Below are 57,671 nucleotides of genomic sequence, written 5' to 3' on the forward strand. Positions count from 1 at the left end.
GCAATTTTGTATAGAAATAATATATCTGGTATAGGTTTAGCACAAAAGCTTTATGAAGAAGATATTTCATTTTATATGAAGGATTACCATAGAAATTTTTTCAGCCATTGGGTTTTAAATGATATACTAAATTTTGTTAGATTTTCATATGATGATAGAAGTATTCCTTTACTGCAGGCTATTTATACAAAATTTGATTCCTATATATCAAAAAAGGAATTGGAGTTCCTTAAAGAGCAGGATGTGACAAAATCAGTTTTTGATAATCTTGTTAAATATCCACATATGAAGGCATTTAAAAAAAGAAATCTAAAAAGATTTAAAAAAGATTTTAAAAAGTTAAAAAGGAAATCACCATTAGAAGCCATTAGATTTATCCGATATGACTTAAAATATGAAGAGAGATTAGAAGGATATTCAGAGCTTACAGGTTATTCTATGGAAAACTTAAGATATATACTCAATACACTTGAAGGAATATCTGAAGATACTTACTCAATGGAAAATTTTGTAGACAAGCTTAATAATTTAAAAAGAATTATGCATGAATCCAGAAAAAATAGAAAAAATGGTGCGGTAACCCTCTCTACACTACATTCGTCTAAGGGATTAGAATTTAAAAAGGTATTCATAGTAGATTTAATAGAAGGACAAATTCCAACAAAGGAAAGTATAAAGCGTGAAGCCATGGGAGACAGCTTGGCTCTAGAGGAAGAAAGAAGATTATGCTATGTAGGGATGACTAGAGCAAAGGAAAAACTAGAGATGCTGACTGTAGGATATAAAAATAATGAAGAGGTTCTTTCTTCAAGGTTTATTAAGGAAATAGAGAAATGCATACTTGAAAACAAGAAAGTAAGCTGCTCACCATCATTAAAAAAAGATTCCATAGTAAGACATAAGAAATTTGGTTTAGGGATGATTAAAGATATAAATGATTCTATGATTATAATTGATTTTGATAAAAGAGGAGAAAAACAATTGTCAATAGATATGTGCATAAAAAGAGATTTGCTAGAGATTATTAAGTTAGATTGTTAGTAATATATAAAGCAGTGAACTACTCACCACTTGCTTACGCAGAAGTGGGAGCTTCTAGTATCAAGTACTAGAACTTTTCCTGTTTCCTAGAGTTGAGCCTTCTATATTAGCAAGGTCTTATTTGACTCTCTACAGGCGTAACTTTCCCTTGCACCGAGGGTAGATGCCGATGTTATCGGTTTCTTAAGTGCCTTGGATATTTTACGCAAGGAAGGCAATGCTTGGTTTTCGCTATTGTCGGATTCTCCTTGCAACCTTATATATCCAGTTATCAAAGAACTATCATAGTTACATTATATCATAAAATCAATTATATCAAATCATTGATTTTATAGTGCTTACATCTCCCGCTTATAGAAGATAGGAGACTTACGCACAGTGGTTAAAATTTTTTGGGTTTTTAACTGAGCAAATTGCATAATTACCTTCTCAAAAAACTAACTACTACATATTGTTTTAAAACCTCCGAAGCTATACCACCAAAATATATTTTATTGTAAATAATTAAATTGAGGATAATATTCGCATATGCAATTTTGCCAAATTAGAGCTATACAATTTCCTCAGCTATATATAATTTTTATAAAAAAGATGATTAACAATCTCCTATTTTGCAAGGGCCTGCTAATCATCTTTTTACCTTTAGAGTCTTTGACTCCTGTTTTCTGATATCCTTATTATATTAATATTAAGAAGGGATTTTATCTTTCTGTTCGCTTTGCTTTGTCATGGCAAATATAACCGGACTAAGGGCAAGAAGTCCAATAAGGTTTGGAATAGCCATTAAACCATTAAATGTATCGGATATATTCCATACGAAATCAGATTTATAAATTGAACCAAGAAATATAAGAACAACAAAAACCCATTTGTAGACTTCAACGGTTCTGATTCCCGCAATATATTCAATACATTTAGAGCCATAATAATACCATCCAAGGATTGTTGAAAAGGCAAAGAAAATAAGGCCTACGGATATTATTATCCCACCTATTCCAGGAAAGGCAGTATTAAATGCAGTTGTTGTTAAGGCTGCACCATCTAATCCATTGGCAACTGTCATTGCTCCTGTAGTAGGATCAAGTGTTACTAGACCAGATATAAGAATAACTAATGCAGTCATTGAACAAACTACCAGTGTATCTAAGAAGGAACCTAAAGAACCTATTATACCTTGTTTTACAGCATCATCATTTCTAGAAGCTGCATGGGCAATTGGGGCACTACCTAATCCTGCTTCATTAGAGAATACACCACGGGCAACTCCAAATCTAATAACCGTACCTAGTAAACCACCGCCAACAGCCTTTGTTGAGAAAGCATTTGTAAAAATCATTCCAAATGCATCTGGAATTGCAGCTGCATTTCTAAATAAAATAATTAATGAACCGATTATATATACAATTGCCATAAATGGAACTATTTTTTCAGTAACTTTTCCTATGCTCTTGATTCCTCCAATTATAACCAGTGCAGCTGCCAAAGCAACTATTATACCTGTAAACATGACTGGAAAGCCAATTGAAGTGTTAACAGAGTCTGCAACGGAATTTGCTTGAACCATATTGCCAATGCCAAAGGATGCAACTGCTCCAAAGAAGGCAAACATCCATCCTAACCAAGCCCAATTACCACCATATTTTTCATTCATACCAAATTTTATGTAGTACATTGGTCCCCCAGATTTTTCCCCTTTTTCATTAGTGATTCTGTATTTAATTGCAAGTAGGGCTTCTCCGTATTTTGTTGCACCTCCAACTGCTGCAGTAACCCACATCCAAAAAACTGCACCGGGACCACCGGCTGCAATGGCACTAGCCACGCCGGCTATATTACCTGTACCGATTGTTGCTGCAAGGGAAGTCATTAAAGCTTGAAATGGAGTAATATCTCCTTCACCTTTATGTTCCTTTGAAAACAAAAGTTTAAAAGCATATCCCAGCTTTCTAAATTGTACAACCCTTGTTCCTAAAGTGAGGGTAAGACCAGTACCCACAAGGAAGAATATCATGACTCCTCCCCAAGCGAAGCTATTAATTTTACCTATAATTGCATTTAGAATTTCCACTAATTAATCTCCTCCCATATATATAGTTATAAAAACAAAAAAACCTTCTTAATCCCCCCCTTTTTATATAAGTCACTTAAATTTATTATAAAGGACGAGTTTCAGAAGGTTACAGAAGGTTTCAAAAGGTTACTTAAAAAGTATGAAAAATTATGAAGAATCAGACTATTGAATTTTGCTATAGTATATTAGACCATCAATAAATTTTCTTATGCTAACTTTTCCTCGGTTTTTTCCTTTCCCACGTATGTAATCCATTTCAATCCTAATTTCCTTAAAATCGTATAATCCGTTTGAATATTCTAAAAAAATATAATTTAAATTATCTTCAATACCTAAATGAGCCAGATTAATCATTCCCTTTATTGCTGCCCGTCGAATTCTTTGTTCAACAGTTTTTGGATTATTACTAAACTTTTGGCATATTTCTTTAATAGTATAATCTGATAAACTAGAATTTGAATTAATTAAATATTTTATAATAGAAATTATATCTTTTGTACCAATTTCTCCAACTATACCGATGCATTGAAGTATAGATTTTAATTTATTTTCGTAGTCATGTATATCTGTTTTTTTAGGATTAGGTTCAGTTATATTGAAAAGTTTTTTGATTTCACTAAGCTTATGCTCATTATCCAGTTTTTCTTTAACATATTGAAGTACATTTTGTACTTCAATGGCATTTATAGGTTTTTGAATATAAAATTCAATACCACTTTCGTAAGCTTTACTTATCATATCCTTAGAAGAAACCTGTGAGATCATAATAAATGCAATATGGGAATTATTTTTTGCAATATCCCTAACAAGGGATATACCATCTTTTTCTGGAATAAATAAATCTACAAGAACAATGTCTGGTTTTAAATTTAGGATTTCTTCGAAGGCTGTGGCTCCGTCTAATGAATATCCTAAAACTTCACCCAAAGTTCTGTCATATATAATTTTATTAAGAATTTTAACAATATTTAAGTCATCTTCGACTATGAAGTATTTCATATATTCACCTCAATTTCTTTCTTAGGTATATAAATTTGAAAGCATGTTCCTTGACCTAAGGAAGATTCAACTTCTATCTTTCCTTTAAAGAAATTTTCAACCATGTCTTTAACTAAACTTAAGCCTAGCCCACGATTAATATGTCCGGTTTCATAATCAATTTTAGTTGAAAAGCCGGGCGAAAATATAAATTCTAAGTCTTCTTTATCTATACCACAGCCATTGTCAATTACTTTGAAAACATGTTTGTCCCCAAGGCTTTCATGAATAAGTGTAATTTTTGAACCTCTTTTATTCTTACTTAAAGCTTCAAAGGCATTTGTAATAAGATTTCGAAATATTGACATAAGTTGATAATGTTTATTTGTATAAAAGTCGCTATCTCTTTTAATAGAAAAATATACTTTAAGATTTTTATGTCTAATTTCATTTTGCATTTTTTCTTCTAATATTTTGCTTATATCCTTAAAATACATTCCGCTATCTTTGTAACGGTTTTCAGTAATTTCACTAACGCCTCTAACTACTAGTTGGTATTCTTTTTTTATTTCATGTACATCGCTTGCTATTTTTAATGCTCTTTTATACCAAAAGTCAGGATTTTTATTATCTCTTATTTCTTCAAAAAGTTTATAGGAATCCGACATAACTTCTTCTACTTTAGTCATATTTTTAGACATCCAATACATTTCAGATTTTAAAATCATTGTGAGCCATAGGAGTTTTCTATACCTTTTTTCATGTTCAGAGGTTAATAGGAGCATTCTATAGTATTTAATAATAATTAAAATAATTAGTATAGCAATTGAGCGAATTAAAGCTACTACCAATAGATAAATTAACATATTAAAGTAGAAGGTATAGTTGTAATAAATTATTCTTATGGATATTTCGATTATATTTGCAGAAAAGTCAGATAATAATGTTACAAAGAAACAAAAGCCTATATCTAAAGAATCCTTTTTTCTGATTAAGATAAAGAGGACTAATCCGTAAACAATATAAAAAAAGATTTCTGGTATATAAGAGCCTGTGACTTCAATTATGAATCCATTTGCAATAAAGAGTATTATGGATCTCCAAATATATATTGAAATTGATACAATAATTGACATAATAATAGGAGAAATATCTCTGTTTAAAAAAAGAAATGAACCAAGGGCAATAATTGCACAAGTGAAGCGAAAATCAGAGAATAACATATCTATATAGAATTGTGAAGATAAGGTAACAATTATAACTCCTAATATTAACTTTTTAAATTTACTCATAATTAATCTCCTATAAAAATACATACTAAAAATTTTGATGTAATACAATTATTTTATATAATAAATTTTACCAATACCAGTAATAAATATCAACTTTTTGAGGATACTATTTACGAAAAAAGTATATAGAGCAAAAATTAATAATTATACATAAAATAATTTTTCTATATTTAATTTATTTTTTAAAATTAAAATATTTTAAGATTAATATTCTAACAAATATATAATTATAAATATGTTTATTAGAATATTAAAGTTCTTGACATGGAGCCAAACAATATATATAATAAATTCTAAAAACATTCGTAAATTTTTCAAATTTATAGGAGGTTATATTAATTATATTAGTGCATATATATATAATTTCCTTTATAAAATTTAACATGACGACTTTATTGAATTAAATTGGTTTTTAATTTTTGTAATTTTCGAGGAGGGATACAATGGCAAGAGAAATAAGCAAAGTGTTAGTTGCTAATAGAGGGGAAATAGCAATAAGAGTTTTTAGAGCATGTAAAGAACTGGGCATAAGAACAGTTGCTATCTATTCAAAGGAAGATAAGTATAGTCTTTTTAGAACTAAGGCAGATGAATCCTACTTAATAGGAGAAAAAAAGAGACCTATAGAAGTTTATTTAAGTATGGATGAAATTATAAAGCTTGCTTTAAAAAAGGGTGTGGATGCTATACACCCTGGTTATGGGTTTTTATCTGAAAATCCAGTTTTTGCAAGAAAATGTAAGGAAGCTAATATTGAATTTATTGGTCCCACTAGTAAAACTATAGACAGCTTAGGAGATAAAATAAAATCCAAAGTTTTAGCTAAAAGTGTGGGAGTTCCAACTATCCCTGGTGTAGATAAACCTATAGTTTCTGAAAAAGAAGCAGTAGATTTTGCTAATCAGTATGGATATCCTATTATACTAAAGGCTGCTGCTGGTGGTGGCGGTAGAGGAATGAGAATAGTACGGTCGGAAGATGAAATAAGCAGAGAGTTTAGAAGTGCTAAGAATGAAGCTAAAAAAGCCTTTGGAATTGATGATATTTTTATAGAGAAGTATTTAGAAGAACCTAAACACATAGAAGTTCAGATTCTTGGAGATAAGCATGGGAATATTGTACACTTATTTGAAAGAGATTGTTCTATACAAAGAAGACATCAAAAAATAGTTGAATTTGCTCCTGCTATAGCAATAAGTGATGAGCTTAGAAATAGGATATGTAATGACGGCTTGAAAATTGCAAGGGCAGTAAATTATGAAAGTGCAGGAACTGCTGAATTTTTAGTTGATAAGCATGGAAATCACTATTTTATTGAAATGAATCCAAGAATACAGGTTGAGCATACAGTTACTGAAATGATTACAGGGATAGATATTGTACAAAGTCAGCTTTTAATTGCCCAGGGCTATTCCTTAGATTCAGAGAAAATAAATATTCCGTCACAGGAATCCATTAGTGTTCGTGGATATTCTATTCAGTGTCGTGTAACCACTGAAGATCCCTTTAATAATTTTGCACCTGATACAGGAAGACTGGATATTTATAGAACAAGCTCAGGCTTTGGGATAAGACTTGATGGTGGAAATGGTTATACCGGTTCTAATATTTCACCCTACTATGACAGTTTACTAGTTAAGATCATATCTTGGTCTAGAACTTTTGAAGATGCAGCTAAAAAGGCTGTAAGGTCTATAAAGGAAACCAATGTTAAAGGCGTAAAAACCAATGATGCATTTCTTATAAATGTTCTTAACCATGAGAAATTTTTAAGGGGTAAATGTGATACCCATTTTATAGATCAAACTCCAGAATTATTTGATATAACTCCTAAAAAGGATAAAGAGACAAAAATATTGAAATTTATAGGAGAAAAGGTTGTAAACGAAGTAAGGGGTACAAAAAAGGATTATGATATTCCCCAGGTGCCTAAAATTTCTAATATAGATGATTTAAAAGGAACTAAACAACTCCTTGAAGAAAAAGGTGTAGATGGAGTAATTGATTGGATAAAAAATCAGAAAAAGCTTCTTTTAACAGATACAACATTTAGAGATGCCCATCAATCCTTGATTGCCACAAGGGTTAGGACAAAGGACATGATTAAGATAGCAGAGGCAACTGCTAATTATGGTAAAGATTTATTTTCTATTGAAATGTGGGGTGGAGCAACTTATGATGTGGCCTACAGATTTTTAAGAGAATCACCTTGGCGTAGATTAGAAGCCCTTAGAAAAAGGATTCCTAATTTACTATTTCAAATGCTAATAAGGGGGTCAAATGCTGTAGGATATACAAATTATCCTGACAATGTAATTAGAACCTTTATAGATGAAGCTTCTAAAAAGGGTATAGATGTTTTTAGAATATTTGATTCTTTGAATTGGCTTAGAGGAATGGAAGTAGCTCTGGATGAGGTTTTGAATACTGGCAAGATAGCCGAAATGTGTTTATGCTATACAGGAGACATATTGGATACCAGAAGGGATAAATATTCCTTAAAATACTATGTTAATTTAGCTAAGGATATAGAAAAAATGGGAGCCCATATACTTGGGATTAAAGATATGGCGGGATTATTAAAGCCCTATGCTGCAACTAAACTCATTAAAGCATTAAAGCAAGAGATATCAATACCTATTCATCTTCATACCCATGATACTAGTGGAAATGGAGTAGCTACCCTTTTAATGGCAGCAGAAGCAGGAGTTGATATTGTAGATACAGCTTTTAATGCCATGTCAGGTCTTACAAGCCAACCGGCTCTTAATTCTATAGTTGCAGCTTTGAAAAACACTGATTATGATACAGGTATGGATTTAATGAATATACAAGCGATTTCTAATTACTGGGCTGATGTAAGAAAGGTATATGAACCCTATGAATCGGGACTTAAATCCGGAACTGCTGAGATATATAGATATGAGATACCAGGAGGGCAATATTCAAACTTAAGACCTCAGGTAGAGAGTTTTGGAATGGGACATTTATTTAATGAAATAAAAGAAATGTATAGAGATGTAAATGAGCTATTGGGAGATATAGTAAAGGTTACTCCTTCTTCAAAGGTTGTAGGTGATTTAGCAATATTTATGGTTAAAAATGAGCTTACAAAGGATAATATTTTAGAAAAAGGAAAGAATTTGACCTTCCCAGATTCTGTAGTATCATATTTTAAAGGTATGATGGGTCAACCGGTTGGTGGATTTCCTAAGGATCTTCAAAACATAGTTTTAAAGGGAGAGAAGCCAATTGAGGGTAGACCAGGTGAGATATTAGAGCCAGCGGATTTCGATGAAATAGCTAAAAAATTAGAAAATGAATTTAATATAGAGCCAAATATGAGGAATATATTAAGTTATGCTTTATATCCAAAGGTATATAGTGACTATTTGAAGTCATTACAAGAGTATGGTCAATTAAGTAATCTTGAGAGTCATGTATTTTTCTATGGTTTAAAAGAAGGAGAAATAAGCGAAGTTGAATTAGAGGAAGGGAAAATATTAATTATAAAGCTTGTAGAAGTTGGGAAAATCGATGATGAAGGACTAAGAACAGTTGTTTTTGAAGTAAATGGTAATAGAAGAGAAATTAGAATAATAGATAAAAATTATGGAGAAACACAAACTAGAGATATAACTGTTATGGCAGATCCCAATAATGATAAAGAAATAGGAGCTTCTATTCCAGGAACAATTGCAAAAGTACTTGTTAAAGAAGGAGATAAGATAGAAGAAAAACAAAGTTTAATTATAATAGAGGCTATGAAGATGGAAACAAATATATTATCAACTGTAAAAGGAGAAGTAGATAGCATACTGGTATCAGAAGGACAACAAATTAAATCAGGTCAACTTTTAATAAAAATAAAGTAATTTTTATTTTCATTCAAAGGAGTTCCGTATTAATTAGGAGCTTCTTTGCTTATATATAAAAAGTTTTTAAATTATATAGCTAATGTATATTCATAAATGATATAATAAAATATTAATGGGTATTAATAATAAATAGGAATTAAAATAAAGTTTGGGACATATATTTATTATAGAGATTTAAGTAAAGACTTTAATTTATACATGTCCAAAACTCCTAGAAGAATTGAGTATTTACACATGTATAAACTAAGTTTACTATATAAACTCTATAACGGATATTAGTATATTAATTTTTTTTTAAATATTTATAATTATAGAGGCATTAATTTATTTATATTTTATTATAAATAAAGAATATTATAGATATTCCAGCAAAACAGTTAATTTATACTATATAATGCCTTAAATGGGGGTAGATTAATTATGGGTTTAACTATACAACAGTTTTTTGATTATGTTAATGGAATGACAGAAAGTAGACCAGGAGTAATTTTAAAAGGCAAAAAAGATAATAATGAAATATACTATAGAATACATACAGCACATGACAAGTTTTTCATTGATACTATTAAAAATATTGATGATGAAAAAAATATTGAGAATAGATATATTACAGATAAAGAAGAACTTCAAAATTTTAAAGTTAAAATAATGGAATTATTAAAACTTATAGAAGTTAAGGATATATATCTAGAATAGATATGTATTAGATTTGAGGTGTATAAAGTTAATGTCAAATAACTGTGGAAGACAGGAACTGAAAATTCAATACCTGCAAAGAATAAATATTTATAACTATTATCAAAACGGAAAACTAATAAACCTGAAATCTCCTTGTGAAATAATCATGTTAAACATTTCTTTAGAAGGATTAGAAATGATAACAAACAAAGAGTTTCAAAAAGGGGATATACTATTGTTGAATTTAAAATATGAAGGTATACCCTTTGATAAGATATTAGCTAAGGTAATTGACGCAAAGAAAATTGGAGAAATGTATAAGGCTTGTTTGGAATTTATAGGCATACCCAATTTTCTATTTGAAAAATTAAATGAGGTTAAGAAAAGACTCTAAAAAAGAGTCTTTATATTTTTGATCAAATTAGTTATAATTGTAAGAAATAAGAAATATATTATAATTTTGTTATCAAGTGTAGTAAATTATTATTATATAGAGTTTAGAGGAGGATATAATTTGAAAAATATCTATTAATTTTGATTACTATTGTACTAATATATTTGATGATTGCTCCAGTATATGGTGAAGAAATAATAGTGGATAGTTTGGAGAATAAAAAAGAAGTCGTAAAGTTTACTGATTCAAATCTTGAAAATGTTATCCGTATAGCTATAGCTAAACCTCAGGGAGATATTTTTCCCGAAGAATTACAAAGCATTAAGAAACTTAATGCTGGAGGTAAAGATATATCCAGTTTAAAGGGCATAGAATATTTGGTGAATTTAGAAGAATTATTACTTAGTGAAAATAATATTAAGGATATTTCACCAATTACAGGACTTAAGAAGTTGAAATATTTAAATTTATGGAAAAATAATATTAGTGATATTACTCCACTTGGAAATCTCACGAATCTAAAAAGCTTAGACCTTGACAGTAATGAGATTAGCAATGTTAATGCTTTGCAGGGGCTTAATAAGCTTAAAGCTCTAAGATTAGGCAGCAATAAAGTAACTAACATAAACCCCTTGTCCACTTTAAATAATCTAGAGAACCTTTCTTTATGGTCTAATAAAATAAGTGATATAACTCCTTTAAGAGATATAAAAAGCCTTACTGAATTAAGGCTAGCTTATAATGAAATTGAGGATATAAGCCCATTAGTAAATTTAAATAATCTACATACTATAAATTTAAATAGTAATAAAATAATTGATATAAGTCCATTGGGTGACCTGATCAATTTAAGGAAAATTTATTTAATGAATAATGGAATAAATGATATAATACCTTTAAGCAAGCTTATCCAAATAGAAAGGATAAGACTTGATAATAATAAAATTACAGATATAAAAGGGCTTGCAAACTTAAAAAATTTAAAGCTGTTAACTTTATCGAAAAATGAAATATCCGATATTACTCCTTTAAAAGGAATTCAGAAATTACAATATTTAGATTTGAAAGCTAATGAGATAGTAGATATAAATGGAATAGAAGGTATTAATGATTTGCTAAAATTGTTTTTAGATGAAAATAATATTGATAATATTGATGCTTTAAAGGGTAAAGATAAACTTATTATATTAACAACTTCAAAAAATAATATAAATGATATAAGTCAATTAAATAGTCTTAAAAATTTGAAGTATTTAGATTTAAGCAACAATAATATAAAAAATATAGACTCTCTAGGGATGTTAACAAATCTAAGCAGTTTAGATATAAGCAATAATATTATCACTAATATAGACGGTGTTAGCAATTTAACCAATTTAATAAATTTAGACTTATCAAACAATAGAATTTTTGATGTAGATTCCTTAGAAAGAAATACAAATCTAAGAACTATAAATTTGTACAATAATTATATAAATGATTATAGTTGTCTTTTAACCCTTAAAGATCTAGATATTGTAAAAACAATAGACTATAGAGAAAATAAAGATACAGTTGATATTAGTGGAAAGGTTTTAGATTTATATAATGATGAGTTTAAGGGTGTAGATACATATGTTAACTTAATAAATCTGGAAGCAGAAAATAATAATTTCTATACAGCTGTAGCTGATAAACATGGAGAATTTAAGATAAAGGGAGTATTTTCAGGAAGATATAAAATTGTATTTACTAAAAAAGGATATAAGCCACTAAGTATGTATAAGAATATTGATTTAGAAAATAATCAAATTAATGCAAAACTATTGGAAACGTCAAATACCAGTTGGATAACAAGAGAAACTGAAAGAACAATATACAATATTAGAGAAGGTATGGAAATATCAAAGGAAGAAATAAGTTCACAAGAAAAAAGGCTAGAAGAAATAGAGAAATTCTTTAATGTAAAAATTGATGATAAAATAAAATATTATATTTGTAATTATCCAGAAGAAATCTATGAACTTGCATATGGCAAAAAAGATTTTTATGGCCTTGGAACCTATAAATCAAATACAAATTCAATATATTCAATAGGTAAAGCCTTTGATTATCATGAAACGGCCCATGCTGTAGAGCATAAATTTAATCCTAATTACAATATTCCATTAGGAGAAGGTTTGGCAGTGTACTTTAGCAGCTATAAAATAGGTTCACCAATAGTTTTAAATAGACATGTTGATGATTTGGCCGTTGAACTTATGATAAAAGGAGAATTAAAGGATGTAAAGACATTACTGAAACATTTTGAAGGAGAAAATGATTATATATCAAATGCTTCATTTGTTAAATATTTAATTGAGGAACATTTACCCCAGAAATTTAAGGATTTGTTTAAAGTACTACCTAAAGAACCTTCTGATAAAGATATAGAGAAAGTTTTTATGGAAGTATATAATAAGTCAGTTGAAGAAATACAAGTTGAGTGGCTAAAATATATACAGAGCAAATTAAACTTTTAAAGGCGTACATTTATAATGATAATATAAAGGGAAGGTGATAGATATGAATGATAAAACAAAAAAAGCTATTGCTATAACAATGGCTGTGCTTATGGTTTTTGGATTGTTTTCAAGCCTTATATTTTCCTTTGCAAACATATAAAAAATAGATCGAGAACATAGCGATTTACCTTCCACTACTATAGATAATCTTTACCTAGATATAATCTTTCGACCAAAGCTAAGCAGGTCAATATCTATAATAATGGTTACTTAGACCCTGTACAGTATCTTGACAACTCTATGCAATCCTTTGATTAGATAAAATCATTTGAAATATCCAAGTTTGTCTGGATATTACGTTGATAATGTACAGAATCTTTCCTCGGAATATATATCAACCAGACTAGATTAATATATATTCTTTGGCTAATTTATATGCATCCCTTTTTAAAGGATAAATATAAATCTTGGCTTAATCGTTATGTTCTCGACATTATATATTATGGACAATTATGAAGATTATATACTAAGGGTGGTTATGTAAAATCTACCAATAGGTTTATTTTTTTACAAAAGCCCTACATTTCTTACCTGAACTTCTCAAAACAGCCAAAGATGGTACTAGCTTAGTTTTAAAACCAAAATATTTACAGCCTCTGGGATTATTTGGGTCCCATGTTATATAAAAATGAATACATTTAAAACAGTTTATCCTATTTTCTTTTGTCATATTGAATCTCCTATTCTCCTGTTAAAGTAATAAAACTGATTTGACTTTTATTTAAAAACCTTATAGGCATTCTACTAGTCCCTAATCCGCTATTAATATATAATAACAAATTTCTCTCTAATTCAAAAATCCCTTTATCATATTTTGGAAAGAAACCTTGACCAGGAGCAATAATAGCGCCTAAAAACGGGAATCGTATTTGCCCTCCATGGGTGTGACCGCAAATGATTAGGTCGCAATTTAGATTATATGGTTTAAATATTATGTCTGGAGAGTGAGAAAGCAATAAAGTAAAATTATTATTATCAATACTATTAAAGGCTTTGTCGATATTTTCATGGTTTGTGTAGGGATCATCAATGCCGCAGATATTTATTGAAAAATCCTTACATTTAATAATTCTATTTGTATTGTTTATAATTTTTACTTTTCTATTTTTAAGTCCTTTAATAAATTGTTGATTTTTAGGATTTTTCCACTCGTGATTACCAGATACATAATAAATGTTTTTATTAATTTTTATTAGATTATCTAAAAAGTTATAAATATTGTCAAAATCACGAGTTTTTGCATCAATAATATCTCCAGTAAGAGCAATAATATTAGGATTTAATTTCATAATATCATCTAATAAATTGATAGAATTATTTGGAAGCTTTTTATTATGAAGGTCAGAAATATGAACTATTTTAAATTCCTTATTTTGGGGAATTTTTTTTGTTTTTACAGAAATTTTATCTATATCTATTGTTTTTATTTCAAAGTAAATTCTACTAATTAGCATTATGGCAAGGCTTAGTGTTATAATAAATTCTTTTTTAAAATGCATTTATAACCTCCTATTCATGTTATGAACATTAAAACTTGCTGAACATTTTCTAATAAAATAATATCCATGAATTATAATTTCTATAATTTCCCATCATAAATAAATTCAATGGCAAGTTCTATATCTTTAAATATTATCCTATTTTCTCAAAAGATACAATTATGAAGAATATCTATTATCCATTATTTAACATATGATTAGTGGAATATAAAAATCAAATAATGCAAAAAATTTATATTATCCCATATTATTCATGAAATATTAAAAAGTATAAACGATTTTAAGTTTTTATAAAAAATTAGAATAGTATAATATTAAAATTAGGGTGATGCTATGAAGGGCGTAGGCTTAGTATTACAGGGAGGCGGAATGAGAGGGGTTTATACTTCAGGAGTTTTAGATTTTTTTATGGATAAAGAGTTATATTTTCCATATATTATTGCAGTTTCAGCTGGGGCATGCAATGCTATTCCATATATTACCAAACAAAGAGGGTTTGGCAAAAAAATTTGTGTAGACTATATTAGAAAGAATAAATATATTAGCTATAAAAATTTGCTAACAAAGGGTAGTATCATAAAAATGGATTTTATATTTAATAAAATACCAAATACTCTTGAACCATTGGATTTTAAGAAAATAAATGATTACAAAGATAGGTTTATCATAACTGCAACCAATTGTGATAATGGAAATCCTGTATATATAGATATAGATAAATGTGATAATATAATCACTGCTATCAAGGCTTCAAGTAGTGTACCTTTTTTAACTCAAGCTGTAGAGTATCAAAGTATGAATTTGTTAGACGGAGGAATAGCGGATCCTATACCCATAAAAAAGGCTATAGAAGATAAGAATTATAAAAATGTAGTAGTTTTGACCAATGAAAATGGATATACACAAAAACCTTTTAAAATGAAAGGCTTGGCAAATAGAATATATCCGAATTATAAGGAATTGGTAGAGTCTATTTCTGCATGTCACATAAAATATCATGAAACTATAGACTATATAAAGGAATTAGAGATTGAAAAAAAAGTTTTTGTAATAAGACCAAGTAAGTATTTAAAGCTCAAGACCTTCGATAGAAATACTAGAAGAATGGAGGACTTATATCGACTGGGCTATAGCGATGCTAAAGAAAAATATAATAAGCTTATTAAATGGATGGAGTCGTAAAGCATATTAATAAATGTCATACTTATAAAGGTATGGCATATTATTTATCACTTTCAAATCTGTTTTATTATGTAGAATAAATATGAAAGATAGAATTACAAATAAATTTTAAAAAATATTTGTTAATTTCTTCTAATTATTATATTATTATAAAATAAAAGAGAGAGTTGAATAATTGCAAAATAGATACGATAGTATTTTAGAGATTTTAAACTTGCATTAGAGTATTTAGTTTTTGTAAGAAATAATTATGCAATTTATTTGACTGTAAGATAAAAGAGGTGTGGAACCAATGATGGAGTTAAATTTATTAATTAGTAAAGCCATAGAAGTGGCTGCTAAAGCCCATGAAGGACAATATAGAAAGCTAAATAGAATACCGTATATAGTTCATCCCTTTGAGGTGGCCCTTATTTTACAGAAAAATAATGCAAGTGAAGAAGTGATTGCTGCTGGAATTCTACATGATACCTTGGAAGATACAAAGTTAAAAGAAAAGGATATAGAGAAAATGTTTGGACATGATATACTAAAGTTAGTCTTAGGAGCATCGGAGGAGCTTGAGGGTAGGAAAAATACTCCGTGGTATGATAGAAAACTGCATACAATAGAGCATTTAAAAAATGCCATAATGGAAGTAAAGATGGTTGCTTGTGCGGATAAACTAAGCAATATAAGAAGTATGATTAAAGGCTATGATGATATGGGGGATAAGCTTTGGAATAAATTTAATGCACCCTATGAAATGCAAAAGTGGTATTATAATGGCTTAACTGAGAGCTTAAAGGAATTAGAAAAATTTGAAATGTATAAGCAATTTAGGGAGGCAGTGAAGTATCTATTTTAACCCTATATATATTTCCTTTTCATTTAAGTAAAAATAGAGTAAACTATTGTATATAAGTTTTTTGATATGAAGATTATGTAATTGGCTTAATTACCCAGCTTTACTATAGGCTGCTTGAAAGTGAGGAAGTTATTTTGTCAGAAAAGGAAATTAGGATAACTAAACTAGAAACCCAAAAGAGAAATAAAAATAGGATATCAATATACATAGATAATAAATATGCATTAGGTGTACATAAAGATATAGTATATAAGCTTAATTTGGAAAAAGGAAAGATTTTAGATAAAGATTTTATTGAGAAAATAGTAAAAGCCGAAGAGCAAAAAAAAGCAAATGAATATGCAATTAAGTTTTTATCCTACAGGCCTAGAAGTGAAAAGGAAATAAAAGATAGAATGACAAAAAAAGAATATGAAGACGAAGTGATTAATAATACTTTAGAGTGGCTAAAAAAATATGATTTAGTAAATGACAGAGATTTTGTTGAAGAATATGTTAAATCAAAAGCTTCCAAATATGGAAGGAGTAGAATAAGACTTGAGCTTAGAAGAAAAGGATTAGATGATAATATAGTTGATGATGTATTAAATAGTGAATACGAACATGAAAAGGAATATGAAATTGCCCTTGAACAAGCGAAAAGGAAAATTAAAGTATATAAAGGTGAAAGTCCGCAAGCTATCTATAGAAAATTAGGTGGATATCTTCAAAGAAGAGGTTTTTCCTATGATATAGTATTAAAAATATTAAAGGAGATTATATAAAAGCAATTAAATCTTAAATTTGTATTGAAGCTGCATAATTGTAATGATATAATGTACAAAAATATAAAATAGAAAATAAAGCAAAAAAAAAGTATTTACAATAAACTTCATAGTGATATAATAACTATGATGATGTTTAAAGTACTTTAGACCAATGGAAATCCATTGGTCTTTTAAGTAATTAAGTAGTTAAATTTTAAATATAAAAATAACCAAATTAAAAGATGAATTTACACATCAAAAAATCCTAGAATCATGAATATTTTTAAGATGTATAAATTAAGTTTTAATGTAGGAAAGAAAATTTTATATCATTACAATATTATACATATAATGTTTTATGGTATAATTAAAGGGTTATAATAGTTTAAACTTAACGATTTTAGTTAATAATGGGAATATTAAACTATAATAGAGGAGGAAAAAGGTTAATGGAGTCAACAATGGTAAAAAAAGAAGGGAATAAGGTTACTTTACAAATCACTGTAAGTAATGAAGAGTTTAAAAAAGCTGTTCATCAATCATATTTAAAGAACAGAAAAAAATTCAACTTACCTGGTTTTAGAAAAGGTAAAGCTCCAAAAAAAATAATTGAAATGCAATATGGCGAAGGTGTTTTTTATGAAGATGCTATAAATATGGTACTTCCTGGAAAATATGATGAAGCCGTTAAGGAACATAAATTAGAACCTGTAGATAGACCGGATATAGATATTGAAGAAATTGAGAAGGATAAAGATTTGCTATTTACAGCCACAGTAACTGTTAAACCAGAAGTTAATCTAGGTGATTATAAAGGTATAGAAGTAGAAAAAGTTGAGTATAATGTAACTGATGAGGATTTAGAAAAAGAAATAGAAAAAATGAGGGAAATGAATTCTCGTTTAGTTAATATTGAAGATAGACCTGTACAAAAAGATGATAATGTTATCATTGATTACAAAGGGTTTGTAGGAGAAGAACAATTTGAAGGTGGAACTGCAGAAAATCAAACATTGGTTATTGGTTCAAATCAATTCATTCCTGGATTTGAAGATCAATTAATCGGTGGAAATATTGGAGATGAGATAGAAGTTAAAGTAACATTTCCCGAGGATTATCATGCAAAAAACTTAGCTGGTAAAGATGCAGTTTTCAAAGTTAATATTAAAGAAATAAAATTCAAAGAATTGCCAGAGCTTGACGATGAATTTGCTAAGGATGTAAGTGAATTTGATACATTAGAAGAATTAAAAAATGATATAAAGGTTAAGCTGGAAGAAGATGCTAAAGATAGAGCTGAAAAAGAGCTTAGAGAAAAGGTTTTAGATAAAGTAACAGAAAATGTTGAGGTTGATATACCTGAAGCTATGGTTGAGACAGAAATAGATAATATGCTAAGGGATTTTAACTTCCAATTACAGTATCAAGGTCTAAATCTTGAAAAATATCTAGAATTTACTAATGGCAAAATTGAAGATTTAAGAAAACAAATGAAAGATGATGCATACAATAGAGTAAAAACGTCTTTAGCTTTAGAAGCTATTGGTGAAAAAGAAAATGTTGAAGCTACTGATGAAGACTTGGAGAAAGAATTGGAAAAAATGGCTGAAAGTCATAAAATGACAGTTGAAAAATTAAAGGAGTCATTTAAAGAAGAAAACTTTGGGTATATTAAAAATAATATAAAGGTTAGAAAAACTATTGACTTCTTAGTTGAAAATGCTAAAATAGCCTAATAAAGTATAATATAAGGAGTGGTTTGATATGGCTTTAGTACCTGTGGTAGTTGAACAGACTAATCGTGGGGAAAGATCCTACGATATATATTCAAGATTGCTTAAAGAAAGAATAATATTTTTAGGAGAAGAAGTAAATGATCATACAGCAAGCTTGGTAGTGGCCCAGTTAATGTTTTTAGAGGCAGAAGACCCAGATAAAGATATCCATCTTTACATAAATAGCCCAGGTGGCTCTATTACTTCTGGTATGGCTATTTATGATACAATGAATTTTATTAAATGTGATGTGGCAACCTATTGTATAGGAATGGCAGCTAGTATGGGAGCATTTTTACTAGCTTCAGGTGCAAAGGGTAAAAGATTTGCACTTCCAAATTCTGAGATAATGATACATCAACCACTTGGTGGTACAAGAGGTCAAGCAGAAGACATTAAAATTCATGCTGAGAGAATTATAAAAATGAGAGACAGAATTAACAAGATATTAAGTGAAAGAACAGGGCAACCTTTAGAAACAATAGCTAAAGATACTGATAGAGATAACTTTATGGATCCTGAGGAAGCTTTAAAATATGGATTGATCGATAAAGTTATTACTTCTAGGAAATAACACAAGAGAGGTGTAGCGATGTCTAGATTTGATGACAGAAATAAAAGCAAGCTAAAATGCTCTTTTTGTGGCAAATCACAGGATCAGGTTAAAAGATTAATAGCTGGTCCCAACGTATATATTTGTGATGAATGTATAGAGCTCTGCCAGGAGATTATTCATGAAGAATTTGATGAAAATTTTGATACTGTAACCTCTGAGCTTCCTAAACCTAAAGAGATCAAGGAGATTTTAGATGAATATGTAATAGGGCAGGATTTAGCTAAAAAAGCTATGGCTGTTGCTGTATATAACCATTATAAAAGAATTGATCAAGAGGTTAAAAGTGACGAGGTAGAGATTCAAAAAAGCAATATATTATTACTTGGGCCTACAGGATCAGGTAAAACATTGCTTGCACAAACACTTGCTAAGATATTAAATGTTCCATTTGCTATTGCTGATGCCACATCACTTACAGAAGCAGGTTATGTGGGAGAAGATGTTGAAAATATTATATTAAAACTTATACAGGCAGCTGATTTTGATATTGAAAAAGCAGAACGTGGGATTATATATATAGATGAAATTGATAAAATTGCTAGAAAAACTGACAATCCTTCTATTACCCGTGATGTAAGTGGCGAAGGTGTACAACAAGCATTGCTTAAAATACTTGAAGGAACAGTTGCAAGTGTACCACCTCAAGGTGGAAGAAAACATCCTCATCAAGAATTTATACAAATTGATACAGGTAATATATTATTTATCTGTGGTGGAGCATTTGATGGTATAGAGAAGATAATTGAAAAACGTATTGGAAAAAAAGCCATGGGCTTTGGTGCTGATATTCAGAGTAAGGCTCAAATGAATATAGGGGAAATTCTTGAAAAAATTGAACCGGAAGATTTGTTAAAATATGGTTTGATACCAGAGTTTGTTGGTAGAGTACCCGTTGTAGTATCCTTAAATGAACTTGACGAAGAATCTCTTGTAAAAATATTAGTTGAGCCAAAGAATGCTCTTATAAAACAGTATAAAAAATTATTTGAGTTAGACGATGTAGATATAGAATTTGAAGATGAAGCTCTTGAAGCCATTGCAAAGATGGCACTAAATAGAAAAACAGGGGCAAGAGGCCTTAGAAGTATACTTGAAAATTCAATGCTTGATGTTATGTATGACATACCTTCAAGGGATGATATTAAAAAGTGTATTGTAACAAAGGAAACAATAGAGCAGAAGATAGCACCAACTTTAGTACTTGCTGAACAAAAAAATGAAAAAAACAGGAAAAAAAATAAAGAAACTGCTTCATAATGAAATAAATAATTATAAGCGAGTCTAAGTGGCTCGCTTTCTTATTACTTGGAGAAATTGTTTGTTTGAGAAAATTATGTGCTTATTTGACTTATGTAAAGGTATAAGTACATTTAAAAATGCAAAACATAATATTAATTAATGGTTATTAGATTCTAGCTATTAAGGAAAAGTTACATAGATATAAGTTAATAGTGAATTTTTTATTGATAAAAGTCTTTTATTTGTGTATAATGTGCTATGATATGTTTAAATTTACTTAGCAGATGGAATCTATAGTGAAACAATGTCAAACTTTAATTTATGCATCATAAAAATAATAATATTAATTAGACTTTTTATTATGTATAAATTAACCTTTCAGTTTGTTTGACTATATATAATAACTGAGGAAATTGCATAATACATGTAAAAAATTTTTAAATACAAAATGCAGTAGGGAGAGTCAGGTGAGTTATCTACATATTGTATTTTAAAATTAATAATGTCAATTATGCAAGTTTCTTAACTAATAAAAGAATCCTCAAACAAAGGAGGGAGTTTTATGGAAAAAAATAAAAATAACAATAACAATAAAAATATAGAATTGCCATTAATACCACTAAGAGGTCTTTCTGTTTTTCCTTATATGGTTATTCACTTTGATGTAGGTAGAGAAAAATCAATAAAGGCTTTAGAGGAGGCTATGGTTAAGGATCAGACGATATTTCTTACTACTCAGAAAGAAGTTGATGTTGATTTACCTACTACAGAAGATTTTTATGAAATAGGAACTATTTCAAAAATTAAACAGATGCTAAAATTACCGGGAGATGCTATTAGAGTTTTAGTTGAGGGAATTAGTAGAGGAAGAATTAAAAATATAGGCCAGGATGAACCGTATTTCAAGGCGGAAATAGAAGAATATAAAGCTGGGGAAAAAGAGGTAAATAGAGAAGTTGAAGCAATGATGAGAGTTGTTCTGGATGCATTTGAAAACTATGTAAGTGTAAGTAATAAAATATCTCCTGAAGTAATAATTACTATATCTTCCATAGAAGAAGCAGGGAGACTTGCTGATGTAATAGCTTCTCATATGATTTTGAAAACAGAACAGAAGCAAGAGATATTGGAAGCATTCGATCCTAAGGATAGACTTGAAGTTCTTTATAAAATACTTTTAAAGGAAATAGAAATATTAGAAGTTGAAAAGGAAATAAACACCAAGGTTAGAGGTCGTATTAATAGATTACAAAAAGAATATTATCTAAAGGAGCAACTCAAAGCAATAAAAGAAGAGCTTGGTGAAGATGCGGGTTATGATGATGAAATTGAAGAGATGTATGATAAGATTAAGAAAGTAAAGCTTCCTAAAAAAGTAGAAGAAAAAGTGTATAAAGAGATAGACAGACTTTCTAAATTATCTCCGGGTTCTGCTGAAAGTGGAGTTATAAGAACCTATGTGGGCTGGATTTTAGACTTGCCCTGGAACAAGAAGACAAAGGATTCTATTGATATTAAAAAAGCTAACGCTATATTGGAAGAGGATCACTATGGACTGAAAAGTGTTAAGGAAAGAATTCTTGAATATCTTGCAATACGAAAGCTTGCAAAGAAAATGAAGGGACCTATTATTTGCTTAGTAGGGCCTCCAGGGGTAGGAAAAACTTCCATAGCAAAGTCTATAGCCAGATCATTGAACAGAAAATTTGTAAGAATGTCTTTGGGTGGAGTAAGAGATGAAGCTGAGATAAGGGGACATAGAAGGACCTATATAGGAGCTATACCGGGAAGAATTATTTCAGCTATTAAGGATGCTGGGTCTAAAAATCCTGTTTTTCTATTCGATGAAATCGATAAAGTTAGCAGTGATTTTAGAGGAGACCCTGCTTCAGCTCTATTGGAAGTATTGGACCCAGAACAAAATAGGGAGTTTACAGATCATTATCTTGAACTACCCTTTGATTTATCAAATGTAATGTTTATTACTACTGCCAATACTTTAGGTACTATACCAAGACCTTTATTGGACAGAATGGAGGTAATTGAAGTTTCAGGCTATACAGAGCATGAAAAAGTAGTAATTGCAAAGAAATACCTTCTGCCAAAACAAATAAAGGAACATGGTATGGAAGAATCTAATCTACAGGTATCAGAGCAGACTATTAGGGATATTATTAACTACTATACTAGAGAATCTGGTGTAAGAAATTTGGAAAGACAGTTAGCTACTATATGTCGTAAGGCAGCAAGACAGATAGTTGAAAACGAATCTGAGATTGTAAGAGTAAATACTACTAGTTTGAAGAAATATCTTGGAATACCCAAGTACAGATATGAAAAGGTTAGAGATAAGAATGAGGTTGGTATTACTACTGGACTGGCTTGGACAAGGGTTGGAGGAGACACCTTGTCTATAGAAGTAACCCCTATGAAGGGAACTGGGAAATTGGTACTCACTGGTCAGCTTGGAGATGTTATGAAGGAATCTGCAAGGGCTGGACTTAGTTATATTCGTTCAAGGGTAGATGTATTGGATATTGACGAAGACTTCTATAAAAACTATGATATACATATTCATATACCAGAAGGGGCAATACCAAAAGATGGACCTTCAGCTGGTATAACAATGGCTACAGCTGTTATTTCAGCCCTTGAAAAAACACCTGTCTATAGGAATGTTGCTATGACAGGAGAAATAACATTAAGAGGAAGGATTTTACCAGTAGGGGGAATAAAGGAAAAGGTTCTTGCAGCCAATAGGGCAGGTGTTGAAAAAATATTGCTTCCTATGGAGAATGAAAAGGACCTTACAGAAATTCCTGATTCGGTAAAAAGAAAAATAGAATTTGTGCTTGTAGAACATATGGATGAGGTACTTAAGCATGCACTAGCAAAAGAGGACAAGCAGAATGAAAATTAGAAGCTGTAAATTTATGATTAGTGCTGTAAGTAAAAATCAATATCCACTGGATGATATTCCTGAGATAGCTTTAGCTGGAAGATCAAATGTAGGAAAATCTTCCCTTATAAACATGCTTTTGAACAGGAAAAAACTTGCTAGGACCAGTTCAACACCTGGTAAAACACAAACTATTAATTTTTATATGATAAATAATGAATTTCATTTTGTTGACTTACCTGGATATGGTTATGCTAAGGTTTCTAAGAAAAATAGAGAAGAATGGGGAAAAATAATAGAAACCTACCTTACATCTAGGGAAAAATTAGTTGAAGTCATTCAATTAATAGATATTAGACATAAACCTACCGAGCAAGATATTCAAATGTATAATTGGATAAAACATTTTGGATTTAGAGGTATAGTTGTTGCCACTAAATTAGATAAGATAAAAAGAAGTCAAAAACAAAAACAAATCAACTTAATCAGAAAAACATTGAAAATGGATAAGGATGATATACTGATACCAGTGTCTTCTATAAACCGGGAAGGTAAAGAAAGACTTTGGGAAGTAATTGGAAATACATTTATCCAAAAAGGTTATGATATTACTATAGAGGAAGCAGCCGAGATATAATTCTAGGCTGTTTTCTTTTTTAAATACAATGATAATGATAATTATTATCAAAATGTGTTTATAATATTTTCCCTTGGGGTAAATAAAGAATACTTACAAAGACTTAACTTATCAAAAGACTATATAAAAAATTGATATAAATAAAGGAGGTTTTATAAATATGTTAACAGCACAATTTAATTATTTGGAAGGAAAAAGCCTTGCTATTCTTAATAAAGAAGGAAAGGTTATAGATGAACATTTGGTTCCGGAAATAAAAGATGATGAATTGATAAATATGTATAAAACAATGCTTCTAACAAGAATTGCCGATACAAAGGCCATGCAGTATCAAAGACAAGGAAGAATGCTTACCTATGCACCTAATAAAGGTCAGGAAGCCGCTCAAATTGGTTCGGCAGCTGCAATTGAGGAAAGGGACTGGTTAGTCCCTGCATTTAGAGAAATGGGAGCTTGGCTTTATAAAGGAGTTCCTTTAAATCAAGTATATCTTTATTGGTATGGAAATGAAATGGGAAGCAAATTTCCAGAGAATATAAAAATGCTTCCTGTTTCTGTTCCAATTGCTTCACAATTAAATCATGCTGCAGGAATTGCCATGGCTAGTAATATTAAAGGGGAAGATGAAGTAACCCTTGCTTATGTAGGTGATGGGGGAACTTCCCAGGGAGAATTCCATGAAGCAATAAACTTAGCTGCAGTTTTTAATGCACCTCTAGTAGTTGTTATACAAAACAATCAATATGCAATATCTGTCCCAAGGGCTGAGCAAACAAAGACGAAGACTTTAGCTGAAAAGGCTCACGGCTATGGGATACCGGGAATACAAGTGGATGGAAATGATATTTTAGCAGTTTATGCGGCCACAAAGGAGGCTGTAAAAAGGGCTAGAAGTGGACAGGGACCAACATTAATTGAAGCAGTTACCTATAGACTTGGACCTCATACTACTTCAGATGATCCTACTATATATCGTGATGATAAAGAAGTTGAAGATTGGACTCAGAAAGATCCTCTTATAAGATTTAAGAAATATCTGATAGATAGAAATCTATGGAGTGAAGATGAAGATGCTAAACAAATTGAAGAATATGAAAGCTTTGCAAATAAAACCTTTAAAGAAGTAGAAAATTCCAAGGAAGTGCCATTGGAGGATATATTTAAATATCACTATGAAAAGATGCCTCAAAATCTTATGGAGCAGTATGAAGAGTATAAAGAATATTTAGCAAAAGGAGGGAAATAACATGGCTGTTTTAAATATTTTAAATACAGTTCAAAATACTTTAGACTATGAGATGGGAAGAGATAAAGATGTAATTGTTTACGGCGAAGACGTTGGATTTGAAGGAGGTGTGTTTAGGGCAACTGCGGGACTTCAAAAAAAGTATGGAAAGAAAAGATGCTTTGATACACCTTTAGCTGAGTCGGGAATAGTGGGAAGTGCAATAGGTATGGCTATTAATGAACTTAAGCCAGTGGTTGAAATACAGTTTTCAGGTTTTGTATTGCCGGCATTAAATCAGATTATAGCCCATACTGCCAGAATGAGAAACAGGTCTAGAGGAAAATATAATCTGCCTATGGTTATTAGAATGCCCTATGGTGGAGGGATTCGTGCCCTTGAACATCATTCAGAAAGCCTTGAAGCTATTTTTGGCCATATACCAGGTTTGAAGACAGTAATTCCTTCTACTCCCTACGATACAAAGGGACTTCTTCTAGCTGCTATTAGAGACCCTGATCCAGTTATATTTTTAGAGCCAAAACGAATTTACAGGGCCTTCAAACAGGAGGTTCCAGAAGATGATTATATAGTACCTATTGGAAAAGCCAAAATCCTTAAGGAAGGAACCGACATTACGGTAGTTGCCTATGGAGCTTTAGTTCAAAGGGTACAAAAGGCCATAGAGGACCTTGAAAATCAAGGAATAAGTGTTGAATTAATAGATCTTAGAACTATTTCTCCTATTGATAAGGAAACAATTATTAAATCCGTTCAGAAAACTGGAAGATTTGTTGTAGTCCACGAAGCGGTTAAGTCTTTTAGTGTTTCATCAGAATTAATTTCAATTGTAAACGAAGGAGCTTTCCTTTATTTAGAAGCTCCACCAACAAGGATTACTGGCTTTGATACTATTGTACCCCTCCCAAGGGGAGAACATCATTTTATAATTGATGAAAACAGGATAAAGGATAAAATAAAAGAAGTTGCAAAGTTTTAGAGGAGGTGGAAATTCATGATAGATTTCAGATTTGCAGATATTGGGGAAGGAATCCATGAAGGGAAAATACTACAGTGGATGGTTAAAGAAGGAGATGAAGTTAAGGATGGAGATACCCTATTTACCGTTGAAACAGATAAAGTAAATGCAGAAATTCCATCCCCTGCCGATGGAAAAATAAATAAAATAATGGCAGAGGAAGGAGATATTATCAATGTAGGTGATATAGTTGTTAAAATAGATGATGGTAATAATAATGAAACACCTTCTAAGGATCTTAATGTTGAGCCGGTAAATGAAGGGGATGAAGATCCTTCAGGTGTTGTAGGAGAACTGATGGTATCTTCAGAAGTTATTGAGAGCAGCTCTGAAGCTAAGATCAAAGAGGAGGATAACAAAAGAAAAGTATTGGCTACTCCTGTTGCCAGAAAATTAGCAAGGGATCTGAATATAGATATAAATACTATAAAAGGAACCGGACCAGTAGGAAGGGTTATGAAGGAAGATATTTATCGTGAGGAAGAAAAAAGAAATGAAAAAGAATCAAAAGCAGAAAAAATGGTTTCAAATTCAGTTAAAGTTGATGTGCCTGAAATTAAAGTTAGTGGAGAGGTAGAGAGAGTGCCTCTGACTATGCTTAGAAAAACTATTGCAAAGAATATGGTTTTATCAAAAACTGTTATTCCCCATGCAGTGGCAATAGAAGAAATTGATGTATCAAATCTTGTTAAATTTAGAAAAGAAAATAAGGAAATGGCAAAGGAAAATGGTGCCCATTTAACATATATGCCCTTTATAATAAAAGCTTTAGTTATGACTTTGAAGGAGTTTGCAGAATTTAATTCAAGCTTTGATGAGGAAAAAGAAGAAATAGTACTAAAAAAATATTATAATATTGGAATTGCCACAGATACACCAGATGGCTTAATGGTTCCAGTTATAAAGGATGCCGATAAAAAAGGTATCTTGGAGCTTGCAAAGGAAATATCAGAACTTAGTGAAAAAGCAAGAAATAGAACAATTTCTTTAGACAAATTACAGGATGGAACAATGAGTATTACTAATTTTGGAGCCGTGGGAACAATGGCAGGAATCCCTGTAATCAAACATCCCGAAGTTGCCATTTTAGGTATTGGGAAAATAACAAAAAAACCAGTTGTAGAAGATGATGAAATTGTGATTAGAGATATTTTAACAGTTACATTATCCATTGACCATAGAGTAATTGATGGCGGGGATTCCGGCAGATTTCTAAACAAGCTAAAAGAATATCTAAGGGATCCAATGCTTTTAGTTTTAAGCTAAGGAGATGATTTTTATGAGAGAATATGATATAGCTATACTAGGATCGGGCCCAGGAGGATATGTTGCAGCTATTAAAGCTGCTCAAATGGGAGCTAAAACAGTATTAATTGAAAAGGGAGATATAGGAGGAATTTGCTTAAATGATGGGTGTATACCCACAAAAACCCTTTTAAAGAGTGCCAAGGTATATGAAGATATTATGAACTCAGAGAAATTTGGCATTGATATAAAGGATAAAAGCATTGTATCAATAAACTGGAATGAAATGCAAAATAGAAAAAACCAAGTAGTTAAAAAACTTACCGGAGGGGTTAAAATTCTTCTTGAAAAAAATGGTGTTGATGTTGTAAAGGGCTTTGGGGAAATAGTTGATAAAAACACCTTAAAGGTAAATAAAGAAATAATGAAAACAAAAAATCTTATTATAGCTACTGGAGCTTCACCAAGAATTCCTAATATAGAAGGAATTAAAGAAGCTATGGAAAGTGACTATGTATTGACAAGCAAGGAAATATTGGAGTTAAAAGAAATTCCTAGGGAACTTATTATTATTGGAGGAGGTGTTATTGGAACTGAATTTGCTGCATTATATAATTCATTAGGAACCAAAGTCACTATACTCCAAAGATCTAATACTATACTAAGAAAGTTAGATAAGGATATTAGAAAGGAAATGACTAGAATCATAAAGAAAAGTGGCATTAACATTGTATATGATTTTAGTGTTGAAAGATTTGATAAAAATAAAGTGATTGGCAGTATAAATGGAGAAAGAAAAGCTTTTGAGGCGGATAAAATACTGATAAGCATGGGAAATATTCCAAATACTAAAGGTTTAGAAAAACTTGGGCTAGACATTAACAGCAAAGGCATAGTAACTAATGACAAACTGGAAACCAATATTAGAGGTGTATATGCCATAGGTGATGTCAATGGAAGATATATGTTAGCCCATGTGGCATCAGCTGAGGGAATTGCTGCAGTAGAAAATATTATGGGAGAAGAAGAGAAAATAAACTATGATAAAGTGCCATCCTGTATATATTCCTTCCCAGAGGTTGGAACTGTTGGTTTAACTGAGGAAGAAGCTAAAGAAAAGGGACATGAAATTATAGTAAGCTCTTTTCCCATTAAGGCCAATGGAAAAGCACTGGCTGAAGGAGAAAGCAGTGGTTTTATCAAAATAGTTGCAGACAAACAATATGGCGAAGTTTTAGGGGTTCATATTATTGCTTCCCATGCAACAGATATGATAGCAGAAGCGGTAACAACTATGGAACTTGAGGGTACAGTCCATGACTTGGCAAAGGCTATACATCCTCATCCGACCTTGTCAGAGATAGTTATGGAAGCAGCCCACGGAGCTATTGATAGACCAATTCATATATATAAATAATAAGGGCATCTCAGAATGGTGGATTTTATTTATTCTGAAAGACCATGGGATTGAACTCAAGAGATTATCTCTTGAGTTCAGCTATTTCTTATTTTAGTTTTCTTGTATTTTCTCTTTTGAATATTTCTTTTTAAATATTTTAACTAATTTTGTGAAGTCTATTTCGGCAATAAGCATTCCCATTAGTATTAAGAAGGCTCCAAAAATTCCTCTGGAACTTAGAGTTTCGCCGGATATAAAATATGCAAAAATAGCTGCAAAAACAGGTTCGCCAGTGTATATCAATGCTGTATGAGTAGGTGAAGTGAATTTTTGAGCAGTGTTTTGTACTATAAAGGCTCCTGAAGTACATATTAAACTTAAAATCAGAACATTTATCCATACGTCGGTTCCTCTAGGTATAATTGTATTTTCAAAGCCAAAGGATATAAGAAGGCTTAGAAGGCCTACTACGCCAATTTGAATTATAGCAAGGGAAATGGAATCAACATCTACAGTGTATTTCCCAACTGTTATAATGTGAAGGGCAAAGGCAAAGGCAGAAATAAAAGTATAGAAATCTCCGATATTAAGTCCAAAATTTCCATGAAGTGTTAAAAAGCCTAGTCCCATTAAAGCCATAATTGCACCTATAACAGCAACTCTTTCAGGTAGTCTTTTTAAAAAAAGAGCTGATAATATAGGAACTAAAACAACTGAAAACCCAGTTATAAAAGCGGATTTAGAAGCTGTTGTGTAGTTTATACCAATAGTTTGAATTGCAAAGGCTGAAAACAGGACAAAACCTATTAAACATCCATATTTTAAAGTGTTTTTATCTATTTTAATCATATTTTTGTAAAACACTAAGGATGAAATTAGAAAGGCTATTATAAATCTTATACCAAGAAAATTAAATGTTTCCAATGAATTCAAAGCATTTTTTGTTAATATGAATGATGCTCCCCACCCTAGTGTTACACCTAATAGAGCTAAATCTGCTTTTATTTGTTTTGACATAAAAAATCCCCCCATTAAAAAGAGTACTTATTATATTCTATCATTATTTTTAAAATAGTGGTATAGGGAGATTGTATATAAAAAACCCTATTATAAATATGAAATTTATAATAGGGCGCTTTTTCTATTCTACGGGTTCAAACATATCTTTTCCAACACCACAAACAGGACATACCCAATCATCTGGAATATTTTCAAAGGCTGTACCAGGTGCTACTCCTCCATCTGGATCTCCTACCTCTGGATCATACTCATAACCACAAGGAATACATCTGTATTTTTTCATATTTTATTCTCCTTTCGAATTTACTAATTTATGTCTATTATTTATACAATTAGATTATACCCAGCAAATAAATATTTAAAACAAAAAATTATTTAATTAAAGTTTAAATTTGTTTATATTTTATTTCCAATGAAATTTTGAAACAATATGCAGTATTTAGTTTTTAAAAAGGTAATTATACAATTCCCTTAGATAATTATGGTAAAATTATAAATATAGGATTATAAAAATATTTATAGTTTTTTAATGATTTTCGCAATGAAAGGAAGGTAATAGAATGAAAATTACAAAGAATATTTATGTATTCATATTTATATTTATATTTATATTAATTCTTTTTTTAATAGGATTCAAATTGAATTTAATCGAGAGCACTTCATCAGAAAATAATTTACAAAGGATTACTGATTATAATGAAAAAAATATAGTATTAGAGAATGAAAAGATGATTAAAAAGAAAAAAGTTTCTGAAGGAAAAGACATAAAAGAAGAGATTGTAGATAGTTTTGTATTTGAACCCCTATCAAAGGAAGTTATTCACAAAATTGAAGGGGTATCTTGGAAAAAAGAGGCACCGGTTAAACTGGAGGATTTATCTTATGTAAGGGTATTATATTGGGGTTTTGATGAAAAGGAGCATGTAGGAGAATTAATTGTACATAAAAAAATTGCCCAAGAGATTACCGATATATTTAAAGAGTTATATAATGCTAAATTTCCAATAGAGAAGATAAAACTGATTGATGAGTATGAAGCAAATGATGATTTATCAATGGCTGACAATAATACATCCTCTTTTTGTTTTAGGGGAATCACAGGTGGAAAAGGAACTTTGTCAAAACATAGTTACGGTATAGCCATAGATATAAATCCAATTCAAAATCCTTATATAAAGGGAGAGAAAATATCACCAAAGGCTGGGAGACAATACATAGATAGAGGAAACATTAGAAAGGGAATGATAGTAAAGGATAGTATTTGTTATAAAACATTTAAAGAGAAAGGTTGGATATGGGGAGGAGAATGGAAAAGTCTCAAAGACTATCAACATTTTGAAAAAAATATTGATCTAAATGAAGAATAGAATATTATAAAAAAATAGTTTTATTAAGGAGATGATAGTATGAGCAAATATCATAAAAAGACATTGTATGTTGTAGGAGATTCTAAAACCGCTACTAATAATCCTATAACAGCACAGTTTAATGCTTATTTTATAGCATTAATAATTGATATGGAAAGTGAAATGATTTTAGATATGGGAGTTTCAACTATACTTGAAGAAACTAGGAACTTTGTAAAATCTATTTTTATTGGATACTCAATGAAGAGAGGAGAAGAACCTTTAATTGAGGAAATTGAGCAAAGATATTATGGCTCTTCAAAAAAAGCCCTTATTGTTGCATGGAAGGATGCTTATAAAAAATACGTTCAAATAAGAAGGAATAAATAAAAGCATATGTGTAAACAGATTTTTTTGAAAATTTTAAATTTTACATTATTTAAAGGAGGAATATTCAAATTTTTATAGAATAGTTATATATAGAAAATTTATAAATATAGTTATAGGATTTTAACTAAATATATAATTTGCTGCTTTGTTTTTTCACTATAATTAAATTTTAAAAATAATTATAGGCCAAAAGCAAAATACAGCATAGAAATCTTTTGCCTTGGGTTTCTATGCTGTTTTTATTTTAAATTTAGCTAATATATGGAGGAGTGACGATATGAAAATTAAATGTATTGAGCTTAAGAAAATAAGTATACCCCTCAAGAAAACATTTAAGACAGCCTTGAGAACAGTTGATTCAGCTGATGATATTATTATTATGGTCAAAACAGATGATGGAAAAGTAGGGTATGGAGAAGCACCACCGACTGCAGTTATTACAGGTGATACATCAGGTTCCATAATAGGAGCTATTAAGGAAAATATTGAAAAGGCTATCGTTGGTGAAGAAATAGAGAACCTAGAGAGAATTATGTATAAGCTAGATAAAACTGTTGTTAGGAACACAAGTGCCAAGGCAGCTGTTGATATGGCTGTATATGATTTGTTTGGAAAGCTTTATAAAGCACCTATCTATAAATTATTAGGTGGATATAGAGATAAAATAGAAACAGATATGACAATAAGTGTAAATGAACCAAAAGAAATGATGGAGGATGCCTTAAACTTTATAAATCAAGGCTTTACTGCACTTAAAATGAAGATAGGAACCGATTCAAAACAAGATATAGAAAGGGTTAAAGCTGTAAGGCGAGCCGTTGGCAAGGATATTAAAATAAGGCTAGATGCAAATCAAGGATGGCAGCCTAAAGAAGCAGTAAAGATTATAAGAAAAATAGAAGACTTAGGATTGGATATTGAACTTATTGAGCAGCCAGTAAAGGCCTGGGATATTGATGGACTTAAAATGGTTACTGATAATGTTCAGACACCAATAATGGCCGATGAAAGCATTTTCACTTCATATGATGCCTTTAAGATTTTAAGTATGAGAGCTGCAGATTTGATTAATATTAAGCTCATGAAATGCGGAGGGATACATAATGCACTCAAGATAGTTGCAATAGCTGAAACCTGTGGTGTTGAATGTATGGTTGGCAGTATGATAGAAAGTAAATTAAGTGTTACTGCTGCTGCCCATTTGGCCTGTGCTAAAAAAAATATAGTAAGATTTGATTTGGATACAGCATTGTTATTAGCCCAGGATCCGGTTATTGGAGGTATAAAAAATGAAGCTCCAGCATTGATAATTCCAGATACCCCTGGATTGGGAGTTGAAAGAATAGATGGGCTAATGGATTTATAATTTAGAACCTTCATGAATATTATTATATAAAGGTGATAAGTTCTATGGCATCATAAAGTTTAATGGTTATTTTAAATAATAATGGTCATGCTATATTGAAATTTAAAATAAGCAATATAGAGATTCAAGTAAAGACTTTAATTTATAGAAATCAAAAATTCTTAGAAGCATTGAATATTTTTATTTCATAAATTAACCTTTACTATGAATTCTATACAAAAAAGAGGAGGAGTTTATATGTTTAAAAAGGGGAAAAAGCTTCAAATTATTTTAATTCTTTCATTAGTACTTACGCTGGTATTTTCAGGATGTGGCAAACCTGCTGAACCTGCAGACCAGCCAGAGGAAACACCTGAGAAAACAAATGAAGAAGCAGCTAAGGACAATGAGTCAAACGGAGAACCTAAATATGGAGGAATATTCCATAGTTATCTTGATTCAAACTTTAATACATTAGACCCAGCCTTTGCTACTGCCGATAGGGATGGAAGAATGGTTGCACTATTATATGATTCATTAATAAGATATGATACAGAAGGAAAAATAATTCCTTCCTTGGCAAAATCATGGGAAACTCCAGATGATACAACTCTAATATTCCATTTAGTTGAAAATGCAAAATTTCATAATGGTAATCCCTTTACTGCCAAGGATGTTAAGTATTCCTTTGAAAGGGTTTTAGATCCTGATGTTGCAAGTCCAAGAACTTGGGTTTTTGAAAAGGTTAAAGGAGCTAAGGATTTTATGGAAGGAAAGGCCGATATTGTAGAGGGAATTGAAGTAGTAGACGATTATACAGTTAAAATTACTTTAGAGCAGCCCTTTGCCCCATTCTTATCCATGCTTGGAATGCCTGCTGCTCATATAGTTGATAAAAATGAAATAGAAAAATATGATAATCAAAAAGATTATGCTTTAAATCCAGTTGGTACTGGGCCCTTTAAATTTGTTGAATTTGTTGCAGACTCTAAGTTCGACCTTGAGGTAAATGAAGATTATTTTGCAGGAAGACCTTATATGGATGGTATAAATTATAGGATTATTAAAGATGCTTCAACTTCAGTTGCAGAATTTGAAGCAGGAAATTTAGATGAGCTGGAAATACCTCCTGCTGACATTGACAGATTCCAAAATAATGCTGACTATGCACCTTATATTGTTAAAAAGAGTACATTATGGAATTACTATATTGGATTAACCTCTAATAAAAAGCCCTTTGATGATATAAAGGTAAGAAAAGCTTTTTGCCATGCTATAGACCGAGAGGCAATACTTAATACAGTTTTAAGAAATAAATCAGTTTTAAGTAATGGACCTATTCCTCCAGGTTTGGATGGATATAGGGATGATTTAAATCCTTATCCATATGACCCTGAGAAGGCTAAAGAATTACTTGCTGAGGCAGGTTATTCAAAGGATAATCCATGTTCCTTTGAATTCTTATATGCTGATTCTAAATCAAATGTTGCTTTAATAGAACCTATTCAAGCAATGTTAAATCAAGTGGGTTTTGATGTTAAATTGGGCTCTATGGAGTGGAATGCATATAAGGCAGAAGTTAGGGCAGGAAAGGCTCAAGCATTTTACTTGAGTTGGGGTGCAGATTACCCTGATGCTGAGAATTATTTATATCCATTATTCCATTCATCCATGTCCGGTGGTGGTGGTAATGAAACCCGATATAATAATCCAGAATTTGACAAAACAATAGAACAAGCTCAGGCTACCTCAGATTATGATGAGAGAATTAAGCTTTATCAAAAAGCAGAAGATATAGTTTTGGCAGATGCTCCACGTTTATGGGTATACTTAGGCATAAATTGGACTGCATATAGACCAGAGGTTAAGGATGTTAAAGTTTATAGAATATTTAATGCTGATAAGAAGCTGGATATGTGGCTTGACAGATAATTTAATGTAATAACTGGGGCTGAGGATAAAAGCCCCAGCTATTAAAGATAAGTAATATTAAAAAATGATATTTTAATGTGGATTTATAATAGTATATTAGCAATAAAGGGGGCATAGATTTGATAAGATACTTAATTAGAAGAATTTTAATGTTAATTCCAGTTATGATAGGGGTATCCATAGTAACCTTTTCTCTTATGTATATAGTTCCAGGGGATGCAGTTGAAGTTATAGTCGGAGAAAGGGCAAGTGAAGAAATAAGGGAAAAGGCCGTAGAGGAACTTGGACTGGATAAACCCTTCCATGAGCAATATCTTTCCTACATGTCTAGAATTATAAAGGGGGATCTTGGTAAATCCTACATAAATAATATAAGCATTAAAGAATCAATAAAGCAAAGATTTCCCGTTACATTTAAGCTTACTTTATATTCCTTTACTATTTCCGTTGTAGTGGGAGTTTTTGTTGGAGTTATTTCAGCTGTCAAACAAAACACTCCTATTGACAGCTTTGTAAGAAGCGTAAATCTTTTAGGTGTATCTACTCCCGTTATGTTTTTAGGACTTTTAATGATGTATATTTTTGGAGTCTGGTTTAAGGTTTTACCGGTTTCAGGAGTAGGGGATGGCAGCATAAAATATTTTATACTACCTTCCTTGGTTTTAGGTCTAAATTCAGCAGTATTCAGGGCAAGGCTTACAAGATCTTGTATGCTGGAGGTAATAAGACAGGATTATATTAGAACAGCCAGGTCTAAAGGCTTGGCAGAAAAAATTGTAATATATAAGCATGCCATGAGAAATGCAATGATTCCCATAGCCACCAATTTGATAATGAGCTTTGGGTATTTGCTTACGGGCTCTGCAATAACTGAAACTATTTTTGGACTTCCTGGCCTGGGATCGGAAACAATAAGGGCGGTTTTTCAAAGAGATGTACCTGCTGTAATGGGTTATTTCTTATTTCAGGCAGTGATATTTGTTACTTTTAATTTATTGGTAGATATATCCTATGCATTAATTAATCCAAGGATAAGATTTAACTAGTTGGGAGGGATTTATTTATGGAGAAAGCTCAATTAAATAAAAAAGTACCACAAAACGAACCAAAGAATGACGACAAATTAAATAGCCCTTGGATAATTGCATGGAAAAGATTACTTAGAGATAAAACAGCAATGTTTGGTTTATATATAATTATATTTTTAGTTTTAATTGCTTTGTTTGCTCCCATACTTTCACCCTATCATCCTATAGAAGATTTTAGCTTGGCCGAGGCCTTTCAGGGTCCAAGCATGAAGCATTGGTTTGGAACCGACTGGATGGGAAGGGATATATTGAGTAGGGTTTTATATGGCTCAAGGATATCCTTAACTATTGGATTGGCTTCCAGGGTGGTGACATTATCCATAGGAATAACTCTAGGAGCCTTAGCCGGGTATTTTAGAGGCAAGGTAGATATGATTATTATGAGATTAGTAGAAGTAATGGACGCCTTTCCTAATTTTTTATTTGCCATAGCCATATCAGTTGCCATAGGTCGGGGAATATATACAGTTTTCTTTGCCTTGGGTTTTGTTGGATGGTCTGGAATGGCAAGATTGATAAGGGGACAGGTTTTAGCCTATAGAGAATCAGAATTTGTAGAGTCGGCAAGGTCCTTAGGAGCTTCAAATTTTAGAATCATCTTTAAGGAAATTCTACCTAATTGCATGGCACCAGTAATAATTTCTACAACGATGGGGATATCTAGTGCTATTATGTCTGAAGCAGCATTATCATTTTTAGGCCTTGGAGCTCAACCTCCTACTCCAACCTGGGGTTCAATGATGAATCTAGGAAGGCAGTATATTATAACTCAGCCCCATATGATACTTTTTCCAGGTTTGGCCATAGTACTTACAGTTTATGGGTTTAATCTTTTTGGCGATGGACTAAGGGATGTTCTAGACCCAAGGATGAAGGACTAAATAATGAAGGAGGGAAAGACCGTGGAAAAGAAAGAGAAAATGCTGGAGGTTAAGGATTTAAGAACTCATTTTTATACCCATGATGGATTGGTGCCAGCAGTAGATGGTGTGTCCTTTAATATAAGAAAAGGAGAAACCTTATGTATAGTTGGAGAATCGGGAAGTGGTAAAAGTGTAACGGCTATGTCGGTTTTAAAGCTTGTTCCTATACCACCGGGAAAATATGTTTCAGGTGAGGTTATTTTTAATGGAGAAGACCTTCTCAAAAAAAGTAATGAGGAAATGAGAAAAATAAGGGGAAATGATATAGCAATGATTTTTCAAGAGCCTATGACATCCCTTAATCCCGTTTTTACTGTAGGTAATCAAATATGTGAAACAGTTATGCTTCATCAAGGACTAAATAAAGGTGAAGCTATGAAGGTTGCTGTTGAAATGCTTAGAAAGGTGGGAATACCTTCACCAGAAAAAAGAGTTAAGGAATACCCCCATCAATTAAGTGGAGGAATGAGGCAAAGGGTAATGATAGCAATGGCCCTGAGCTGTAATCCTACCTTGCTTATAGCCGATGAGCCTACAACGGCTTTAGATGTTACTATACAGGCCCAGATACTTGATTTAATGAGAAAAATGAAAAAAGAAACTCATTCTTCAATAATGTTTATAACCCATGATTTAGGTGTTGTGGCAGAAATGGCAGATAGAGTTGTTGTAATGTATGGGGGAAAAATTGTTGAAGAAGGAAGCGTAGAGGAAATATTTAATGATGCCAAGCATCCATATACTAAGGGATTATTAAAATCTATACCTACACTGAAGGGAAAAAGAAAAGAGGATTTATATGTAATTGAGGGTATGGTTCCAAGTATGTATAAGCTTCCAAGGGGCTGCAAGTTTAATCCAAGGTGTGAATATGCAATGGATATTTGTAAAAATAAAGAACCTTCTTTAAAAGTTATTGATAATGATGAAGAGAGAAAATGTGCCTGCTGGCTTTTAGAGAAAGGGGATGTATTATAAGTGAAGGAGAGATTGCTAGAGGTCAAGGATTTAAAAACATATTTTCCAGTGGAAGGCGGAATATTTAAAAAGACAACTAATTATGTTAAAGCCGTAGATGGAGTGTCCTTTGATGTGTTCAAGGGAGAAACATTGGGGCTGGTAGGTGAAAGCGGATGTGGAAAATCAACAACGGGAAGAACAATAATGAGACTTATTGAAGCAACTGCTGGTAAAGTTATATTTGATGGTAAGGATATTTTTAGCTTGAGTAAAAAAGAAATGCTAAAGACAAGAAGAGAAATGCAAATGATATTTCAAGACCCCTTTTCATCATTAAATCCTAGAAAAATGGTTAAGGAAATTATTGGAGCAGCCTTTGAAATACATATGCCCAGGATGACAAAAAAAGAGAGAGAGCAGGAGGTTGCAAGACTTCTTGAAATAGTAGGGTTGAATCCCGATTATACTACAAGATATCCCCACGAATTTAGTGGGGGGCAAAGACAAAGAATCGGAATAGCCAGATCTTTGGCATTGAATCCAAAGCTAATTATTGCCGATGAACCGGTCTCAGCATTGGATGTTTCTATACAATCTCAGGTGCTTAATTTATTAAATAAGCTTCAAAAGGATTTTTCCTTAACATATATATTTATAGCCCATGACTTAAGTGTTGTAAGGCATTTGAGTGATAGGGTGGGAGTAATGTATCTTGGTAAATTAGTTGAACTGGCCGATGGAGATAAATTATATGCACAGCCCCTTCATCCCTATACTAAGGCATTGCTTTCTGCTATACCTATACCGGAAGTAGGAGTTAAAAGAGAAAGAATAATTCTTAAAGGCGATGTTCCAAGTCCTCTTAATCCACCTAATGGATGCAGGTTTCACACAAGATGTCCATATTGTAAGTCTATTTGTAAGGAAAAGGAGCCTTTGTTTAAGGAAGTAAGTCCAAATCATTATGTTTCATGCCATTTGATAGATAATTAAAAAGTAAATTTAATTTTAAAACTTCGGCAGTTATATTTAAGGGGGATTTACAATGATAATGCCTAAGTTATTAAAAAAAGGGGATTGTATAGGACTCATTGCACCGGCTAGTCCTACAACTGATGAGAAGGTGCTAAAATCAAAAGAAAAGATGAAAGAGCTTGGATTTGAAGTAAAGCTTGGAGAAAGCTGCTATGGAAAATATGGCTATTTATCGGGCACCGATGAACTGAGGGCAAAGGATTTAAATTCAATGTTCAAAAGTAAAGATATAAAGGGAATAATGTGTATAAGGGGAGGTTATGGAACTCCTAGAATTTTAGATAAAATAGACTATGAAGCCATAAAGAATAATCCCAAGGTATTTATAGGATATAGTGATATAACGGCAATACATATAGCTTTAAATCAGATATGTAATCTTATTACATTCCATGGGCCAATGGCATCTACGGATATGCTTGAGGATTTTGATGAATTTACAAAGAAATCTCTTTTTGACTGTATAGTTAAAGGGGTGTCAATAAAATCAATAGAAAATCCTAAGGACCATAAAATCGAAAAACTGGTTGGGGGATGTAGTGAGGGACAATTAGTAGGAGGTAATTTAAGTCTTATAGCCGCAACAATGGGAACTCCTTATGAGATAGACACCCGTGGGAAAATACTATTTATGGAAGATATTGATGAGGAACCATATAATATAGATAGGATGCTTACCCAATTGGCACTGGCAGGTAAGCTGGAAGAAGCAGCGGGATTTATACTTGGAGATTGGAAAAATTGTAATGGAAAGACTGAGCAGCCTAGCCTTACCTTATTAGAGGTCTTTAATGATTTGATCGGTCCAATGAATAAGCCTACAATTTATAATATAAGAGCAGGACATTGTAATCCTATGATTACACTGCCATTAGGTAAAAAAGTATTATTAGATGCAGATAAATGTGAAATTACTTATATTTAAAATACAATTTAAAGCTCCCTATGGGTATTAGCACAACAAGTTAAATCATATAAGATAAATTTAAGGATTAAAGGGGTGTAAATAATGAATGCCAATAATTTAGGCCTTGCAATAATAAATAAAACAGTAGTACCCATAAGAAAAAGACCAGAAAATGAAAGTTCTTTATTAGATGAAGGTTTGTTTGGTATGGTAGTAAAACTGATAAAATCTGAAGAAAAGGGTTGGTACCTAATAGAAACCTTATATGATTATAGGGGATATGTTCATGAAAATGATCTATTAATTGATATAGATAGAGCATTGAATTGGGAAAAAGAGGCAAATTATTTGATTGTTCACCCAATAGTTGATATTATGAAAGAGCCAAACTATAAAAATTATAAAATTCAGCTGGTAACAAAGGGAGCATCGATAAAGATTACCGGAAATAAAAAAGATGATTGGATAGAGGTTATGCTTCCAACCTATGAAAAGGGATGGCTGAAGAAAGGCTATATTGAAAAAAAGCAAAACTATGATACTGGAAAAGATGAAAAAGTCCTTAGAGAAAAGCTTGTTAAAACAGCATGTGAGTACATAGGTACTCAATATCGATGGGGAGGTAAAAGTCCTCTAGGAATAGATTGTTCAGGTCTTTGCTCTATTACATATTTAATAAATGGCATTACTATTTGGCGAGATTCTGAGCTGAGAAAAAAATATATGAGAGAAATAAAAAGAAAAGAAATGAAAAAAGGGGATTTACTATATTATAAAGGCCATGTTGCAATGTATATTGGAAATGGAAAGGTTGTACATTCTAGCTCTTCCAGATCCGGTGTATCTATAAACAGTTTAAATGAAGGTGATGATGATTATGTAGAAGAACTGGATAGAGAAATAATTGCAATTGGAACTATATTTTAAGGAGGTTTTTAAAATGAATATATATATTTCAGCTGATATTGAAGGAATAAGCGGAGTGGTAAATGGGAGCCATACAACTCAAAATTCCTTTGAATATTCTAGAACAAGGAAGCTAATGACTGATGAAGTAAATGCAGCAGTGAAAGGGGCTAAAAGAGCAGGTGCAAAAAAAATACTTTTAAATGATTCCCATGGTAAGATGACCAATATATTAATTGAAGACCTTGATGAAGATGTCATATTAATTTCAGGAAACCGTAAATTATTAGGTATGATGGAGGGAATAAACAAGGATTTTAATGCAGCTCTATTTATTGGATATCATGCTAGAAACAATACAAATGGAGTATTGTCCCATTCTTATTCGGGAGCAACAATAAGTGAAATAGTGGTAAATGATAATGTAGTTGGAGAATCTGAATTTAATGCCCTAGTTGCAGGAAATTTTGATGTTCCTGTTGCTCTAATATCCGGTGATGATGTTTTATCTAAACAAATAAAAGAGTTTAATAAAGATATTGAAACAGTTATAGTTAAAGAAGCCCATAGCAGATATACTGCCAAGTGTCTACAGCCAAAGGCTGTTCATAAACTATTAGAAGAAAATGTGTATAACACTCTAACCAATAAACTTTCCAAAATTAAACCATGTAAAATCCAAGGTAAGGTTAAGCTTGAAGTTGCCTTTAAACATAGTGGCATGGCTGAAGCCACTTTATTTATACCTGGAGTAGAGCTCATTGAAGGAAATCGAGTAAGATATATTGCCAAGGATATAATTGAGGCATATAAGATGAGGATAGCATTAACTACATTAGCTAGCAGTGTACTGTAGAATATAAATATATAAAGCATAATTTTTTAAAATTGTAGAGTAAAAATAAAGTACAACATGAAAACCTAATATAGTGAAATAAGCTAAAAAATCAATTCTAAGACTTATAAATTGAAGCTAGACATTATTTCACTATAGAAAGGTCTTCATGTTGTTTTTTTTGAAAATGAAATTTTAATATAAGAAATAATAATTTAGCATTATAGGAACATAAAATCTAAAATTTATACATATTTATTAATAAGTAATCAAACTTCGCAATTTAAATTTAAAGGGGGATAATATGTATGTTTAGAAGATGCTTGAGTTTAACCTTGTCCTTTGTGTTGATTTTCGTGGGATTACTGACTATAAGTACCGATGCAAATACCTTGTCGGATAATAAATTGAGATTAGGAATAACAAGCTTTCCAACCAATGCAAATCCGTGGTCCCAATCCATGCAGGCCGATAATGTTCTTCAGGAAAGAGTTTATTCATGGCTAACTAGAATGAACGACAGGACCCTGGAGATGGAGGGAGACCTGGCGGAAAACTGGGAGGTAAGTGAAGATGGGCTTGTATGGACTATCAGTCTTAAGAAAAATGTAATATGGCATGATGGAGAAAAATTTGATGCAGATGATGTGATTTTTACATATCAAACCTTATTGAATTCAAAGGACAAGGAAGAATTAACATTTAGGCGTAAGAAGGATATAGCTGAGATAGAAAAAATCGAAAAGATAGATGACTATACAGTTAAAATGACATGTTCTGTACCAAAAGCATATTTTACTACAGAGCCCCTTAACACTGTTAGGATAGTGCCGGAGCATATTTGGAGTAATATGACTCCAAAGGAAATGCTGGAGTTTAACAATGAAAATCCCATAGGAACCGGTCCTTTTAAATTGAAGGGGAGCTTTAATCCTCAGAATAATATATTAGAGCTTGAGCGTAATGATGGCTATTTTGATGGAGCTGCCAATATAGACAGCATGATTTATATATTATTTGAAAATAAAGATACGATGTATCAGGCCTTCATAAATGGAGATATAGATGCCTTTGACCCATCAAAGACACAAGTGCCACAGCTTGAAGGTAATAAGACCTTTAAGGTAATGAAGTCAATGCGTCCAATGCTGACGCAATTGGGATTTAACTGTTGGACGGATCCTGAAAACCCTAATAAGCAGCACCCTCTTTCAAATGGTAATCCATTGCTTCTAAACCCTAATATTCGTAGGGCTTTTGATTATTCATTGGATAAGCAAAAACTTGTGGATATGGTCCTTGGAGGAGTGGGAAATGTAGGTTCTACACTAGTTCCAACTTCATCAGGGAAATGGCATCTAGATATTCCCCATGAATACAATCCGGATAAGGCAATAGAATTATTAGAGGCTGAAGGCTTTACATCCTTTACAACAGAAGAAATTAGTGGTAGAGAGGTTAAGGTTCGTACAAATGATAAAAAGGAAAAACTGGTATTTAGATTAGCTCTATTGAGCGACGGATATGCCTGGCATTATAGAGAAAGCATGCCTTTTATGGCTAAATGGCTAGAAGAGGTGGGGATAGGAATTGTTGTAGAATCAATGGATGGAAGTACCCTTGGCGAAAAAATGAAACTACAGGGAGACAAAGCCTGTGATTTTGATTTGTATATTTGGGGATGGACGCCAGGATATGAACCTTCTTTTATTTTATCGGTTTTAACTACTGATCAGATAGGAGGACGTTCAGACTGTATGTATTCCAATGAAGAATATGACAGATTATATGAGTTACAATTAACACAGATTAATGAAGAAGAAAGGCTTGAAACAATAAATCAAATGCAAAAAATAATATTGGAGGAAGCTCCATATATATCTCTTTACTATCAGGGGTATAATGAAGCCTATAGAACCGATAAGTTTGAGGGATGGGTACAGGTTAATAATGATGGAACAATATTTAATAATAGCAGTTATTTGGAAATAAAGCCAGTATCATTGCAGGAAAAGGATACTGAGAAGATTAATGAGGATACAGATAAGATCAGCAATGACTCAGATTCAGAGGAAACACCTGCTAAAGATGTGCAGAAAACGAAGGGACCATCATCAAATCCTATTCTTTGGATAGTTATCATAGTAGTTGTTGTTGGGTTTATAGTTTTTAATAAGAAAGATAAAAGATAGAAGTTTTAAAAGTTTTATGAAGACCATAATATTTTGTATATGCCTCTAGCTTTATGCTAGAGGCATATGTAGAATTATATATTGTTAATTTGTATATGTGACTAAGAAAATTAATAAAAAGAACGTTCAATCCAACAAGAATTCAGAGAAATTTTTCATATCTAAAGATCCGATTTTTCTGAGGATTTTTGATGTGTATAAATTAACTGCTTTGCTGGAATATCTATATAAACTTGGGGGAGTATAAATGAATCTAAAATATTTTATTAAAAAATTGTTTCAAAGTATTATTACTATATGGATTGTACTGACCATAAGCTTTATACTCTTTAGAGCTATGCCAGGAAATCCGGTGAGTATGTTTATAAAAACCGACGGAATGGATCCAAAGGTGGCTAGGGCCCTTATTAGACAATATGGATTGGATTTACCCTTACATCAGCAATATTTAGTGTATATTAAAGATATTCTTGCTGGAAATTTTGGACAGTCATTTTCCTTTAAAAAGCCAGTACTTGATGTAATAGGAGAGAGACTGCCAAATACAATTATTTTAGCATTGGCTGCCCAGATTTTTGCCATCCTATTTGGAATAATAATAGGCACAATTGCTGCTGCCAATAGGGGTAAAAAAATAGATGTAATTTTACTTGGAAGTGCACTTTTTATATATGCTATACCAGCATTTTGGCTAGGGATTATATTATTGTCATATTTTGGTGTAAAGCTAGGGGTGGTCCCTTTATTTGGAATGATTACACCTGGAGTAGAATATACTTCCAAATTGGCATATTATAAAGATGTTGCTCACCATTTAATTCTTCCAGCCATAACATTTGGATTAGCTATAACAGGAAGATATGCAATGATTATGAGGGGGTCACTGCTGGATATATTTACAGAAGATTATGTTACTACTGCCAGAGCCAAGGGATTTAATAGAAAATATATTATTAGGAAACATGCTCTGCCAAATGCAATGCTTCCAATGGTAACAATAATTGCAATCAGTTTAGGCTTTGTAGTTGCAGGTGCAATACAAACAGAAACAGTATTTTCATGGCCGGGAGTAGGAATTTTAACTATTAAGGCACTTGAAATGAGGGACTATCCCTTGCTTCAAGGTGTATTTCTAATTATTAGTCTTTGTGTAATTGCAGCTAATTTTATTGCTGATATTGTTTATATGTATATTGATCCTAGAATCAAATATGAGTAAGGGGTTATTTCTATGAAGAAAAGTAGATTAAATGTAAGATTAAGAAATTTTAAACGTTTCTTGAGGTTGTTTTTTTCTAGTACTATAGGATTAGTTGGTTTTATAATGCTAACTTTTTTTATTATACTTGCCTTTGTTGGTCCCATTGTTTATCCCTATGATATTACCGATGTTGCTAAAGGTGAAATGTTGGAAAGTCCTAGTCTTGAATTTCCATTGGGAACTGATCAATTAGGAAGGGACCTATTTGGGGCTTTAATTAATGGTGCAAAAATTTCATTAATAGTTGGATTGGTTGGTGCTGCTATTTCTGTTTCTATTGGAACAATAGTGGGCCTATCGGCAGGATATATTGGAGGTAAAATTGATAGTGCGTTAATGCGATTAACCGATGGAATGATGGTTCTTCCAGTTTTGCCCCTTATAATGGTATTGGCTGCACTGCTTGGAACAAGCATTTCTAATATTATTTTAGTCATTGGCCTTACTGGATGGACAGGAACAGCAAGACTGGTTCGTTCTCAAACACTTTCCTTTAAAGAACGTGAATTTGTTGAAAGAGCAAAGTGTATAGGAGCAAGCAATGGATATATAATGATAAAACATATATTGCCAAATGTATTTCCAGTTATATTTGCCAATACAATACTGGTTACATCCAGTGCTATTTTAAGAGAAACCACCTTAAGCTTTTTAGGGCTTGGAGATCCATTATCAGTTAGCTGGGGACAGATATTAAATGGAGCTTTTAACAATGGTGCTGTTAGTATAGGTGCTTGGTGGTATTATGGTCCTCCCGGGATCTGTATTATCTTACTGGTTCTTAGTTTTACATTTTTGGGATATTCCTTTGATGAGATACTAAATCCTAAGCTGAGGGAGAGATAATATTTATGGCCAAGAGAAACATATTAAAGGTAGAAGATTTAAGTGTTTTTTTTAAAATTAATGAAGGTGTTGTAAGGGCCGTTGAAAATGTAAGTTTTGAACTTAAAAATGGAGAATCCATAGGACTTGTTGGGGAATCTGGATGTGGAAAGACGACTACAGCACTGGCGATAATGGGAATGCTGCCAGGGAATGGATACGTAGATAGTGGAAAGATTTTTTTTGATGGAAATAACATCATAAAAAATACTGAATTAGAGTGGCAAAATTATAGATGGAATAAAATAGCTATGATTTTTCAGGGGGCAATGAATTCATTAAACCCAGTAATGAAAATAAATGATCAAATAGGAGAGGCAATAAAACTTCACAATCCTTCTATAACAAAGGAGAAACTAAAAAGAAGGGTTATAGAACTTTTTAAATTAGTAGGATTAGATGAAAAGAGAATTAATTATTATCCCCATGAATTTAGTGGGGGAATGAAGCAGCGTGTAATGATTGCCATGGCACTGGCTTGTAACCCTAATCTTATTATAGGTGATGAACCCACCACAGCATTGGATGTTATGGTTCAAGCCCAGATTATAGATTTGATAAATGATCTTAGAAAGAAGTTAAATATGAGTATGATTATTATAACCCATGATTTATCAATTATTTCAGAAATGTGCGATAAGATAGCCGTTATGTATGCAGGAAATATAGTTGAAGTTGGTTATATAGAGGATATTATTGAAAATCATAAGCATCCCTATACAGAAAAACTCATAAAGGCTTTTCCTAATATATATGGTGATAAAAAAATGGTAGAGTCAATACCAGGGACTCCACCTAATTTATTGGACCCTCCTAAAGGATGCAGATTTCATCCCAGATGCCATAAATCCAGAGATATTTGTAAAAGTTTTATACCAGAATATACTGTTTTTAAAAATGAACATTTTGTAGCTTGTCATGTAGCAAAGGAGGGAAATATGAGTGAAGCCTAATCCCGTAATTGAGATTAGTAATTTGAGTGTGCATTTTGATGTTAGAGAAGGTTTCATCAAGGATTTATTTAAGAAAAATAAAAAACTGGTTAGAGCTGTGGATGGAATAGACTTATCAATAGCCAAGGGGGAAATAGTTTCCTTGGTAGGAGAAAGCGGAAGTGGAAAAACTACCACCGGACGGGCTATTTTAAATTTAGTTCATCATAGTAGTGGAAATATAAAATTTAATGGAGAAAATTTTAATTCAAAAAATAAGAGATGGATGAAAAATTTTAGAAAAAAAGCACAGATGATTTTTCAAGATCCATACCAATCTTTAAATCCTAAATTTATGATAATAGATATAGTAGCTGAACCCTTAAGATTTATAAATAAAAACTTGTCAGAGGAGGAGACGGAAAAAAGAGTCATAGAGGCATTGGAATTTGCTGGATTAAAACCTGGTAAAGACTATTTATATAGATATCCCCATGAGCTCAGTGGAGGGCAAAAACAGCGTGTAGCAATAGCAGCTGTATTTATTATATCACCGGATTTTATAGTTGCTGATGAGCCAGTATCAATGCTTGATGCCTCTGTAAGGGCAGATATAGTAAAGCTTATGTTTGAAATGAAAAAAGAAAAGGGAACATCATATCTTTTTATTACCCATGATTTAGCTCTAGCTTGGCTGGTATCCGATAGAATTGCAATCATGTATTTAGGTAAAATAGTTGAAATAGGCCCATCAAAGATTATATCGGGGAATTGCAGACATCCATACTCTCAGGCACTTATCAGTGTATTATCCAATATTGATATTAAGAAGAAAAGAAAAAAAATTGTATTAAAGGGTGAAACTCCATCTCCTACTGATATACCTAGGGGGTGTAGATTTCATACCAGGTGTCCTATAGCAAAAGAAAAGTGTAAAACACAAGAGCCTAAACTTATTGAGAGGGATAAAGATCATTTTGTGGCCTGTCATTATGATAAAAGATTGATATAGTTTTTATATATATAAAATGAGGGATTAAAAAGAGAAGATTCTTGTAGTAAAATAAAAATAAAATAACTTGTTGTGCTAGTTCTTATACCGAAGTTTTTAATATTTCCTAAATTGTATTTAAAATTAAATATTTGATTTACTAGCATAACAGATTAAATTACAATTTCTAAGAATAGGAAGTGATTTTATTGGTTCAAGGGGTAAATAATGAATTAAAAATATTGATTCATGGGAAAAAAGATTTTGAAATAGGTGATTTTAACGATACTTCTTTAAATTCTAAGAAAAATATTGTATTAAAAAAAGAAAAAACCAGTGGATGCTTTATATCTCCAGTAATTAATTGTAGAGAATTTAGAGAATTAATTGCTTCGTGGAATGCATGTACAGTATTACAGTCCCAGGTGGAGCTGAAAATTAGAATTAAGAAAAATAATAAATGGTCTCCATGGTTTTCCTGGGGAAAGTGGTCAGTAAACAATAATAGGAGAAGTATAAGCAACCAAAAAAATGAATTTGGCAAGGTTGATGATGAACTACTTGTTGTTTTAGGAAATGAGGCTGCAAATGGTTTCCAATATAAAGTGATATTAACAAGGGAAAATACCCAAATTAATAGTCCTGAGGTGAAATTAATTGCTGCGTCTTTAAAATTATGTAATGAAAACCTAAATCTGTTAGAATTTGAATCTAAAGAAAAATGGCTAAAGGAGCTTAATGTTCCCCAAAGAGCTCAATTACATATACCTAAGATTGGAGATAGCATATGCAGCCCTACTTCTGTGGCTATGGTTATGGCATACTATGGATACAATTATGATACAGAATATGTAGCCTCTCATGTTAAGGACAATGGCTTAGGTATTTATGGAAACTGGACCTTCAATACTGCATTTGCTGGCTCAACGGATTTATATGGGTATGTTGCTAAAATTGAAACAGTGGATAGAATTAAAAAAATGATATCAATGGATATCCCCGCAGTAGTTTCTATTAGAACAAAATCTATAAAGGAGCTTCAGGGAACTATAATGCCCTATCCAAGTGGTCATTTAATAGTTATAAGAGGTTTTAAGATAAAAGATGGGAATGAATATGTAATAGTTAATGATCCCGCTGAATATAAGAAAGAAAATGTTAGAAGAGAATATAAAATAGATGAGTTTAAAAAGGTTTGGAGAAAAGTAGCCTATGTAATAAGTCCTAATTTAGAAAAAATAAAAGAATTTGCGATGGTATAGATGGTGATTCTAAAAAATGAAATTTGATTTACGAGGGTAAATCCATAAAGAAAAAAGTATACTAAAGGGGAGAGCTGACAATCAATGAATAATGTATTGAATTTAGCAGAGGAAATTAAAGAATGGCTTATAGAGGTTAGAAGGGATTTTCATATGAATCCTGAGTTCGGTATGGAGGAGTATAGAACTAGCCGAAGGATAGTAAAGTATTTAGAAGAAATGGGAATAGAGTATAAAAAAGGAGTGGCCAATACTGGCGTAGTGGGTATTATAAGGGGAAAAGAAAATGGGAAAACTGTAGCTCTTAGGGCAGATATGGATGCACTACCAATAGAAGAAAAAAATCAGGTTTCATATAAGTCAAAAATAAAGGGGAAAATGCATGCCTGTGGGCATGATGCCCATATGACTATTCTTTTAGGAGCTGCAAGGCTTTTAGAGGATATGAAGGATGATTTAAAGGGAAATGTAAAATTATTTTTTCAACCTGCTGAAGAGACGGTAGGTGGAGCCAAACCAATGATCCAAGAGGGAGTAATGGAAAATCCAAAGGTAGATGTAGTATTTGGACTTCATGTGGCTCCAGAAATACCTGCTGGTGAAATAGGCATAAGATATGGAAAAATGAATGCTTCATCCGATACTATGAAAATAGTTATTAAGGGTGAAAGCACCCATGGAGCATATCCCCACTCGGGAGTAGATGCTATTGTTATAGCAGGTCATGTAATTACAGGATTACAGACCATAGTAAGTAGAAATATAGATCCTAGAAATTCTGCTGTAGTAACATTAGGAGCTATAGAGGGGGGATCAAGGGGTAATATTATTGCTAATAAAGTGGAAATGATAGGAACGATAAGAACCCTAGATCCTGAAACAAGAAAAAAGGTTATAAATAGAATCAAGAAGATAGTTGAAGATATAAGTCAATCCTTAGATGGAAAAGGAGAAGTTATAATTGAAGAAGGATATCCTCACCTCATTAATGATGATGATATAGTAAATATAGTAAAGGAGAATGCTGGGAAAATTTTAGGAGAAGACAAGGTTAGAATTATAGAGAGTTCAAGCTTAGGTGTAGAAGATTTTGCTTACTTTTTACAAAAAGCACCAGGTGCTTTTTGTAGACTAGGATGCGGCAATGTAGAAAAGGGAATAATACACGATGGTCATAATTGTAATTTTGACATTGATGAAGATTGCTTAAGTATAGGTGTGGCTCTTCAGGTTCAAAATGTAATTAGTATTTTGAATAGTTAAATTTGCTAATTTACAAATCATCTGTTTAAATATTTTTTCCCGTCTATGCTATACATCTGTTTTTTTATATAGTTTTGTAACTTTATTGTAATTTCTTTGTATGTTTTCTATGTTATAATTTCTTTGTCATTAATCAAATTCGAAAAAGGGGATGGAAAAATGAAAGCATACAAAAAAATTATTATAGTTGGTTTGATAGGTGCAATGACATTGTCAATGGCAGCTTGCAGCCAAGAAAAAGAAGTTGAAAGTAAAGAAAATGTAAAATCAGAAGAAACTGTTTCTGGTACAGAAGCTGATAAGGAAACATCAGAAGAAACTACTGAAGAAACTTCTGAGAATAATGTAGTGTATGAATTCCATGAGATTTATGAAAAGCCTGAGTTATTAAAGGAATTCACAGATATGGATGCAAATTATGAAGATTATTTAAAATCAAGACCGCTTAGAGCATTGTTTTTAGATGAAGATGATAATATAGCTAATGAAATTGATGTATATACTTTACCAGAAGCAGAAGATTCAACTGCTTTATACATCTATCAGGAAAACAAAAAAGTAGTTAATGCTAAATTAGATGCTTTTAATGGTGAGATCAATACGGAAGAATATGACTATGATACTTTGCTGTATAATTACGACAATAATATAGAAAATCAAATGAAGGAAGCTGATTTTTCCTATGATTTATTGAAAGAAGCAGAGGAAGCTGAAAAAGAATTAAAGGAAAAATTTGAAGAAAAAGATTTAAATGAGTTTAATAAATTTTTAGATGTATATACACCTGTTCAAAAGTATTTAAGAAAAGATACAGATAAAACTTTAGAAGTATATGCAATTGTAAGTGAAGCTGGCTATACTGCAAGTAATACAATTAATTTAGTTGTAAAAGATAATAAAATTGAAAAATTATATGTAGATCAAATTTCTAAGCCGATTAATGACCCCTTTGAAATATTAAAAGGTGACAAATAATTTATTTTAAATTTTAGTGTTATTTCACTATATAATAACACCTAAAAAACAGGATTTGTTTTCCTGTTTTTTAGGTGTTATCATTTATTTTAAAATATTAATTCTAAATTCAATAATCTTTTTCTTATTTCATTAATAATTTTTTTTTCCTCATTTAAGTTTTGAGCTTCAAAGGTTACAGAAAGTCTTACATATGGCTGCGGATTATTCCAAGGTACGGTACATATAAAGGCTTTATTTAATAAAAACAAAGAAAAATCTTCAGCATTTTTAAAGACTTTGCCAGATTTTGTACCCTTTGGAATGGGTATATAACAATAAAAGGTTGACTTGGGTTTTTTTGCATCAAATCCAACTTCTTTTAAGATATCTATTAATAAATCAAATCTTCTGGAATATTTTTCACAATTCTTATGGGTTATTTCATGGTTATTTAAAGCATAAATTCCTGCTTTTTGAATGGCTCTAAATTGTCCTGAATCAGAATTGGCTTTAACTTTACTAAAAATATTTATAACATCAGGATTACCTGCAATAAATGCAAGACGCCAGCCTGTCATATTAAAGGATTTAGATAGTGAATGTATCTCAACTCCTACATCCTTAGCTCCATCTATAGATAAAAAGCTTAAGGGTTTTTCTCCGTCAAAGGTTATTGCAGCATAGGAAGAATCAGCAACAACTACAATATTGTTCTTTCTTGCAAAATCAATCACTTCTTTATAAAATTCCTTAGTCGGTACTTGACCTGTTGGATTATTTGGATAATTTATATATAAGAGCTTCGATCTATATAAAATTATATTTGGAATATTAGAAAAATCAGGATAAAAATTATTTTCTTTTGTTAAAGGTAATCCATAAACTACACCACCTAAATATTTAGTATGGGTTGCCATTATTGGATAACTTGGAAGTGTAGTTATAGTTATGTCCCCTGGATTTATAAAACATAGGGGAAGCATAGATAAAATTGATTTAGCTCCAATTCCATGCAAAATTTCTTTGTAGGGATTTATATTTTTAACTCCGAAAATCTTATCTAAATATGTAGCGGCAGCTTCTTGAAATTCAGGAATTCCATTGTCTGCATACCGCCTATTTTTTGATTTTCCAGCTTCCTGTGATAAAATTCTTACTATATTTGGATCAGCCGGTAAATCTGGTTCCCCAATACCTAAATCTATTAGTTCCATATCTGGATATCTTTTTTTTATATCTTCTTTAGCCTTCTTAATTTTTATAAATTTATAGTCATCTTTAGCTATATCAAAACTTTTATCTCTAAATCTATCGGCAATTGTATCGTTTATATAACTCATAGGAAAACACTCCTTTCATGATTAAGAAAATGATGAAAAAGTCTTTTTATTGATAAACAACACTAAGACTTAAGATAAATTTGTTTATCTTAAATTTCTACTCCTATAGAATATTCTATGAAAATAGAAATTAATATGTTCACTCATATAAGCTTAAATCTATTAAAGATTTTTGCAGAATAAAGGGTAATTGATAATGATTTTTAAGCAAGAATTACCATGGAATTTCAAGGGCATTTTATTATATAATTGTTATTAGGCTGTATTTGACTAAAGTATATAAATTTAAAATTTTTATTATTATAAAACTGACTATTAGAAACCTTAAAGGGGGGAATAAAGTTGAAAAGAATTACATCAATATTAATTGTCTTAATAGCTCTTACTTTACTTATAAGTATTGGAAACATAATTAATAAAGAAAAGCAAGTTGAAAGCAATAAAGTAACAGATCATATATTGATTATTGATGATTATATTAGTAATGATGAAAATAATATATTGATTGAAAATAATAATATTTATTTTTCGGTAGAATTGATTAAAGAACATTTTGATAATAATATAGAGATTAGTCAAGATGGGAAGAGAGCTTATATAGATCTTGAAAATAAAAGTTTTGAAATGGAGACTAAGGAGATTACGGATTTTATTAAAGAGAATAGTAGGAAAATAAATATTCCTTTAAAAATAGAAGATGATAATCAATACTTGCCTATAAATCATATGAAAAAGTTATTTTCTATAGATATAAAATATAATGAATCATTAAATACTGTAGTTATAGATAAATTTTCTTCTAAAAATAAATTTAGCACAATACTAGAGGATGATATTAAACTATATAAAAATAAGTCCACAAAAGGTAAGATAATTGATACATTAGATCAAGGAAGTAGATTAATGCTGCTTTCTAAAGAGGACAATTGGTATAAAGTAAGAACTGATAAAGGATATTTTGGATATGTAGATAAAAAATATGTTAATGAAGAAATAAAAGAAATGGATTATGACAATAAAATTAATAGTATTAGAAAACAGCATAATGATGAAAATATTAATATAACTTGGGAATATGTATATGAAAAAACTCCTGATATTTCAGATGAAGAAAAAATACAAGGGCTGGATGTATTAGTGCCTACATGGTTCAGTTTATCTGATAAAGGTGATGTTATTAATAAAGCTGATTTTAACTATATGAAGGATGCCCATAAAAAGGGGTATAGAGTATGGGGGTTAGTGGATAATAGCTTTGATCCTGATCTTACATCAAAGGCTATAGGAAATGAAGAAATAAAAAATAAATTTATTTCTCAAATTGCTTTTTATGCAGGTCTTTATAATTTAGATGGTATTAATATAGATTTTGAAAATATTTATTATGAAGATAAGGATAATTTAGTAAAATTTGTTGAAGATTTAACCTATATTTTAAAAAAACAAAATCTAATGGTTTCTATAGATGTAACGATTCCTGGAGGCAGTAAAAGATGGTCTCAGGTATATGATAGAGAAAGACTTGCCAATATAGTTGATTATGTTGCATTAATGGCCTATGATGAGCATTGGGCATCAAGTCCTGTCAGTGGATCAGTTGCATCTATTAATTGGGTGGAAAGAGGAATTCAAAGAAGTCTTGAATATATTCCTAAGGAAAAGCTGCTATTAGGAATACCATTTTATACAAGAGTTTGGAAGGAAACTAAAGATGAAAATGGAAATACGAAGGTTTCTTCTAAAGCGATACCTATAAAAAATGTAGAAGAAATTTTAAAGAAATATGATGCAGTAGTTACCTGGGATGATGAAACAGGACAGTATTTTGGTATATATGATAATGACGGTGCAACATATAAGATATGGATTGAAGATATAAGATCTATAAAGCTTAAAATCCAAATGGCTAAAAAATATGATTTAAAGGGAATAGCATCTTGGAGAAAAGGTTACGAATACGACAAAGTTTGGGAAGCGATTAATACTGTAATAGAAGAGAATAAAGATTTGCTATAGAATATAAAAAAATTAAAAAGGTGTGGGCATAAAAGATACACCTTTTTAATTTTCTTATTCTTTAGAATGGATGCATTGAATTATTCAGCATTGAAAATCCTCCAGCTGCTATTCCGATAATAAACATAATGATAAAGAATGCTATCCCAATAATAAATAAAACACCTTGAATTTTAAAATAAGTAGTTAAATTATTAATAAGTAGTTGAATTTTCTCTTCCTGATTTGTACCATCAAAATCTACAATTTCATCTGCCTGTTTCTTAGCATTCCAAAGCTTTATTCCTACAATAATCATTATAATTCCTGGTATGGCACCTATTAAAAAAAAGAAAACGCCACTAAGTGCTTGAAGGCCTCCCCCTATTATTGTTAGAATAGCCATAAAACCTGCCCATTTGCTAAATTGTTTCAATTCTTCTCTTAATGTCATAAATCATTCTCCTTTATATATTTATTTTAAGAATTTATTATATATATATAATAAAAATAAATTTATATGTATTATATTACTATAAACAGAAAAAAATTTCTATATTAATTAGAATTCTGATCTAAGCAATATATAGAATAAGCAGGATTTAATAATTAGTATTTATAGAATGCTATATTTTAAAATAATCAGTGTTAATATTATAACAACATTATTGGTTTCTGTATGTGAGCGTATTGTTTGTATTGGACGATGGTAATATAAGAATATTCCAATTTCTATACTGTTATTGAAATTGGAATATTCTTATATTGTGTCAATAAATTATCTTTATTTATAAAAACTTTTATCTTATTCAGTATCGTTTTTTTCATTTATTATTTTAGATTTGTCATTTTCTATTATTAAATCATTTCTATTTTCTTTTTTATTAGATTGCCCAGTTAAGTAATCAGGAAGCTCCATGCCTGCCATATTGAATATATCTTGAAATGGTGGGATGGACTTTAACATTCCAGATAAAAAGTTAGCAGTGGCGGGGGTGTTATTCTTTCCTCCCATACTATCCCAGACAGTAACTTTATCAATTTTAATATTTTTAATAGCTTCTACTTGGATTTTAACTAATTCTGGTAATTTATCAGCTATCATTAATGTAACTGCATCTTTGGCATTTCCACCAGCAGCATTAACTAATTTTTCAAAACCATCGGCTTGCTTAGTTAATATTTCATTAATACCATTTGCTTCAGCCTGCATTTTATATAATATGGCATCGGCTTCACCTTTGGCTTCTCTACGGATTTTTTCAGCTTCAGCTTCGGCATTGATTTCGGCTTGCTGTTTTTCAATTTCAGCATTAACTAATATATCAGCTTCCTTAGTAGCCCTTTCTCTTCTAGCCCTTGTTTTTTCAGCTTCTTCTTCAGCTGCATAGGATTCTTCAAGGGCCTTGGCAGATTGAACCTTTTCAGCAGCGGATGCCTTTCTTTCAGCTTCAGCTTCCTTCTCTCTTCTTTCCGCTTCAGACATGGCAATTGTAACCTTAGCTTTATTTTCTCCTTCTACTGCTATGGAGTTAGCTTCAGCTACTCTTACCCTTTCATCTTTCTTAGCATTAGCTTCACCAATAGAACCATCTCTATTTTTCTCAGCAACAGTTTTCTTTGCATCATTAATTGCTTTAGCAGCGGCCTCTTTACCAAGAGCTTCAATATAACCGGATTCATCCATAATATCTGTAACATTAACATTTATAAGTTTAAGTCCAATTTTCTTAAGCTCTGCTTCAACATTTTTAGAGATATTTGTTAAAAACATGTCTCTATCTGCATTTATTTCTTCAATATCCATGGTTGCAACAACTAATCTTAATTGTCCAAATAAAATATCTTTAGCCAATTCCTTTATTGTGTCATGCTTTAGGCCCAATAATCTTTCGGCAGCATTTTGCATAATACCAGGTTCTGTTGATATACCAACTGTAAATCTTGAAGGAACATCAACTCTAATGTTTTGCTTTGAAAGAGCATTAGTTAAATTAACTTCTATAGACATAGGTGTAAGATCTAAAAATTCATAGGATTGAATTACTGGCCAAATAAAGCTGGCACCACCATGTACGCATTTAGCTGAGCGTATGCCCCCTTCTGTCTCCTTTCCTACCTTACCATAAACTACTAAAACCTTATCGGCAGGACACTTCTTATATCTGGTAAATAATGATGCTATAGTACCAAAGATAAGTACTGCTATAACTGCAATTAAAATGATTGGATATATACCTTCCATTGAAAATCCCCCTTTTATTTGATTTTTACACAAATATTTTATTTGTGTTTAATTTCTTTAACTATAAGTATGTTGTTACTAGAAATACTACTTACTTCTACCATTTTTCCTGTTGGAATACTTTTTCCAGTGGTCATGGCATCTAACTCCCTAATAGCACCTTGAATAGTAATATGAACCTTTCCTATACCATCCTGTTTACTTGGGATAGGTATATAGACTTCTCCGGTTTTTCCTATTGCATTTTTAAAGTCAAGGGTTCCACTTTCAGCAAGTTTAGTTATTGAATAGAAAAGAAAGGCCACTATGGACATAACAATAATTCCAGATATTGTAGAAAGTATAGTGGTTAAAGCTTTATTTACTCCCAAATTGTATAGGGTTATACCGGTCCAACCGAAAACGGTAAAGAAAGTAATAAAATTTTTCACTGTAAAA

General features: G+C 31.3%; 48 protein-coding genes (2 of these 48 only partly in view). 37 read left to right on the forward strand and 11 right to left on the reverse strand.

Going from position 1 to position 57,671, the window contains the following annotated elements; all coding sequences use genetic code 11:
* On the forward strand, nucleotides 1-1,041 hold the 3' end of the coding sequence (locus B5X81_RS01745; protein WP_079488880.1) for an ATP-dependent helicase. The gene continues 1,080 nt to the left of window position 1, outside the view; 1,041 of the gene's 2,121 nt are visible here — the last part of the coding sequence; its start codon lies off the left edge, out of view; it ends in the stop codon at nucleotides 1,039-1,041.
* 688 nt (nucleotides 1,042-1,729) lie between these two features.
* On the opposite strand, the gene B5X81_RS01750 is transcribed toward B5X81_RS01745, so the two are convergent.
* From B5X81_RS01750 to B5X81_RS01760, 3 genes are all read right to left on the reverse strand, one after another.
* Entirely contained in the window at nucleotides 1,730-3,109 is a 1,380-nt protein-coding gene (locus B5X81_RS01750; RefSeq protein WP_079488882.1) for an alanine/glycine:cation symporter family protein, read from the reverse strand.
* A 165-nt stretch (nucleotides 3,110-3,274) separates the two neighbouring features.
* Nucleotides 3,275-4,111 (reverse strand): DNA-binding domain-containing protein, encoded by an 837-nt coding sequence (locus B5X81_RS01755; protein WP_079488883.1) that lies wholly within the window; start codon nucleotides 4,109-4,111, stop codon nucleotides 3,275-3,277.
* Entirely contained in the window at nucleotides 4,108-5,382 is a 1,275-nt protein-coding gene (locus B5X81_RS01760) for a sensor histidine kinase (protein WP_079488885.1), read from the reverse strand. The genes B5X81_RS01755 and B5X81_RS01760 overlap by 4 nt, the downstream gene beginning before the upstream one ends.
* A gap of 443 nt (nucleotides 5,383-5,825) precedes the next feature.
* Between B5X81_RS01760 and B5X81_RS01765 the strand changes: the two genes are divergently transcribed.
* The 4 genes from B5X81_RS01765 (at nucleotide 5,826) to B5X81_RS01780 (ending at nucleotide 12,833) form a co-directional block, all read left to right on the forward strand.
* Entirely contained in the window at nucleotides 5,826-9,257 is a 3,432-nt protein-coding gene (locus tag B5X81_RS01765; RefSeq protein ID WP_079488886.1) for a pyruvate carboxylase, read from the forward strand.
* A gap of 423 nt (nucleotides 9,258-9,680) precedes the next feature.
* Complete coding sequence (locus B5X81_RS01770; RefSeq protein ID WP_079488888.1) at nucleotides 9,681-9,956, forward strand: hypothetical protein; 276 nt, start codon at nucleotides 9,681-9,683, stop codon at nucleotides 9,954-9,956.
* A gap of 31 nt (nucleotides 9,957-9,987) precedes the next feature.
* A complete protein-coding gene (locus tag B5X81_RS01775) occupies nucleotides 9,988-10,332 on the forward strand; it encodes a PilZ domain-containing protein (protein WP_079488889.1) in 345 nt (114 codons plus the stop codon).
* 140 nt (nucleotides 10,333-10,472) lie between these two features.
* On the forward strand, nucleotides 10,473-12,833 hold the full coding sequence (locus B5X81_RS01780) for a leucine-rich repeat domain-containing protein (protein ID WP_079488891.1): 2,361 nt from the start codon (nucleotides 10,473-10,475) through the stop codon (nucleotides 12,831-12,833).
* A gap of 541 nt (nucleotides 12,834-13,374) precedes the next feature.
* Here B5X81_RS01780 and B5X81_RS01785 read toward each other — a convergent pair.
* Both B5X81_RS01785 and B5X81_RS01790 read right to left on the reverse strand, forming a co-directional pair.
* On the reverse strand, nucleotides 13,375-13,545 hold the full coding sequence (locus B5X81_RS01785; protein WP_079488892.1) for a uracil-DNA glycosylase: 171 nt from the start codon (nucleotides 13,543-13,545) through the stop codon (nucleotides 13,375-13,377).
* Nucleotides 13,546-13,555: 10 nt separating this feature from the next.
* Nucleotides 13,556-14,374: a metallophosphoesterase gene (locus B5X81_RS01790; protein ID WP_079488894.1), complete on the reverse strand. Its 819-nt coding sequence runs from the start codon at nucleotides 14,372-14,374 to the stop codon at nucleotides 13,556-13,558.
* 333 nt (nucleotides 14,375-14,707) lie between these two features.
* On the opposite strand from B5X81_RS01790, the gene B5X81_RS01795 reads away from it, so the two are divergent.
* The 12 genes from B5X81_RS01795 to lpdA all read left to right on the forward strand — a co-directional run bounded on the left by B5X81_RS01795 (nucleotide 14,708) and on the right by lpdA (nucleotide 29,241).
* Nucleotides 14,708-15,556: a patatin-like phospholipase family protein gene (locus tag B5X81_RS01795; protein ID WP_079488895.1), complete on the forward strand. Its 849-nt coding sequence runs from the start codon at nucleotides 14,708-14,710 to the stop codon at nucleotides 15,554-15,556.
* Between the two features lie 292 nt (nucleotides 15,557-15,848).
* Nucleotides 15,849-16,403 (forward strand): HD domain-containing protein, encoded by a 555-nt coding sequence (locus B5X81_RS01800; protein WP_208984960.1) that lies wholly within the window; start codon nucleotides 15,849-15,851, stop codon nucleotides 16,401-16,403.
* A 134-nt stretch (nucleotides 16,404-16,537) separates the two neighbouring features.
* Nucleotides 16,538-17,167 carry a RecX family transcriptional regulator gene (locus tag B5X81_RS01805; RefSeq protein ID WP_079488897.1) on the forward strand — a complete coding sequence of 210 codons (630 nt, stop codon included), beginning with the start codon at nucleotides 16,538-16,540 and terminating at the stop codon, nucleotides 17,165-17,167.
* 431 nt (nucleotides 17,168-17,598) lie between these two features.
* Nucleotides 17,599-18,885: a trigger factor gene (gene tig / locus B5X81_RS01810; RefSeq protein ID WP_079488898.1), complete on the forward strand. Its 1,287-nt coding sequence runs from the start codon at nucleotides 17,599-17,601 to the stop codon at nucleotides 18,883-18,885.
* 28 nt (nucleotides 18,886-18,913) lie between these two features.
* Nucleotides 18,914-19,498 (forward strand): ATP-dependent Clp endopeptidase proteolytic subunit ClpP, encoded by a 585-nt coding sequence (gene clpP, locus B5X81_RS01815; protein ID WP_079488900.1) that lies wholly within the window; start codon nucleotides 18,914-18,916, stop codon nucleotides 19,496-19,498.
* Between the two features lie 18 nt (nucleotides 19,499-19,516).
* Nucleotides 19,517-20,797 (forward strand): ATP-dependent Clp protease ATP-binding subunit ClpX, encoded by a 1,281-nt coding sequence (clpX, locus tag B5X81_RS01820; RefSeq protein WP_079488901.1) that lies wholly within the window; start codon nucleotides 19,517-19,519, stop codon nucleotides 20,795-20,797.
* Between the two features lie 544 nt (nucleotides 20,798-21,341).
* Nucleotides 21,342-23,699, forward strand: coding sequence for an endopeptidase La (gene lon, locus B5X81_RS01825; RefSeq protein ID WP_079488903.1), 2,358 nt, complete (start codon nucleotides 21,342-21,344; stop codon nucleotides 23,697-23,699).
* A complete protein-coding gene (gene yihA, locus B5X81_RS01830) occupies nucleotides 23,689-24,315 on the forward strand; it encodes a ribosome biogenesis GTP-binding protein YihA/YsxC (protein WP_079488904.1) in 627 nt (208 codons plus the stop codon). The genes lon and yihA overlap by 11 nt, the downstream gene beginning before the upstream one ends.
* Before the next feature lie 160 nt (nucleotides 24,316-24,475).
* Nucleotides 24,476-25,561, forward strand: coding sequence for a pyruvate dehydrogenase (acetyl-transferring) E1 component subunit alpha (pdhA, locus tag B5X81_RS01835; protein WP_079488906.1), 1,086 nt, complete (start codon nucleotides 24,476-24,478; stop codon nucleotides 25,559-25,561).
* 1 nt (nucleotide 25,562) lies between these two features.
* Nucleotides 25,563-26,540, forward strand: a complete 978-nt coding sequence (locus tag B5X81_RS01840) for an alpha-ketoacid dehydrogenase subunit beta (RefSeq protein ID WP_079488907.1) — start codon at nucleotides 25,563-25,565, stop codon at nucleotides 26,538-26,540.
* A gap of 15 nt (nucleotides 26,541-26,555) precedes the next feature.
* Complete coding sequence (locus tag B5X81_RS01845; protein WP_079488909.1) at nucleotides 26,556-27,845, forward strand: dihydrolipoamide acetyltransferase family protein; 1,290 nt, start codon at nucleotides 26,556-26,558, stop codon at nucleotides 27,843-27,845.
* A gap of 13 nt (nucleotides 27,846-27,858) precedes the next feature.
* Nucleotides 27,859-29,241 carry a dihydrolipoyl dehydrogenase gene (gene lpdA / locus B5X81_RS01850; protein ID WP_079488910.1) on the forward strand — a complete coding sequence of 461 codons (1,383 nt, stop codon included), beginning with the start codon at nucleotides 27,859-27,861 and terminating at the stop codon, nucleotides 29,239-29,241.
* A 93-nt stretch (nucleotides 29,242-29,334) separates the two neighbouring features.
* Here the strand turns inward: lpdA and B5X81_RS01855 are convergent, their stop codons facing one another.
* The gene (locus tag B5X81_RS01855) at nucleotides 29,335-30,240 is read right to left on the reverse strand and encodes a DMT family transporter (RefSeq protein WP_079488912.1); all 906 of its coding nucleotides are present in this window, start codon (nucleotides 30,238-30,240) and stop codon (nucleotides 29,335-29,337) included.
* A 124-nt stretch (nucleotides 30,241-30,364) separates the two neighbouring features.
* The gene (rd, locus tag B5X81_RS01860) at nucleotides 30,365-30,526 is read right to left on the reverse strand and encodes a rubredoxin (protein ID WP_079488913.1); all 162 of its coding nucleotides are present in this window, start codon (nucleotides 30,524-30,526) and stop codon (nucleotides 30,365-30,367) included.
* Between the two features lie 277 nt (nucleotides 30,527-30,803).
* Here rd and B5X81_RS01865 point away from each other — a divergent pair, with 277 nt between their 5' ends.
* The 19 genes from B5X81_RS01865 (at nucleotide 30,804) to B5X81_RS01955 (ending at nucleotide 51,671) form a co-directional block, all read left to right on the forward strand.
* Nucleotides 30,804-31,610 (forward strand): M15 family metallopeptidase, encoded by an 807-nt coding sequence (locus tag B5X81_RS01865; RefSeq protein ID WP_208984961.1) that lies wholly within the window; start codon nucleotides 30,804-30,806, stop codon nucleotides 31,608-31,610.
* A gap of 39 nt (nucleotides 31,611-31,649) precedes the next feature.
* A complete protein-coding gene (locus B5X81_RS01870) occupies nucleotides 31,650-31,979 on the forward strand; it encodes a DUF3870 domain-containing protein (RefSeq protein ID WP_079488925.1) in 330 nt (109 codons plus the stop codon).
* A gap of 277 nt (nucleotides 31,980-32,256) precedes the next feature.
* Complete coding sequence (locus tag B5X81_RS01875; protein WP_079488927.1) at nucleotides 32,257-33,345, forward strand: mandelate racemase/muconate lactonizing enzyme family protein; 1,089 nt, start codon at nucleotides 32,257-32,259, stop codon at nucleotides 33,343-33,345.
* A gap of 237 nt (nucleotides 33,346-33,582) precedes the next feature.
* Nucleotides 33,583-35,256, forward strand: a complete 1,674-nt coding sequence (locus B5X81_RS01880) for an ABC transporter substrate-binding protein (RefSeq protein WP_170917235.1) — start codon at nucleotides 33,583-33,585, stop codon at nucleotides 35,254-35,256.
* 119 nt (nucleotides 35,257-35,375) lie between these two features.
* Nucleotides 35,376-36,302, forward strand: coding sequence for an ABC transporter permease (locus B5X81_RS01885; RefSeq protein ID WP_079488930.1), 927 nt, complete (start codon nucleotides 35,376-35,378; stop codon nucleotides 36,300-36,302).
* Between the two features lie 17 nt (nucleotides 36,303-36,319).
* Nucleotides 36,320-37,225: an ABC transporter permease gene (locus tag B5X81_RS01890; protein ID WP_079488932.1), complete on the forward strand. Its 906-nt coding sequence runs from the start codon at nucleotides 36,320-36,322 to the stop codon at nucleotides 37,223-37,225.
* A gap of 39 nt (nucleotides 37,226-37,264) precedes the next feature.
* Nucleotides 37,265-38,245 (forward strand): ABC transporter ATP-binding protein, encoded by a 981-nt coding sequence (locus tag B5X81_RS01895; RefSeq protein ID WP_334293300.1) that lies wholly within the window; start codon nucleotides 37,265-37,267, stop codon nucleotides 38,243-38,245.
* Nucleotides 38,246-39,220 (forward strand): ABC transporter ATP-binding protein, encoded by a 975-nt coding sequence (locus B5X81_RS01900; protein ID WP_079488935.1) that lies wholly within the window; start codon nucleotides 38,246-38,248, stop codon nucleotides 39,218-39,220. It begins immediately after the preceding gene.
* Nucleotides 39,221-39,272: 52 nt separating this feature from the next.
* Nucleotides 39,273-40,187 (forward strand): S66 peptidase family protein, encoded by a 915-nt coding sequence (locus B5X81_RS01905; RefSeq protein WP_079488936.1) that lies wholly within the window; start codon nucleotides 39,273-39,275, stop codon nucleotides 40,185-40,187.
* A gap of 84 nt (nucleotides 40,188-40,271) precedes the next feature.
* Nucleotides 40,272-41,096, forward strand: a complete 825-nt coding sequence (locus B5X81_RS01910) for a C40 family peptidase (RefSeq protein ID WP_079488938.1) — start codon at nucleotides 40,272-40,274, stop codon at nucleotides 41,094-41,096.
* A 13-nt stretch (nucleotides 41,097-41,109) separates the two neighbouring features.
* Nucleotides 41,110-41,931: a M55 family metallopeptidase gene (locus B5X81_RS01915; RefSeq protein ID WP_079488939.1), complete on the forward strand. Its 822-nt coding sequence runs from the start codon at nucleotides 41,110-41,112 to the stop codon at nucleotides 41,929-41,931.
* 287 nt (nucleotides 41,932-42,218) lie between these two features.
* Entirely contained in the window at nucleotides 42,219-44,102 is a 1,884-nt protein-coding gene (locus tag B5X81_RS01920) for an ABC transporter substrate-binding protein (protein ID WP_079488941.1), read from the forward strand.
* Between the two features lie 247 nt (nucleotides 44,103-44,349).
* Nucleotides 44,350-45,321, forward strand: a complete 972-nt coding sequence (locus B5X81_RS01925) for an ABC transporter permease (protein WP_079488942.1) — start codon at nucleotides 44,350-44,352, stop codon at nucleotides 45,319-45,321.
* A gap of 12 nt (nucleotides 45,322-45,333) precedes the next feature.
* Complete coding sequence (locus B5X81_RS01930) at nucleotides 45,334-46,209, forward strand: ABC transporter permease (RefSeq protein WP_079488944.1); 876 nt, start codon at nucleotides 45,334-45,336, stop codon at nucleotides 46,207-46,209.
* 5 nt (nucleotides 46,210-46,214) lie between these two features.
* On the forward strand, nucleotides 46,215-47,201 hold the full coding sequence (locus B5X81_RS01935) for an ABC transporter ATP-binding protein (RefSeq protein ID WP_079488945.1): 987 nt from the start codon (nucleotides 46,215-46,217) through the stop codon (nucleotides 47,199-47,201).
* On the forward strand, nucleotides 47,191-48,192 hold the full coding sequence (locus tag B5X81_RS01940; RefSeq protein ID WP_079488947.1) for an oligopeptide/dipeptide ABC transporter ATP-binding protein: 1,002 nt from the start codon (nucleotides 47,191-47,193) through the stop codon (nucleotides 48,190-48,192). The genes B5X81_RS01935 and B5X81_RS01940 overlap by 11 nt, the downstream gene beginning before the upstream one ends.
* Before the next feature lie 188 nt (nucleotides 48,193-48,380).
* Nucleotides 48,381-49,433: a C39 family peptidase gene (locus B5X81_RS01945; RefSeq protein ID WP_170917236.1), complete on the forward strand. Its 1,053-nt coding sequence runs from the start codon at nucleotides 48,381-48,383 to the stop codon at nucleotides 49,431-49,433.
* 84 nt (nucleotides 49,434-49,517) lie between these two features.
* On the forward strand, nucleotides 49,518-50,696 hold the full coding sequence (locus B5X81_RS01950; protein WP_079488950.1) for a M20 metallopeptidase family protein: 1,179 nt from the start codon (nucleotides 49,518-49,520) through the stop codon (nucleotides 50,694-50,696).
* A 159-nt stretch (nucleotides 50,697-50,855) separates the two neighbouring features.
* Nucleotides 50,856-51,671 (forward strand): hypothetical protein, encoded by an 816-nt coding sequence (locus B5X81_RS01955; RefSeq protein ID WP_079488951.1) that lies wholly within the window; start codon nucleotides 50,856-50,858, stop codon nucleotides 51,669-51,671.
* Nucleotides 51,672-51,760: 89 nt separating this feature from the next.
* Here the strand turns inward: B5X81_RS01955 and B5X81_RS01960 are convergent, their stop codons facing one another.
* Nucleotides 51,761-52,993 (reverse strand): LL-diaminopimelate aminotransferase, encoded by a 1,233-nt coding sequence (locus B5X81_RS01960; protein WP_079488953.1) that lies wholly within the window; start codon nucleotides 52,991-52,993, stop codon nucleotides 51,761-51,763.
* Between the two features lie 342 nt (nucleotides 52,994-53,335).
* On the opposite strand from B5X81_RS01960, the gene B5X81_RS01965 reads away from it, so the two are divergent.
* Nucleotides 53,336-55,009: a glycosyl hydrolase family 18 protein gene (locus B5X81_RS01965; RefSeq protein ID WP_079488954.1), complete on the forward strand. Its 1,674-nt coding sequence runs from the start codon at nucleotides 53,336-53,338 to the stop codon at nucleotides 55,007-55,009.
* Between the two features lie 61 nt (nucleotides 55,010-55,070).
* Here B5X81_RS01965 and B5X81_RS01970 read toward each other — a convergent pair whose 3' ends face one another.
* From B5X81_RS01970 to B5X81_RS01980, 3 genes are all read right to left on the reverse strand, one after another.
* Nucleotides 55,071-55,442, reverse strand: a complete 372-nt coding sequence (locus tag B5X81_RS01970; RefSeq protein WP_079488956.1) for a DUF5362 family protein — start codon at nucleotides 55,440-55,442, stop codon at nucleotides 55,071-55,073.
* A gap of 351 nt (nucleotides 55,443-55,793) precedes the next feature.
* A complete protein-coding gene (locus B5X81_RS01975) occupies nucleotides 55,794-57,233 on the reverse strand; it encodes a flotillin family protein (RefSeq protein ID WP_079488957.1) in 1,440 nt (479 codons plus the stop codon).
* Nucleotides 57,234-57,271: 38 nt separating this feature from the next.
* Nucleotides 57,272-57,671: the 3' portion of an NfeD family protein gene (locus B5X81_RS01980; protein WP_079488959.1), read on the reverse strand. It continues 194 nt past the right edge of the window; the window shows 400 of its 594 coding nt (coding positions 195-594); its start codon lies beyond the right edge, outside the window; its stop codon occupies nucleotides 57,272-57,274.

It is taken from the genome of Maledivibacter halophilus, from assembly GCF_900167445.1.
Lineage (GTDB): Bacteria > Bacillota > Clostridia > Peptostreptococcales > Caminicellaceae > Maledivibacter > Maledivibacter halophilus.

What these genes read in the sequence shown, in the direction of transcription:
- B5X81_RS01960 (WP_079488953.1), bottom strand. Translation starts at nt 52,993, where the DNA reads ATGAGTTATATAAACGATACAATTGCCGATAGATTTAGAGATAAAAGT.
- clpP (WP_079488900.1), top strand. Translation starts at nt 18,914, where the DNA reads ATGGCTTTAGTACCTGTGGTAGTTGAACAGACTAATCGTGGGGAAAGA.
- pdhA (WP_079488906.1), top strand. Translation starts at nt 24,476, where the DNA reads ATGTTAACAGCACAATTTAATTATTTGGAAGGAAAAAGCCTTGCTATT.
- B5X81_RS01800 (WP_208984960.1), top strand. Translation starts at nt 15,849, where the DNA reads ATGATGGAGTTAAATTTATTAATTAGTAAAGCCATAGAAGTGGCTGCT.
- B5X81_RS01765 (WP_079488886.1), top strand. Translation starts at nt 5,826, where the DNA reads ATGGCAAGAGAAATAAGCAAAGTGTTAGTTGCTAATAGAGGGGAAATA.
- B5X81_RS01895 (WP_334293300.1), top strand. Translation starts at nt 37,265, where the DNA reads ATGCTGGAGGTTAAGGATTTAAGAACTCATTTTTATACCCATGATGGA.
- tig (WP_079488898.1), top strand. Translation starts at nt 17,599, where the DNA reads ATGGAGTCAACAATGGTAAAAAAAGAAGGGAATAAGGTTACTTTACAA.
- B5X81_RS01870 (WP_079488925.1), top strand. Translation starts at nt 31,650, where the DNA reads ATGAGCAAATATCATAAAAAGACATTGTATGTTGTAGGAGATTCTAAA.
- lpdA (WP_079488910.1), top strand. Translation starts at nt 27,859, where the DNA reads ATGAGAGAATATGATATAGCTATACTAGGATCGGGCCCAGGAGGATAT.
- B5X81_RS01760 (WP_079488885.1), bottom strand. Translation starts at nt 5,382, where the DNA reads ATGAGTAAATTTAAAAAGTTAATATTAGGAGTTATAATTGTTACCTTA.
- B5X81_RS01970 (WP_079488956.1), bottom strand. Translation starts at nt 55,442, where the DNA reads ATGACATTAAGAGAAGAATTGAAACAATTTAGCAAATGGGCAGGTTTT.
- clpX (WP_079488901.1), top strand. Translation starts at nt 19,517, where the DNA reads ATGTCTAGATTTGATGACAGAAATAAAAGCAAGCTAAAATGCTCTTTT.
- B5X81_RS01925 (WP_079488942.1), top strand. Translation starts at nt 44,350, where the DNA reads ATGAATCTAAAATATTTTATTAAAAAATTGTTTCAAAGTATTATTACT.
- yihA (WP_079488904.1), top strand. Translation starts at nt 23,689, where the DNA reads ATGAAAATTAGAAGCTGTAAATTTATGATTAGTGCTGTAAGTAAAAAT.
- B5X81_RS01775 (WP_079488889.1), top strand. Translation starts at nt 9,988, where the DNA reads ATGTCAAATAACTGTGGAAGACAGGAACTGAAAATTCAATACCTGCAA.
- B5X81_RS01890 (WP_079488932.1), top strand. Translation starts at nt 36,320, where the DNA reads ATGGAGAAAGCTCAATTAAATAAAAAAGTACCACAAAACGAACCAAAG.
- B5X81_RS01920 (WP_079488941.1), top strand. Translation starts at nt 42,219, where the DNA reads ATGTTTAGAAGATGCTTGAGTTTAACCTTGTCCTTTGTGTTGATTTTC.
- B5X81_RS01840 (WP_079488907.1), top strand. Translation starts at nt 25,563, where the DNA reads ATGGCTGTTTTAAATATTTTAAATACAGTTCAAAATACTTTAGACTAT.
- B5X81_RS01875 (WP_079488927.1), top strand. Translation starts at nt 32,257, where the DNA reads ATGAAAATTAAATGTATTGAGCTTAAGAAAATAAGTATACCCCTCAAG.
- B5X81_RS01755 (WP_079488883.1), bottom strand. Translation starts at nt 4,111, where the DNA reads ATGAAATACTTCATAGTCGAAGATGACTTAAATATTGTTAAAATTCTT.
- B5X81_RS01770 (WP_079488888.1), top strand. Translation starts at nt 9,681, where the DNA reads ATGGGTTTAACTATACAACAGTTTTTTGATTATGTTAATGGAATGACA.
- B5X81_RS01855 (WP_079488912.1), bottom strand. Translation starts at nt 30,240, where the DNA reads ATGTCAAAACAAATAAAAGCAGATTTAGCTCTATTAGGTGTAACACTA.
- B5X81_RS01930 (WP_079488944.1), top strand. Translation starts at nt 45,334, where the DNA reads ATGAAGAAAAGTAGATTAAATGTAAGATTAAGAAATTTTAAACGTTTC.
- B5X81_RS01865 (WP_208984961.1), top strand. Translation starts at nt 30,804, where the DNA reads ATGAAAATTACAAAGAATATTTATGTATTCATATTTATATTTATATTT.
- lon (WP_079488903.1), top strand. Translation starts at nt 21,342, where the DNA reads ATGGAAAAAAATAAAAATAACAATAACAATAAAAATATAGAATTGCCA.
- B5X81_RS01785 (WP_079488892.1), bottom strand. Translation starts at nt 13,545, where the DNA reads ATGACAAAAGAAAATAGGATAAACTGTTTTAAATGTATTCATTTTTAT.
- B5X81_RS01795 (WP_079488895.1), top strand. Translation starts at nt 14,708, where the DNA reads ATGAAGGGCGTAGGCTTAGTATTACAGGGAGGCGGAATGAGAGGGGTT.
- B5X81_RS01915 (WP_079488939.1), top strand. Translation starts at nt 41,110, where the DNA reads ATGAATATATATATTTCAGCTGATATTGAAGGAATAAGCGGAGTGGTA.
- B5X81_RS01935 (WP_079488945.1), top strand. Translation starts at nt 46,215, where the DNA reads ATGGCCAAGAGAAACATATTAAAGGTAGAAGATTTAAGTGTTTTTTTT.
- B5X81_RS01880 (WP_170917235.1), top strand. Translation starts at nt 33,583, where the DNA reads ATGTTTAAAAAGGGGAAAAAGCTTCAAATTATTTTAATTCTTTCATTA.
- B5X81_RS01790 (WP_079488894.1), bottom strand. Translation starts at nt 14,374, where the DNA reads ATGCATTTTAAAAAAGAATTTATTATAACACTAAGCCTTGCCATAATG.
- B5X81_RS01910 (WP_079488938.1), top strand. Translation starts at nt 40,272, where the DNA reads ATGAATGCCAATAATTTAGGCCTTGCAATAATAAATAAAACAGTAGTA.
- B5X81_RS01905 (WP_079488936.1), top strand. Translation starts at nt 39,273, where the DNA reads ATGATAATGCCTAAGTTATTAAAAAAAGGGGATTGTATAGGACTCATT.
- rd (WP_079488913.1), bottom strand. Translation starts at nt 30,526, where the DNA reads ATGAAAAAATACAGATGTATTCCTTGTGGTTATGAGTATGATCCAGAG.
- B5X81_RS01845 (WP_079488909.1), top strand. Translation starts at nt 26,556, where the DNA reads ATGATAGATTTCAGATTTGCAGATATTGGGGAAGGAATCCATGAAGGG.
- B5X81_RS01950 (WP_079488950.1), top strand. Translation starts at nt 49,518, where the DNA reads ATGAATAATGTATTGAATTTAGCAGAGGAAATTAAAGAATGGCTTATA.
- B5X81_RS01975 (WP_079488957.1), bottom strand. Translation starts at nt 57,233, where the DNA reads ATGGAAGGTATATATCCAATCATTTTAATTGCAGTTATAGCAGTACTT.
- B5X81_RS01955 (WP_079488951.1), top strand. Translation starts at nt 50,856, where the DNA reads ATGAAAGCATACAAAAAAATTATTATAGTTGGTTTGATAGGTGCAATG.